Source organism: Dictyoglomus sp. GBS, assembly GCF_055179815.1.
Window position 1 is genome coordinate 576,716 of the sequence record NZ_CM143687.1, and the last position, 55,209, is coordinate 631,924.

Consider the following 55,209-nt stretch of genomic DNA (forward strand, 5'->3'; position numbering starts at 1 on the left):
AAGAAATTTGGCAGAAAGAGCTACAAAGGCTACTTCTGATATTGGAAAGATTATAAGAAATTTGCAAGAAGTGGCCCAAGAAGCTGTGTCAGCTTCTAAGGAGGGACTAAGAGTAGTAGAGGAAAGCACAAATCTTTCAGAAGAAGGAGCTAATGCTTTAAAGAGAATTCTTTCTGGAATAGAGGAGACAACTCTTATGATTTCTCAAATAGCAAGAGCCAGTGAGGAAGAGTTGGTGGCAGGTCAAAATATGGTTAATACCGTAAATATTACCTCTAAACAATCAGAAGAGATTGCAAAGGCAACCTCAGAGCAAAATAAAACAGCCCATTCTATAGTACAAAATGTAAACAATATTAGGAGAATAACAAAACAAATAACTGAAGCTATGCAGGAACAATCAAAAGCTGCCAGGGAAATATTAAGATCAGGGCAAGCAACCTCGAGACTTGCAAGCTTAGTACAAAAGGCTACAGAGGAGCAAGCAAAAGGAGCTAACCAGATTGTACAAGCAGTGGATTCAATGAGAAAAATTTCATTAAACACTGCAAAAGCTATGCAAGAACAGTCTATTGCCAGTGATCAAATTGCGAAAGAAACTGAAAGATTAGGTAAATTAATTAATAGTATAAGTAAGGCAATATCTGAGCAAGCTATTGCATCATCTCAAATTGTGAAGGCTATAGAGATGATAAGGAAACAACTTAATAGTATAAAGAAAGGAATGGATGAACAAGTTATTGCCAATAAAAATGTGTTTGAAAATATAACCAAAATAGCAAAACAGATAAAAGAAATAGCAGAAGCTAATAAGAGAAATATTAGTAATTTAGAGGCTCTATCAAAGAGTATTTCTAAGATACAAGAAGGTATGGATAAAATGGAGGAAAGAGAAAATGGAGGATAAAGAAAATTATGGTATTCTTACTACTGATAGAAATCTTATAATTACTTACTGGAATAGTTGGTTAGAAGAAAAAACAAAAATTCCAAGAGAGGATATAGTTGGAAAATTAATCACTGAGATATATCCTGATTTGATAGATAGAGGTATCACTAAAATCTTTGAAGAAGTACTTCAAAATGGTGTGGTAAGAATTCTATCTACAAGATTTCACAAGTATCTTATACCTATTGAACTATCCTATCCTTCCAAGTATTTTGATAAAATGAGACAGAGAGTTACTATTGCCCCGCTAAAGACAGAGAAAGAGGTTGTAGGTTTGATAATAACTATTGAGGATGTTACTCAGATTTTAGAAGAAGAAATGGAGTTAAAAGAGAAACTGAAAAGCCCTGATGAAAAGGAGAGAATTTTGGCTTTAAAGAAGTTAAGTCAAATGGAAGATGAAGGAATAGTAGAAGCTATTAATGATGAAAGTTGGAAAGTAAGAAAGATTGCGGTGGAAGAGATAAAGAAAAAAAGTGGAAAATTTGCTTATGAACTTTTAAAGAGAATGAAAGAAGAATACCGAAATTTGAGTGTATTGAATAGTGTGATTCAAATTCTATCCTCCACTACTGATTTAGATATTTTATATGCCCTTTCTCAAATGTTGAAGGATAAAGATCCAGATTTAAGACTCTATACAGTTCAGATACTTTCAAATATTAATTTTGAAGAAGCAGAGGATCTTTTAATATCTGCCCTTTCAGATAGTAATCCTAATGTGGTGTTTTCAGCTATAGAAGGATTGGGGAATAAAAAATCTCAAAAAGCAGTACCTTATCTTTTGAAATTTCTTGAAAGTAAAGACTATTATTTAGGAGTAGCGATTTTAAATGCCTTAAAAGAAATAAATGATCCAACTATTATTGAGAAAATCTATCCTTATTTTGAAGATGAACTCTTTAAACCTCACGTAATAGAGATTTTAGGAGAATTGGGAGATAAAAATTCAGTAAAAATACTTGTAAATCATTTAAATCAATCGCCTGAATATATAGAAGATATTTTAGAGGCCTTAGGAAAAATATATAGAAGATATGAGAACATATACGAAGAGGGTGAATATATTGCTAAAGAGATAAAGGACAATTTAACACCCCAAGGGTTAAAAAATGTTTTAGATTTTATTTTTAAACTTAGAGAGGAAACTCTAAAAAACATCATACCTATTCTTGCCTACCTTAAGGATCCTACTGTGGAAAGATATTTAATAAAGTTTATTGGAAATCCAAACGTGAGAAATGAAATTATTGAGGTGCTTATTAAATATGGAAAAGAAATAGAGGATTTGCTTATAGAAAGCTTAAGGGATGAAGATATAGAGATAAAAACCTTAGCTATTATGGCCTTAGGAAGAATAGGAAGTAAAAAGGCAGTACCTTACATATTAGAACAATTAGAAGACGAAAATCTTACAATTGTTTGTGCAGGAGCGTTGGCCAAAATAGGAGATAGAAGGGCTTTTGATCCATTAATTAAGAAATTAGGACATCCTAATCCCTATATAAGACAGTCAATAATATCTGCCTTGAATTCTTTGGGGCATCCTGAAATGAGAGAAAGGGTAAAAGAACTCTTAGTAAGTAATAATTGTTATGAAAAGGAATCTGCTATAAAGATAATAGGATATTTTGGATATGAAGAGTATAAAGACGACTTAATAAAACTTTTGGAAGAGGATAATGAAGAAATAAGGAAAGCAGTATATGAGAATATAGTATTTTTTGATGATGAAAGAATTTTTGAGATTCTTAAAAGTGGTTTAGAAAAAGAGAAAAGAAAAATAAGGGAAGTGATAGCAAGAGCTTTAATATATATAGAAAAAGAAAAAGCATTACCATTAATAGAGATAGCATTAAAAGATTCCTCTCCTTGGGTAAGGTATTATGCAGTAAAATCCTTAGTTTTCCATAATCCTCCCTATATTATTGATTTGCTTGAAGATTTATTACACAGAGAGGAGTCAGAGTTAGTAAAGGCTATTATTATTGAATCCTTAGGAAAGATAGGAAATAAAAGAGCTATACCTTTAATCCAAAAATTTTTAGACTCTGATAACAAAGACTTAATATTAAATTCCATATCTGCTCTTGGTAACATAGATCATCCTGAGACCATACCTTTGCTTTTGCAATTTCTTAACTCCAGAGATAAAGATTTAAAAAAAGAAGCAATAAGAGCGTTAAAAAATAAGAAAAATCCTATAGTGATACAAAATATACTTTGGTGCACTATAACAGAAAATGATAAGGATATAATAAAAGAAGCTCTTTTGGCCTTTTTACAAATGGGTATCTTAGAAAGTTATAGGGCTATATTGTCTCTCAGTTTATATGCTGATAAGCGAGATATGGCTATTGATACTCTTTCTCAAATACCTTTAGAAGAAATCCCAAATTTATTGAAAGCATGTAACAATATAACAAAAATAGAAAAGAAAGCTTTGATTCTTGCTTTAGAGAGAAAAAGGAAAGGGGTTACAAAATATATTGCTCAATTTTTAAAAGACGATGATAGGGATGTAAAAATTCAAGCTATATTTTCTTTACACAATTTGGGTTCAATAGAAGAATATAAAATCCTTAAGGACTTCTTGTTAGAAGAGAAGGATTCTGAAATTATACAAATTGTAAAAAATATATTAGAAGGTAGGGAAATATGATTTTCTATCAAGAGACTTTAGATTTTCCTGGAAATTCTTTTTCTCTTCTCAGAGATTTAATCAAAGATAAAATTGGAATATATTACGATGATTCGAAGAAAGATATTTTAGCAGATAAACTTACTCCCCTTGCTTTAGAAAGGAATTTTACTAACTTTGTTGATTATTACTATTTCTTAAAATATGACCCTGAGGGAAAAGAGGAATGGGATAAAATAGCTGATGCTCTTTCTGTGCAAGAGACCTATTTCTTCAGAGAATATGAACATTTAAAAGTTTTATCTGAACATATTATTCCTGATCTTTATGAAAAAGGGGAAAGATATGTAAAGATATGGAGTAGTGCATGTGCTACAGGAGAGGAACCGTTGTCTATAGCTATTGTTTTAAATGAAAAGGGTTGGTTTGATAAGATGCGAATAGAAATATTTGCAAGCGATATAAGTAATTCTGCTTTAGAAAAGGCTAAAAAAGGAATTTATAAAGAAAGGTCTTTTAGAAATTTTCCAAATGATTTAATTGATAAATATTTTATAAAAGTAGAAAATGGGTATAAAATAATACCAGATATACATAAAAAGGTTATATGGAAAAAAGCAAATTTGGTAAGTAAGCAAGAGATAGTGGATTTATCGAAGTCAAAGATTATTTTTTGTAAAAATGTTTTTATATATTTTTCTGATGACATAATACAGAAAGTTATAAGGATATTTGAAGAGAATATGGAAAATCCTGGTTATCTCTTTATTGGATTATCAGAGTCCTTACTTAGATTTTCCCATTCCTTTGATTTACAAATTATTGGAGGTGCTTTTGTATATGTCAAAAAATAATCCAGATAGAATAATCCGAGTACTGGTTGTAGATGATTCTGCTTTTGTAAGAAAAGTATTAACTAATATTCTCTCTAAAAGTCCTTTTATTGAGGTAGTAGGGACTGCACGAGATGGAGAAGAAGCTCTTGAAAAGGTGGAAGAATTAAAACCTGATGTAGTAACCTTGGACCTTATTATGCCGAGACTTGATGGTATTGGCTTCTTAAAGGAACAAATGAAAAGAAGACCTCTTCCTGTTGTAATAGTAAGTATAGCAAGTGAGACAGGAGATTTAGCTATTGAGGCTCTTAATTTAGGTGCAGTAGATATTATACAGAAACCCACTGCATTAGCCTCTGAAAAGATCTACGAGATATCCAATGAGCTTATAGAAAAAGTGAAGAATGCAAGTATGATATCTCTTGAAAAAGTCAAAAAAGTTATCAGCTCACCCACACCTAAATTAGAGATTAAAAAAGAAATTAAAAAGACCAGAGTAGATGTTGTGGTTATTGGAATCTCTACTGGAGGCCCACAGGCTTTGAGGTATTTAATACCAAAATTTCCAAGGGATTTTCCAGTTCCAATAGCTATTGTTATTCATATGCCAATAGGATATACAGAAATTTTTGCAGAAAAATTAAATGAAATATCTGAATTAGAGGTCAAAGAAGCGGAAGATGGTGATATCTTACAGGGAGGAAAGGTGTATATTGCACCTGCAGGCAAACATATGTTCTTTGAAAAAATGGATGATAAGGTTTTGGTGAGACTGGATTTAAAACCTTTAGATACTCTTCATAGACCTTCAGCAGATGTTTTGTTTAAATCTGCAGGAGAAATATTTGGTAGTAGAACTCTTGGTATTATAATGACAGGGATGGGAAATGATGGACTCTTAGGGGTAGAAGTAATAAAATCAAAAGGGGGAATTGTATTTACCGAATCTGAGGAAACATGTATAATTTACGGCATGCCAAGAGCTGTCGAAGAGAGAGGATTAAGTGATAAAAGTATTCCTCTTTATAATATGGCGGAAGAGATAATAAATTTTGTTATGGGGGGAAGCAATAATGAAAATTCTTCTTATTGATGATTCAAGTCTTGCAAGAAGGATTTTGAAAAGAGTATTAGAAAAGGAAAATCATGAAATAATTGAGGCAGGAAGTGGTATAGAGGGGTTGGAAAAATTTTATCTTGAGAAGCCTGATGTGGTATTTTTGGATCTTACTATGGAGGGATTAAATGGGCTTGAGGTTCTTGAAAAAATTAAGGAAATAGATAACTCTGCGAAGGTTATAATAGTTTCAGCTGATATACAAAGACAAACGAAAGAGCTTGCCACGCAAAAAGGGGCTACTGCTTTTTTAAATAAGCCAGTTGTTGAGGAAGAGGTTTTAAACATTCTTAAGAAAATTTCGGGAGGATAAGATATGATCTTAAATGAGAATCAAAAAGATGCTCTTTCCGAGCTTATTAATATTGCTTTCTCAAGAGCTGCAGCCTCTTTATCAGAGATTACAGGAGACAGAGTTTTATTGGAACCACCTAAGGTAGATATAGTTCCTATTGGTGAATTGCAGGGTAGGCTCATGAAAGAGATTAATGGCGATGTGACTACAGTACACCAGATATTCTCAGGACCTGTAGCAGGAGATGCACTTCTTCTTCTAGACTATCAGGGTGCTGTAAAACTTACAAACCTATTATCTGGAGAAGATTTGGAAGTTGATTATTTGACCCCATCTTTAAAAGAAGTATTAATGGAGATAGGAAATATTCTACTTAATGCATGTCTTGGAATGTTTGGAAACTTATTGCAGCTTCATATTACCTTTTCTGTTCCTAAAATCCATCTAGAAGCTCTCAATGTGATGCTTGACACTCTTGTAATATCTCAAGAGGAGTTAAAATATGCCTTAATAGCTATAACTCAGTTTAAGGTGAGAGATAGTAGTATAAAGGGATATTTGGTAATAATCTTGGGAGTCTCTTCCTTAGAAAGACTTTTGGAAAGCCTTGAAAAGATTGGATAAATATGAATGAACTTTTTCTTAGTAGTCTCATTACATGGCTTGAAGAATACAGTATATGGGGTATCTTCATTACAGATACCAATTTTAAAGTTATATTTTGGAATAAGTGGCTTGAAGTAAATACAGGAATAAAAAAAGAAAATATCATTGGCCAAAATATTTTTGAGGTAGTTCCCCAGATTAAAAGATTTGAAAATTATTTTCAGCAGGTATTGCAAGGAAGTTCAGTTATTCTTTCTCAAAGATTTGATAAATACCTTATACCTATTGAAATAAAGGATGAAGAATATAAATATATGCAACAAACTGTACAGATGTTTCCTCTTTTAGAGGGAAATGTAGAAAAAGGCATAATAGCGATAATTGAAGACGTAACAGATAGGGTAAAAAGGGAAGAAAATTATAAAAAGCAAATAAGAAGTTTAAAGGTTTTAAATGATATTCAAAAATCTATTTTTACCTTAGATAGGGAAGAATTATTTGATAAACTTTTTGAAGGAGCTATAAAAATAAGTAATGCTCCCTTTGTTTATCTTTTTTTGATAAAAGATGGTAATTTTCTTCTGAAAAGATCTACAAAAAGTGTATTAGATTATTCAAAAGACTTAGAAAGCCCTTCTTGTATTTTAAAAAAAGTTCTTAGTGAAAGGAGAACTATTTATATACCTTATACTGGGGAAACAGATATAAAATGTGTTAATCCAGTATCAAATTCTGTCTTAGCTGTTCCTATATTAGGTAAAGAGAAGGTATTAGGCATATTAGTTTTAGAGTCTCTTGAAAGGAATTCTTTTAAACAGGATGATATTCTCAATTTAGAAACACTTACTATGCAAGCTGCCATAATCTTTGAGAATATTGAGCTATTAGAAGCGTTAAGGGAATCTGAGGCCAGGTATAGAGTTTTAGCAGAACAGTCTCTTACTGGTGTTTCTTTATTACAAGATAATAAATTCATATACACTAATTCAAGGTTTGTTGAGATCCTTGGTTATCCACCAAGACTTGAAACTCTAAATGATTTTACAAAATATGTTTATGAAGAGGACAAAAATAGATTTTTGGAAAGGTATAATCAGATATTAGAAAATACTTTTGAATATATAATAGATGAAATTAGAATAAGAAAAATAAATAACGAAATAGCATATTTAGAGATCTCTATGGTTAATGTTCTTTATAAAGGTAAAAAATCAATACTCCTATCAATTCTTGATATAACTTATAGGAAGAAGTTAGAAGAAGAATTAAAGTTACTCTCTATAACCGATGCTCTAACGGGCCTTTACAACCGACGTGGATTTATGACTCTGGCAGAGCATACCTTCTCTATAGCTAATAGATTAAATAAAAAGATAATTGTTATGTTTATTGATCTTGATCACATGAAAGAAATAAATGATAAATATGGACATCAGGTGGGAGATCAAGCCCTTATTGATTTAGCTAATATTTTGAGAGAAACCCTTAGACAGAACGACCTTATAGCAAGGTTTGGTGGAGATGAATTTGTAATTATGGGTATTATAGGGGAAGAAAATCATAAAGAAATAGTCCTTAAAAGGCTTTTAGAAAAGATAGAAGAATTCAATAGCAAGCAAGATAGACCCTATAAGATATCTATAAGTATAGGAATTGTGACCTATGATCCTAAGAATCCTGTTTCTTTAGAAGATCTTCTTCAAAAAGCCGATGAAATCATGTATGAACAAAAAAGAATTAAAAAAGAGAAACTAAAAGGATAAGAGGGGATAAGGATTAAAAAATTATCCCTATCCCCTCTTTATTTTCTTATTTCTTAATCGAATAAGATTTTCATACTTTCATCGTGATCAAGATCCATTACATAGGTTATACCTGTAACTTCCGCAGCTTCTTTTGTAAGAGCTACAATATCATCTCTTGAGATAAATTCAAGCTTAAATTTTCTTGCTCCTGCCATAAATTGTTTTAAGCCGACAGCTAATCTATCAAAATATCCATAAACTGCAAGGGCTGCTGGTGGAATCTTTTTCCAATCTTCTCCAAAGAGTTTTTTCATTTCTGCAACTGCTACAAAGATTTCTTCTACATCATTACCATACTCTGCATAATCTTTTGGTATATTTCCACTCTTAATTAAGTTTCCAAGAGTTTTTCCTACCATAGCTGCAGTAAGTGTGGCTCTTCCCATAGCCACAAGCTTTACATATGGAGCTCCTAATGCAAGACCTTTAAAGATGTGATCTTCTAAGGTAAATCCACCAGCTATTGCTATTGCAGGTACATGTTTCCCTTTTTCTGCTAACATCTTTGCATATTTGTAGGTTAAAGCTTCCAAGTAGACGGTAGGAATACCCCATTCATTCATCATTCTCCATGGACTCATTCCAGTTCCACCGCCAGCGCCATCTACAATTAGTAAATCTGCCTTACCTTCAGATGCTGCTCTCAAAGCAAGGGCAAGATCTTTTGGTCTATAAGCTCCTGTCTTTAATGATATATATTTGGCTCCTCTTTTTCTGAGTTCATCTGCTCTTTTTACAAATCCCTCTACTGATGCCATACCAAGTCTTGAATGTCTTTCAAACTCCTTAATTCCACCCTTTGCAAATAACTCTTGAATTACAGGATCATCTGGATCAGGGAAAACAATATATCCTCTATCTTTTAACTGTTTTGCTCTCTTAATATCAGAGAGTTTTATTTCTCCTCCTATATCTTTTGCTCCTTGTCCCCATTTTATCTCTACAAATTCTATTCCTAAACTTTCAATCACATATTCCAATGTACCAAGTCTTGAATCTTCTACATTTTCTTGAACTATAACTCCACCATAACCATCTTTTTGCCATTCTTTAAATAATTTAATTCTTCTTTCCATTTCAGGAGATCTTACAACTTTTCCATTCTTGAATTCAGCATCTGGATCTACACCACATACATTTTCACCGACTCCTACCATTGTACCGAAGAGGGCAGATCCAATAGCGACGCCTTCCCAGTTATCTCTTGCGATGAAGGTAGATCCGAGACCTGTAGTAAACCATGGACCTCTTAATTTAATGTTACCTATTTTTGTTTCTATGTCTACTGCAGGAAAAGTTGCTTTATCAGGATCTGGTTCTACTCCTTGAGCTCCGACACAGGTACCATTGATATTGAAGTGGGAAAAATCTATTGGGTAGTCTTTTTCGGAGGCTGATGTTACTTTACCGTAAGGCTTTGGATAAATATATTCTCTTCCTCTTACAGCTGATTTTGCAATTTCACAATATCCAGGACATCCATCCAAACAGGTGACACACATTCCACTAAATGGAGAATAATCTTTTAGACGAAGGCGGGTCAAAGTGGCTTCTGAGAAATTAGGTTTAGAAAAGGACATAAATTATGCACCTCCCTTAGTAATTTTCAAAAATTTATTTTAGGAATTCTAACATTTATATAATTATATTGTCAATACTAATTTTTAAAACATACAAAGGAAAGCTATTGCCTTATATTATGTTTATATTTTTTGTATAAGGATTTTAAAATTCTTTTATTGGTTTAGTAAGTTTAACTATCCATAATCTTGATCTTTTATCTACAGGAGAACCTTTTGTTATAGTGTATTTAATACTATTTTTATCATAATCATTTCTCTCAATAGTTTTTATTATTGGTGAATTGTTTGTAAACTCTAATCTTAATTTAGCAGGATCTAAGTAAATCTTTTCTCCGTTTAGAGTACAAAAGGAGATAGCTGATATCCCAAAATCATTATCGTTAGTTATTGCAAATGTTTTTTCATCAATTACTGTTAAACCTTCTGCTTTTAAAGGGAAGCCATATTCTGCTAAATTTACGATTATTTTGGTTTTAGCAGGAGTTATATTTTCAATCTCTCTTAATTGTTGCTTACTTTCGTACATATCTTTAGTGATTTTGGTTGCACAAGAGATGTCTACTTTTACAATGTATACAACTTTATCTCTCTCAATTATCAAAAATTGACCGTCACCTAAGGATACAATATCACCTATTTTAACTTGATTTGGTTTAAATATATTTTCAAAAGGAATTGCATAAAGATTGACTTCATCAGTGTTAGGATCAAGTTCTACTAAACAGATATAACTATCATTTCCTTTTAAGGGGGTTTGCATTATTGCATAAACTAAACCTGTATTAGGATCTATCGTAATACCTTCAAATCCTCTATTAGGAATTCTATTTGTTAGCATATGGGGTAAATTTAGTCCTGGAGAATATTTTTTAATAATTTTCCCGGATGAATCTACTTTTAAAATAAAAGGCCCATACTCATCAGCTATCCAGAAATTGCCATCTTTATCAATAGCGATTCCTTCTGGATCAATACCGTTTGAATCAAAATCTAATAATTTACTTAGATCAGTGCTTAAAGGTGCTTCAAGAGTAGAACCTATTTCTCCCGGAGGTATAGGTCTTCCAGAGGTATACTCTCCTTTAATATTCTTTATAGGAATGCTTTTTGTAATTTTAGCATGTTTGTCAGTAATCTCTATTTCTAATATTTGTGGTGTAAATTCTGGTACAGGAAAAACTACAGACTGAATGAAAGTATTATTGGTAGTTTTAACCGCAGGATCATTTTGTGTTCCACTTGGACCTGGGGTATTAGGGCCTCTATCGGTTAATGCATAGAATATGATTTTATTGTTATTGTAAAATTTTAAACAAAGTCCTGAACCGATGGAAATTGGAATATTATGTGTGTTTGTATCAATAGTGAATGGAATATCATAATCATTTGTGTTTACTATTTTTATATGAATTTCAGAAATAGGACCATCCGTGTATTTTACATTATATGTACCATAGATTTCTGACAAACTACTTAATAGATTTTCTAAAGCTATTTTTTGGTCTATAAGATCTATTTTTATATCCAATTTCTTAATTAAATCGTCTAAATCAGTATCATCGTTTATTTGAGTTTGTGTTATATTGTTAAATTTGTTTCTAAGCCATTCTGTTATTTGAATACCATTTGTAGGATCATTATCTTCATCTAATGAATAAAGGAGAATTGATGTTTTTATAGTTTTTATTGAGGGGTAATTATTTTTATCAATACTGTTTGGTATTAAGTCTAATAATGTTATATTGTCTTTTCCTATAGTCTCACCAATTATTAAGTTTCCAATTTTAAAAGTTATTTTTTCTCCTTGTATATATTTAAAATGTCCATATGTATCTGTGATGCCTTTTTGGGTTACAGACTCATATTCAATTCCAGATATATGGTTTAATGTTCCTATTAAGAAACTATTATTACAATAACCTGTTGAGGATAATAGAATTAATATAATGAGGATAAGAAATTTTTTCATTTTAAATTACCTCCTTAAGATATTTTTATAGATAATTATCTTTATATATGATTTAAAAGATGTTAAATTCTTTTGAAAAAGAGGTAAATAAGTGTTAAATAATGTTTAACAAGATTAAATTTAAACAATTCTTTAAATTGTCTAAAATAAATTTAATTAACTTTTAAATTTATATTAACACGGGTAAATTATAATAGTACTCGAAAACAATGAAAAAGGAGGGATGCTAAATGAAAGCAATCCTTAAACAGGTTAATATAATTCCAACATTAAGTGAAAAAGAGATAAAGACTATAAAGAAGGAAGAAAGAAATGTAAAAAATTTAGAAGTTGAGTATTTAATAATTGAATCTCCTGTAGTAAACTATTTAACATCAAGGATTGTATAGAGGTCACCTACCCCCATTACCGTATCAAAATAAGGGAAGCCTTCGGGCTTCCCTTATTTATTACTATTATAGGGAAGCTTTAAGAGTCGATATCTTATCTTTTAATTTGGGATTATTACTTACTTCAAATAAAGATAAAATATCATATGTAAACAATTTCACTTCTTCCTCTGAAATTAATGTAAGTTTATTTAAGATATACCTCCAATTGATGGGATAGTCTTCTATAATCTTTTCTACTATAAATCTTGTATCTCTTGAATCTTTATCTATAAACTCTCGCACTTTTTTGTAAATTTCTATATATTTACTATTATTTTTGTATTCATTTTTAATATCTTTCCAAAGTTCAATAAATTTATGTATAATTGTCGACTTTTCTTTTCCAAATATAGAAATAATTTTACCTTCATCTATTAGTTTGCTGAAAATAATTAGGTTCTTTTTCTCGTTAAAGATAAAATCTCTTACAAAAGTTTCTAAATTTCTATTACCATTCAAAAACCATGAAAGGATTTCTTCCTCCAAAGAAGATATCTCTCCATTATATATGTATAGGTCTCTTAGTTGATTGTCACTAAAGTTTTGATATAAGTGATTTGTATTTAAGTCAAGATATTTTTTGTATAAAGGTTCTTCTATGGAAAAGAGTTTTATCAGAAAGTCTTTTACAAAATCTTGTATGGCTTTGTGAGAAAAATCTTTTATAGTTTTATAGATATGGTCCCAAGGAATCTTTTCATCATAAATCAAGTTTTCATAAACATTTTCTATATCTTCTTGGTTGATAGTTTCCTCTTTAATGTATTTATAAAAATGAAGAGGGGAGATATTATAAGGTGAAATTATCTCCTTAAAAATCTCTTTAAGATATGATCCACTTCTATCTATAAATTTTCTGGCAAAATCTCTTAATTTTTGTTCATTAATTTTTAGTTTATTGGATTCTTTTATTAAATAATCCCATATACGCCAAAAGAGATAAAACCAGAAGATATTAGTATCATCAGTAATTCTTATGATCTTTTTGTCTTTAATGAGCTTTATTATGTTTTCTAATCCTTCTGTTTTTATTCCTTTGTATTCTCCTATAATTTCCTTAACGTTTTTTATTCCATCAAGAATAGAAACAATTTTGTATTCTTCTTCAGATAAATCCTCCATATTTATCGGTACTAAAATAAAATCAGAGAAATAATTCATTTTATCCACATATGTATCCAGTTGAAATAAAACTTCAAAAATATCTAATGTCATGGTAGATTTGGGTGGGTTGATGTTCTGTAAAAAATTAAAATTTCCTTTTGACCATAAGAATATATCTATTAGGGCATCTATACCTTCTAATTTTCCAGACTTTGCATAAACTATTTTTCCCTCTGAAAAATAAACTTCTGCCAGATTCTCATTGTATTCTAATTGAAGTTTGCCGTTTTTTTTGCTAATGGAGATTAACTGGAATATTTCCCACATGGACATTGTTGAGATATCTCCTTTAAGTCCCATAAGCTCACCTCCTTTTTTATTTATAAAAGAGGCTGGCATATGCCAGCCTCTTTAAATTTTCCATAATTTTCAATGGCTTTCTTTTATTGTTTTAAGACTTCTTCCCATGTTGTTACAGGCCATGTTGTTTTAAAGAGCTCTTCAACAGCTGGTTTTGCTTTTTCTCTTATTTGTTGCATTGTTTTAGAATCTAAATAGATCACTGTCATACCATTTTCTATAAGAGACTTTAGTATGTTATTTTCGTTTTCAAGGAGTTTTTTAGTGGCTTGGTCGCATACCTTTTCAACTGTTTCTCTAAATAATTGTTGATCTGAAGGGGTTAGCCTATCAAAGGTTGGTTTATACATGTGTACCCATCCGAAGGAAACAAGGTGATTTGTGATTATGAGATATTTTTGTACTTCGTATAATTTATATCCAGATATCTGAGTAAGATCACCTTCAGAAGCTTCAGCTGTCCCTTCTTTTAGGGCTTGATATAATCCTGTGAGAGGTACAGGGACTGGCTTAGTGCCAAGGGCTTCCCAAACTTTAATCCAAGTTGGTACTACAGGAAGTCTGAGTTTTAGCCCTTCTAAGTCTTTTAGTCCAAGTATTGGTTTGTTAGAGGTCATTTGTCTATAGCCTCGATATAGATATCCAAGAGTATACATTTTACCTTTTGTTAAGATCTCTGCTTTAGCTTTTTCTCCAATTGGTCCTTTCATTAGGCGGAAGAAATGTTCGTAATCTTTTAAAACAAAGGGAGCATTTATAAAGAAGTATTGTGGAGCAAATACTTCTAAGGCTCTGCCACCAGTGAATTGCATGTCGACTTCTCCTTTTGCACATTTGTCATTTACGCCTTCTTCTGTATCTTGGGCAATTTGTAGTTCTATTCTTATTCTTCCTTTTGTTTCTGCTTCAATTATAGACTTAAAGTTTTCCATAGCATCAGTTATGATATGTCCCTTGGGGAAAGGTGTAGCTGCTTTTATAGTAGTAATGTTTTGAGCATTGATATTGTTTATGGCAAATACTACACAAAGGGTTAAAATTAAGATAAAATATTTCTTCATATAGAACCCCCCTATTATTTATTTTAAGGCTGGGAAGAACATTCTTGATTTCTTCCCAGCCTTATTTTTTAAAGCTCTATTTTTCTTCCTTCTTCACTTGATAGATATCCTGCATATATTACTTTTATAGTTTCCTTAGCAAGTTCAAAATTTGATATAGGTTCTTTATCTTCTATTACTGATATAGCAAAGTCCTTTAATTCTTGAGGAAAGCCTCTGGTCCAGAAATCATCAGGGGATGGAAAATTCCAGCCTTCTTTTGTTTCTATTTTTTCAGCAATATATTCATCTTTCCAAATTTCCTTTTCAGGAGCGTAGGCTACCATCATATTGTTTGGATTTATATTTGCATATATCTGACCTTTGGATAGAGATACTTGAATCCAATTTTTTAGACCTCCCAAACTAATATCATTGGAGAATATAATTCCTTTTGTTCTATCCTCAAAATTGATTATAAGGATTGACCAGTCCTCTACATCTTCCCAGGCAGTTGCTACGTAGTGCTTTTCTTCTCTTATAAAAGGTTCTATCTTGGTAAGATTTCCTATCTCTGCTAACACAGATTTTGCTTTAATAGGTTTTCCATATCTTTGGATTCCCTCATAATATTTTAAATGAAGAACAACAGCTACAGGATGAGACCCAAGTCTCATCAGGCTTCCTCCGCCTGATGTTCTCCAGAGCTTAGCATAACTTGCATGAGAGCCAGAATGGCTACATTCTGCCCGAATTTCTAAGATAGTAGAGGAAGAAGCTGATATCATTCTTTTCATTTTCTCAATAGAGGGAGCGTATATTAAATTTTCACCGTACATAAACTTTATATTATTTTCTTTAATGGCTTTTTCTACTTTCTCTATTTTTTCTAATACCTTTTTATACATATGACTCTTTGGTACTTCTATGCCGACAAATTCCTTTTCACTGTCTTCTCCAAAATACCCAGTAAGAGGTTTTTCGCATATCACATTTTTTTTATTTTTAGCAGCACAAATTATTACTTCATCATGTAGGTTGGTAGGTGTGCATATATCAACTATATCTATATCAGGAGAAGTACATAATTCCTCAAAATTATCAAATACTTTAGGAATATTATGTTCTCTTGCAAAGTTCTCTGCGTTCTCTTTTTTTCTGGAACAAATCCCTGCTATTTGTGCATATGGAGCAATTTCTTTATATGCAGCTATATGAATTTTAGCTATAAAACCTGTACCTACAAGTCCTATCCTTGCCTTTTCCATAAGGCCCCTCCTTTACGATATTACCAGAATATCCGGTCTAACAAAATTTATTCCCTCTATTTCCAAATTTATAGTGGGGAAAATAATTGGTTTTGTAATCATTAATAGTCCTTTCTCTGTTACTATAAATCCATCTTCTGATTTAGTACCTGAAATAGAAGGATTCCAGCAAAAAGCCTGATTTTTTAAAATTCTATCTGGGGTAGATGGTGTTACTCTTATCTCTCTGGGATAATAACCTATGCATCCTCCTTGGTGATGTAGTTTCCATTCATCTTTGTATCCTCTTTTTTCATACTCTTCTATAGCTGCTAAAACTGAAACTCTCATTTCTTCTCCAATCTTAGTTTTAGCAATCATAATGCATTCGATTTCTACATTGTCTCTATATTGTTTCTTTAGACTTTCTGGTAAGTTCCCAAAATATACCATGCGGGTAATAGTGGCAATTAAACCTTTGTATCGAGCATTTACTGACGCCATAACATATTTTTCTATTTTTTTGTTTTTGGATATGGGATGTCTATAATTTTTAATTCTTTCGTCAGAGGAAACCATAAAAGCTGTAGGTTCTATTCCTTCTTTCCATAATTTGGCTGATATTTTTCCTGCTACTTCTAATTCTGTATCGCCAGGTTTTGTTTCATACATCAGCACTTCTTCTACTATTCTTGATAATTTTTCTCCTAAGAATATATACCTTTCTATTTCTCCCTCTGTAAGCTCAAAGCGAAGTTTTCTAAAGGAATTTTCTACAAATTGTGTGCCTGGAAGAACTATATCACATCCTATTTCTCCGTTTTTGACTATATTTCTTACTATTTCCATCTCTTTGTCTTCATACCATTCATATTCAAGAACTTCAAAGCCAATATCTCCTACTTCTTCATCTTTCATTCTTCGTGCCTCAATCTTATTAGCAATTACAAATTGATCATTACGAGTAATTAATACTGATGTGACTCCCATCTCTGTTGCTATTCCTACAAAATTTACTCCACCTGCTGTTATCCATGAGAAATTTGGTTGTTTCTTAATGAGCATAGCTGACAATTTATTTTCTTCCATAAATTTTCTAACTTTCTCTAACTTTATTTTTACTTCCTGTTTTCTTTCCATTTTTAACCTCCTTACCTTTTACTTCCTTTTCTTGTAGGAAATACTGCAAAAACTATTGAGAGTACTGATAATACAAGAAGAAGTAACGAAATGGGGCTTCTAAACATAATAGTCCAATCATTTCCGGATAGGATTAGTGCTCTGTTTAAGTTTTGCTCAGCCATAGGTCCTAATATCAATCCTAAGATTAAAGGGGTTGAAGGAAAGGCATGTTTTCTCATGAAATATCCAAAGAGTCCAAAGGCTATTGCTACTCCAACATCATATAAGCTATTTCTAATGGCAAAAGACCCAATAATTGCGAATATCAATATAATTGGCATTAGTATTTTCTTTGGAACTTCTAATATGTATGGAGCAATTAAAGTAGATATGAATCCTGTTATTAACATAAGAAATTGAATTATAAACCAACCTGCAAAAAAGGAGTACACAAGGTCAGGAGTAGATTGGAAAAGAAGTGGTCCAGGTCTAACTCCTATAAGGATCATGGCTCCGAGCATAACAGCAGTAACCACATCTCCTGGTACGCCTAGAGCGAGAGTAGGAACTAAAGCTCCACCTGTTACTGAGTTGTTAGCACATTCTACAACAGCTATACCTTCAATAGCCCCTTTTCCAAATTTTTCCTTTTTTCTTGACCAACTTCGTAATTGGTTATATGCTAAATAAGTAGCAATAGTTCCTCCTGTTCCTGGAATTATGCCTAAAGCTATGCCAATTATGGCTCCAACCAATATAGGTATTATTATAGATTTATATTCCTCTTTGGATAAAAATATGTTTGAGATTTTTTGTTTTGGTATTATTTCCTCTTTTTCTTTCTCAAGTTCCATCATAATCTCAGTTATAGCAAAAATACCTATTAACACTGGTAAAAGTTCAAATCCAGCAGAAAGAGATGGTATTCCAAAGATAAATCTTGTAGAGCCTCTTATATTTTCAATTCCTACTGTTGAGATAAAAAGACCCAATAATCCCGAAATAATTCCTTTTAGTAAATTTTTGCCAGAAACACTTGCAATGATTGATAATCCAAAGATTGCTAAAGCAAAATAGTCTATGGGAGAAAATTTAAGGGCAAAATTTGCAAGTTGAGGAGCTAATAAAGCTAAAATAATGCCACTTAAAATGCCCCCACTTACAGAAGCAATTAAAGCTGTAAATATAGCTTTCCCTGCCTTACCTTGTCTTCCTAAAGGATAGCCATCAATTAATGTAGCTGCTGCGGAGGGAGTCCCTGGTACTCCAAGAAGGATTGCTGAGATAGAACCTCCAAACATGGAGCCAGAATACATTCCTGCTAACATTAAAAGGGCTAATTTAGGATCTAAGTAATAAGTAAATGGAAGTAATAATATTATCCCCATAGATGATGTAACACCTGGGAGGGCGCCAACTATGATTCCTCCTACTGTTCCAATTAACATAAGGATTAAATTACCAGGTTGGATTGCAATTTTTAAGCCTTCTAACCAATAGTTAATCATTTTTCTTTCACCTCTAATCAAAATAAACTTGGAAGTGGTAAGGGTACTTTAAATATGCTAAAAAATACATAATAAACTAATATTGTAAATACAATACTAATGATTACCCCGAATATCCATTTTTTGTATCCAAAAAGATAAAGTGTAGCCATCATTAAAAATGGTGTAAGATACAGAAAACCTATATAGGATACAAGATAAACATATAAAAAACATAGAAGAGTTAATAAAAATATCTTTTTTAAATCTTTAAAAGAGTATAACTTTACTGTTTCTTCTGTCTTTTTAATTCCTTGATATACTAATAGAAGACCACATATGATAAGGCCATAGGATATAATCATAGGAAAATCTCCAGCTCCAAGTCCTAAGGGAGATTTTGGAAGTGAAAAAGAATTAATAAGAATGAAAATTCCTAAAATAATTATTCCCAATCCAATTCTGGTGTCCCAGCTAATTTTTAATTTCATAAAAGATAACCCTCCTAAATCTTAAATTCCCCCTACCCATAGAGGGTAGGGGGAAGGTTTTTAATATTTATATTTGGTTCCTAATTTATTTGTTTTAATCAGATTTTCATAATAAGCATTGTAATCTTGTATGAATTTTGAGAAAGAAGATGGTCCTCTATATTCTAAGGTTAAGGAAAGTTCTTTTGCCTTCTTTACGAAATCTGGATCTCTCATACATCTCAAGAAGATAGTATGGAGTCTATCTACAATCTCTTTTGGGGTACCTTTCTGGACAGCTACTCCTCTCCACATTCCAAATTTAAAATTGAATCCTTGTTCTTTTGCAGTAGGTACGTCAGGATATTTATCAAGTCTTTTATCTCCAAAAACCCCTAATATTCTTAATTGTCCAGCATCTACATTGTTAAGACCTTCTGGAGCAGCCCCCATGTAAGAGTTAATATGTCCGCCAACTAAAGCAGTCACGGCAGGACCTCCACCTTCAAAAGGAACATGGGTTAATTTAATCTTTGTAAAACTTTCAAAGGCAAGAGCTGCAAGATGTGTACCTCCACCTGCTCCTCCGTTACCTATGGTAATTTTTCCTGGATTCTGTTTTGCATACTCTACATACTCTTTTAAATCTTTCCAAGGAGCGTCTTTTCTTACTAATATGTAGCATGGGTCATTGACGATTAAAATTACAGGCTCAAAAGAATTTACATCAAAATTTACAGGATCCATATGAGATTTTATTAGTATAGGAGCTGCGAAGGAGAGTAAGGTATAGCCATCAGGTTTTGCTCGTAGGAACTCTATAGTACCAGGAACTGCTCCACCACCGGGAATATTATTCACTACTAATGGCTGTCCATTGGCATATTTAGGAAATACGGAGGCTATAGCTCTGAAGAGCACGTCTGTTGCTCCACCTGCAGACCATGGAACAATTATCTGTACTGGTCTTCTGGGATAATCTACGCTGGTTCCAATATTTAAAAGAAGAAGCAAAAATAAAGAGATAGCGATAAATGTTCTTAAACGCATAGGTATAACCCCCCCATTTATAGTTTTTGGCTTGCGATTTTGGGATATGTTATCACCTCCTTATTTTAAAATCTAATTTTTCATGCTATTTAAAAATACCAAATCTTCTATATTCATTTAAAATCGTATATTATAAAACTTTAGGCTTTAAAATAATTTTAATCTACCTTCAGTTTTTTTATAGCAAAAAATAAGAAAAATTTCAATAGATTTTTTGATTTGTTTTTATAGTAATATACAAAAAAATATTTACTACAATATTTTGGGGATTATCTTTATCTCTTATTTGTAGAAAATTTTCTTCTTAAAAAGTTTTTTTTCTATTTTTAATCGTAATTAAAAAATTTTCCCATGTCTATAAGTTTATATGTTCTTTTTGAAGGTTTAATATCTTTTTATATCTTTCTACTACTTTATCAACAATCTTTTCCCATGGTTTATAAAGGGTTTTTTGGGCATTCTCTCCAACAGATTTTAATCTTTCTCTATCAGAGATTATTTGAGAGATTTTCTCAGCATAAATATATGGATCATTCTGGGATAAGAAGCCATTATACCCATCTATAATCTCTTCTGCTATATTTGAATTCTCAATAACCAAGGAAGGACATTTGATAGCTGAAGCCTCTTGAAGAACAATCGCAGAGGTATCATAAAGGGATGGGAATGTAAATAAATCTGCTCTTGCATAGTATGCTTTTAGAAGTTCTCGATCTAAAATTTTTCCAGTAAATATTACAATTTCATCAAGATTAAGTTTATGTGTTAAGTCTTTGAAATATTTCTCATCCTTTCCTGTCCCTATAAGAATAGCTTTAAAGTGATAGCCTCTGTCTTTTAGTATTTTGAAAGATTTCAATAACAGCTCTATATTTTTTTGCTTTATTATTTGTCCTACAAAAAGAAATAAAATTTCGTCTTCTTTTAAATTATGGATTTTATTTATTTTTTCTCTATATTCTTGAGGATTTTCAGGAGGAATAAAATCAGTCCCATTAGGCATTATTTTTATATCTTTTTTGAAGCCATATGATCTTAAAGTTTCTGCGGTAGAATGATTTACTGTCCAAACCTCATCTACTTGGTTATAGAATTCTACTATTAGTTTTACTGCTATTTTGCTTATAAGATCAGATTTTGTTGCGGATTTAAAATCATCATAATATTTTGTATGAAAGGTAGCTACTATGGGTATTTTTTTCTTTCTTGCTATATATAACCCTAAGAGTCCTGTGGAGAAAGGAGAATGGGCATGTATTATGTCAAAAGGAATTTTCTCAATTTTTTTTATTGTATTAATGTCTAAAAAAGGAATTCCGAGTCTATATGGGGGTCTAAATATGAGAGGTAATGAAAAGTACCTAATAACTTCAAATTCTTCATTATCTTTATATTTAGGGTATGCAGGAGTAATTACATAGGATAAACCATGTTTTTTGTTTATCCAATATGCATAATTTTTAACTGTTATAGCTACTCCATCTATTACTGGAGGAAAGGAATCATTAAATAATCCTACAATCATATTCGGGATAGATTATATCATTTAAAGCTCTTGTCTTTCAAAAGATATTATTCCTGATATTAATAAGATGAAAGAATATATGAGGGTGAAAGTTATATTTTTTAATGCATCCTTCCATATTACACTTTTTAAGATCCATTCATTTTGTAAAGAAGAGAGAGACATAGGATTGTATGGATCCATATTGGGAAATATAGAAAGAAGATTAAAAATAATAAATATTCCTAAGAAAATACCTGCTGATTGAATGAAATTGTTGCCTAAGGAGCTTGAGAAGATAATAAGTGATAAAATAAAAAAGATATAGATAAAATATAGCAACATAGCTGAAAGTGAATTTTGTATGGGAAATTTTGAAAAAAGGAAATATGTATAATAGGTACAAGCTATAAAGGAGATTAGTAGAAAGGTATAGGTTATTATTATTTGAAAAAGGAATTTAGAAAGTATCCATTTTTTTCTGTCAATACCTAAAGCAATAAAGATGCTTGCAGTGTTTTTATTTTTCTCTTCAGAGATACTTCCAATGAAAAGTAAAACTATAATAAGAAATACTATCTGATTTAAATTTTTGAAAAACTGCATAAAAGCATCTTTCCAAGTAGGAGGAGGAAGTTGTATTATGAGACCTTGCATTTCTTGATTTTTGACAAGACTTTCTATAATTTCTGGTGTAAATTTAGCAATTATAGGACTTGAAATTCCAAAGAATAGGAGGGAAAAAAGAAGAACATAAATTTTTCCTGTTTTTAAAAACTCCTTTAATTCCTTTTTCATTAATTTCCATATCATGATATCACCTCAAAGAATATGTCTTCAATGGTAGGTTCAAGAAATTCAAAATGTATTAATGAGAGGTTATTCTCAGAAATAATTTTGGGAATTTCTTTCTGTGCCATAGATATATTATTGATATTTAATAATAAGCTTTTATTGTGAGTTGTAATATTTATAACCCAAGGTTTATCTTTAAGTTTTTCCAATAGTATATCTTTATTATCTACTTCAATAGTGATCAATCTTTTAGCATATCTCTTTTTAAGTTCCTCTACATTCTCATTAAGAAGAAGCTTTCCATCCTTTATTATAGCTACTCTATCACATATTTTTTCTACATCTGAGAGAATGTGTGTTGAGAAAAATATGGTTTTACTACCTTTTAGAGATTTAATAAGATCCAAGATTTCCTTTCTGCCTTGTGGATCAAGGGCTGATGTAGGTTCATCCAATATTAGAAGTTTAGGGTTATGGAGCAATGTTTGAGCAATACCAAGGCGTTGTTTCATACCTCTTGAAAATGTACCAATTCTTTTTTTCTCATTTTTCAAATCAACCAATTCGAGTACTTCATCTACTCTTTTTTTATCTACTCCTAATATTTCGGCTAATATTTTCAAGTATTCTTTAGCTGTAAAGTAATTGTAAAAATTTGGTACATCTGGTAGAAATCCAATTTTTCTTAAATAATTTTTACTTTTTAATATGTTTTCTCCCATAATAATAGCGTAACCTTTGGTTGGTTTTGCGAGATTCAATAATAGTCTTATAGTGGTTGTTTTTCCTGCACCGTTTGGTCCTAAGTATCCAAAGATTATTCCTTCTGGCACTTCTAAGTTAAGATTATCTAATGCCTTTTTGTTTTTGTAATATTTACAAAGGTTAAAAGTTTCAATTATATTCATGATTTTCTCCCAAAGATAAAATATAAAATTGGTCCTAGTATACCCAAGGCCAAGATTATAATTACCCAAGGAATCTTATTTTCCCATCTTATTTCTTCTTTGTTTCTCTTTATTAAATCAATTAATGCTGTAAACTGAAAGATTATCTGTATAATAATAAGAGGTAATAATAAGGGAAAATTTTTAGTTAAATATTCCATTTTAGTTTTTCTCCTTTCTTTCTAATTTCTGGTAAAGGATAAAGGAATAAAGAGTGGTACCTAAAACTATAAGAAGTATTGATAACATGAGAACTATCAAATTTATAAATGTAGGCAAAAAGCCGGCAATTATAATAAATATTCCACCAATAATAAATATATATCCTCCAAATCTATGAGTTTTTTTCCATACCTCTTCGTTGGATAAGGTCCAAGGTGTTCTTATTCCTACAAACCAATTAGGCTTTATTCTTGGCATGTAGTTTCCTAATATGATGAAAAGAAGTCCGACTAATGTTGGTGTTATTTTAGGTATTAAATCTTTAGGACCTCCTAAGGTGACTATAATGATCGCCATCTGTAGTGTAAATAAAAAAAAGATATAGGCATATTTTATTATCTGATATACTTTTTCGAATTTTTGATAATTTTCCTTTTTGGGATCTAAATAAGGAAGTACTAAAAATAATAAGTAGAAACCAAGACTCATTAAAGGTATGCCAAAAAGACCTTCAAATTTTGAGCCATATCTATCTATTTCTCCTTTAAAGTTCCAATGCATTGGGATTTTTTCAGGAAAATAAGGATAGAAAAAGATTCCAATAATAAACATAAGGGTAATTAGTATAATAATTGCTATATCCTTTTTTATAGAGCCTTTTAAACTATACATTTGTTTTTTTATCCTCCTTTATGAAATTGTTCATAAACCAAATAATAATCTCTTGAAACACAGTGGTATTTAGGGAATAGACAATATATTTTCCTCTCTTTTCTTCAGTTATAAGCTCTGCCTGTTTTAATATCTCGAGATGGTAGGAAATAGTGGGCCATGATTTTTGAAATCTCTCAGCAATCTCTCCTGCAGTCATGTCTCTTTCGGAGAGTATTTTTAATATCTCTCTTCTTGTCTCATCACTCAAGGCTTTGAATAAAAGATCAAACCTCATACTTTAATGTTTCTATTATTTAGATAAATATCTAAATGTATTTTAACACAAATCTTTTGAGTTGAAAAGTAAAGATAAAAAAGAGGGGGACCTTAGTCCCCCTACAAGATGAAAGTTTTATATATTTAGATACTATTGTTTTATGAAAAATTGTTCTGGGAATGCATTTAGAGGAGTGAAAAGAGGAGCATCACTGATTAGATCTTCTGGTACATTTCTAAAATTATTTTTAACTATAACTAATTGTGGGAGAGCCCCAACAGTACCAATAATCCATATATTTTTCTTATGTAGGCTTACAATCTGCCTAATAAGTTGATCTCTCTTTTTAGCATCTATGGTTTGGTTGACTTCGTCCCATAAATCATATAGTTTCTTTATATCTCCTGTTGGTTCTTCTCCTTCTTTTCCTTTTGTCCAATACCATCTAGCATAAAGAGGTGCCCAAGGACCATCGGTTATAGTACCTAAAATTCTTCCAGGACTGAGAATGAAGTTAGAACATCTATCCATAACCCAGACTCCAATTTCTATATCTCCAGAGTTACAATTAGTGGTATATAAGCTTCTGTCTATTTGTTTAATTATAGTTTTTATTCCGATAGCTTCCCAGTAGCTCTTTATTAATTCCATCACATTAATATTGGCATTTCCAGGATATGTTGTAAAGCTTATTATTAATTCTATAGGTTTTCCATCTGGCCCTATTCTAAACCCATCTTTTCCAACTTTAAGCCCCATAAGATCAAGAAGTTTTCTTGCTCTTTGAGGATCGTATTGAGCATAGGCTTTTTCCCATCCTGGATCGTAATAGGATGCTCCCTTAGGTATTGCAGCCTGCATTGGAGTTCCAAGTCCTAAGTAAAGGATTTTGTTTATTTCATCCCTGTTTATAGCAAGGGATAAGGCTTGTCTAAATCTTACATCTTGGAAAAGTTTTCTCTTTACAGGATCTTTTACATTTTGATTTAGGTATATAGCTGGATCAGCACCTACAGCTGATCTCCAACGAATTATTCTATAATTTCCCTTATCCTTGTTCTGCATGAATAAAGTATAATTGGAAAGTCTGGTATGTCTGTCCATCATGTCAAGTTCTCCTGCTACTGCCTTCATGTTTACCATTTCTGCGTCACTCACTAAATAATGTGCTATACGATCTATATATGGCAATTGATTTCCTTGAGGATCTATAGCAAAGTAGTATGGGTTTCTTTCCATTATAAATACTGGATCATTGGTAGATTTACTTACTACTTTCCATGGAGATGTCATCGGAAGATCAGGGTTTTGTAACCAGTCAGCCTTGAATTTGAAAAGATCATACCATTTATTAAAACCAGAAGCTTTTGCAAGCTTATCTAATTCATCTTGAGGAGTATATTTAGGATGGAATTGTTTTAAATAGTGCTTAGGAGCGTAATATGAAAGAGAACCATAAGTATTATCTATATACCATCCCTGAGCTGGAATATCATAAATAAATAGTGGTTTAGGTTCTGGAAATACGATTCTAAAAGTATATGTATCTATTTTTTCGAATTTTGCAATCTCTCCTTTGGAAGATATAAATTGAGCTGGCATAGTTGGTGTTAATTCTTTATTGCAGATAATATCTTCATACCAAAATATGACATCATCAGTTGTAAATGGGGTGCCATCAGACCATTTAATTCCTTCTCTTATATGGAAAGTATATACTCTTCCATCCGAAGATATAGTGTATTTATCTACAAGCCATGGTAATACTTTTTTACCATCGGAGCTAAATCTTAATAGGTTTGCAGCTGATATTGATAATCTTGCTATTCCCCATCTATCTCCAGGTCCAAGCCAAGCTCTTCTCCAAGTTCCTCCATATTGTCCAATTTCTTCATAAGGTTTTATTACAACAGGATTTTTAGGAAGTCTCTTTTCTATGGGTGGAAGTTTTCCTTGTTTTACAAGAGATTCAAGCATGGGTGATTCATTATATTTTTTCTGGGCAAGAAGCCCATTACTTAGTAAGGTTAACAAGATTAAAAGGAGTACAATCCATTGGATTTTCCTCATATATAACCCCCCTTATTGAAATGCTTATACAAACGTTTTAATAAAATTTTATGCATAAAAATTTTTTCTGTCAAATTAAAAAATAAACGTTAATCTATAATAAATAATAATTCTTAAGAGGAGGTTTAAAGATGGAAAAAAACGAATATGTTTCTACTCTCGTTGAACCAAAAGTTTGGCATATTTCGGATTATAGGAATGATAGCATGTACTTAATAGAGGGAGAAAAGGAAAGTGTACTTTTTGACACAGGTATGGGAGAAGGTGATCTTAGATTTTTTGTGGAAAATATTACTAAAAATCCATTAAAGGTTATTATATCTCATGCTCATTGGGACCATATTATGCAAATAGATCAATTTGATGAAGTATACATGAATCATAAAGACTTCAAAATATTAGAGATTTTTGGCATGAATATCAAGACAGATAGGATTAAAGATGTGAAAGATGGAGAAATCTTGGAATTAGGTGATAGAAAATTAGAGGTTATTGAAGTACCAGGACATACTCCAGGTTCAATTGTGGTATTAGATAAAGAAAATAAACTTCTTTTTAGTGGTGATGCTTTGGGAGCAGGACATACTTGGCTACAGCTTCCGGGATGTTTGCCATTAACTTCATATCTTCAGAGTTTATATAAATTACGTGAAAGAATTGATGAATTTGAGAAAATATATAATGGGCATCTTTCTCAGTGTAATATGACGCCTTATTCCAGTGATTACCTTCTCGATTTGATAAAGGCAGTAGAAAAAGTTGTATCAGGAGAACTTAAGGGTGAACCATACCCCTATGGTAATTTTGGAGGCTTTTATGTTACTTACGGTAAAGCAACTCTTGTGTATAATCCAGATAACATAAGGTAAAATTAAAGAGGGATTGACTGTAGAAGAGTTTTGTCATATAATTTCGGAAAAATGTTTATGCAAATGTTTTATTATAAAATAAAGGGGTAGTTTATGAAAAAGTTATTTATTTCATTAATCTTAATCACTTTAAGTCTCTTTTCTGTGAATTCTGCGGTACAAAATACTATTAAGATTTGTGCTCTTACCTTTGATGATGGACCTGATACAAAACTTACACCACGTGTACTTGATATGCTGGAAAAATATGGAGTACCAGCAACCTTTTTTGTTGTAGGATTTAGGATAAATGATACTACAAAATCAGTAATTGATAGAGCACTTTCCCTTGGTTGTGAATATGAGAATCATTCTTGGGACTATAATCCCCTTGATAAAGCTGATCCAAAAGAAATAATAGATAAAATTGCTCGTACAAATGAAGTAATAGAAAAGTATACAGGTAAGAAACCATCATTTTTTAGACCACCCAATTTAGCTATTAGTAAGACCATGTTTGATGTGATAGATATGCCTTTTGTAAGTGGAGTAATTGGATTTGATTGGTTTGGATGTGATAGAACTCCAGAGAATATAGCAAACAATGTCTTAAAAGGGATAAGAGATGGGGCAATTATTCTTCTTCACGATGTACAACCGGAACCCCATCCAACTCCAGAAGCCCTTGATATCATAATACCAGAACTTAAGAAGCAAGGGTATGAGTTTGTTACTTTAAGTGAATTATTTAGGAGGAAGGGTATAAATCCTAAAGATCCTAAGTATAAAAATAAACTTTGGGTTTATGTAGAACCATAAAATGAAGGTGGGAGGATTTTATCCTCCCACCTGAGAAGTTTTATTGAGATTCTAATTTGACATCTTTAAAATATATATTTCCAGTTGCTGGATTTTGCGTTTTTCCAAGCTCAAAGGATAGATTTGCTGCAGGATAATCAGCATTGAATGTAAATTGTAATTCAAAGGTTTGCCAATCATTGGTTAAATTGAAACTTTGATTTGCGTAAAGAGCATATGTTGTTGGATGGAGGAATTTTACATTTATGTCTCTTGCATTATCTGCCTTAGCTGTGAAAGTAAGTTTATAGGTTTTTCCTTTTGTAAGTCCTACCCATTGATTGAATTGTACATGCCAAGACTCCCATCCGTAATCTTCCACACTTATAGTGGCAATCTTATTAGTAGTATCAATATCTGCTGTTGCTGTACCTCCCATTCCATAAGGTGATCCATACCATAAGAACCAGTCATCTGGCCAATTTGCTTGATCATTAGTAAATGGGAAGCTAAAGTCACCGTTATTTATTTCTTCCATTGTTACACCTTTATATACCTTTATATAATCTACATACATTCTTTGAGGGAATTCTGTAGTTTCATCTGGATATCCGGGCCAATATCCACCAACTGCCACGTTCATTATGATAAAGAAAGGATGATCAAATACCCAATTTCCGTAAAGTTCTATTTCAGGTCTTGTTATGGTGAAGAATTTAGTATCATCAACATACCAGGATATTCCTATCGGATCCCATTCAACTGCAAATGTATGGAAATCTTGCGTAAAGTCTCCACTTGGTAGAGTATAGCTTCCTCCTTTACTACTTGCTCCAGAGTATCCAGGTCCATGTACTGTACCATATACTTTGTTTGGTTCATGACCCAAAAGCTCCATAACATCTATCTCTCCACAAGCAGGCCATCCAACTTGGGTAATATCTTCTCCAAGCATCCATAAAGCAGGCCATATTCCCTTTCCTTTTGGAAGCTTTGCTCTAAACTCAACTCTACCAAATTTGACATTGAATTTACCTTGAGTCTTCATTCTTGCAGATGTATAGTTATATGTACCGTGCTCATCAGAAACATCTTCTTCTCTCGCTTCTATTATTAAAACTCCATTTTCTACCCATGCATTTTCTTTCTTATAGTATTCAAGCTCAGCATTACCCCATCCAGGAATTCCTTGGGCATGTCCATTTCCAATTTCAAAGCTCCATACATTTTCATCAAGAGAATCAAAGTTTTCTTCCCATACTGTTTGATACCAATATTTTTGTCCTAATGCTGGTGGAGGAGCAGGAGGTTCAGCTGTGCCAACTTTGACAAGTCTTACATTATCAATATAAATTGTTCCATCATCTTGACCTAATTGAAATTCAAATCTTGCTCTCTCATCGGTTTCATATACCATCTTGAATTGGAAAGTGTAGGTTTGTTTTGTGGTAGTTATATTTATAGCATATCCTCCTGATTGATCTACCTGTCCAGATGGTCCTGGGTTATATGGTGTCCATCCTCTGTTTGCATTTCCTCCTACTTTAACACCTATTCTTCTATTTTTGCTTGCCCATGCCTCAAAGCTTACCTCATATATTCCTAAATATTCTATCTTTATTGGTGATTGTAGCACTTGTACTGACCAGGAATTTGGCCCTCCATTTATTATTTCTACTTTTAATACTCCATTTTCCACTGTGCCAGTTGCGGAAGCACCATCTCCTGTTCTGAATAGCCATGTTCCTTGTGTATCAAAATTTCCATCTGGCAGTTCAGGGTAGGATTCAGATATGTAGATTAGAGGATTTGAGAAATCTCCATTTGATAAAAGATTTTCAACTTGAGGTTGGGCTTGTGCCTTTGGAGCACAGCCAGCTACTAATACCATTAAGAGAATAATTAAGATGATTTTTAATAGATTCTTTTTCATACTTACTTCCCCCTAAATATTTCTTCTTGAAAGAAACTAAAAAATATAATTTATTTATATTATTTAAACCATCTTAAAGCTCACCTCCTCATTTTTAGTTTCTTTTTGGAATTATATAATATTAAAAGAATTTTGTCAACTATATTTCCTTTTTCTTTATTTTCACAGCTGTACCATAAGCAAGTATTTCTGCAATACCTTGCATGATTTGAGTTGTACCAAATCTAACTCCAATTATTGCATCTGCATTAAGTCTTTTTGCTTCTTCTTTCATTCTATCTATAGCTTGTTCTCTTGCTTCTCCGATTAATTTTGTATATTCTACTACTTCTCCACCTACAACATTTCTTAAACTTGCTAAAATATCTTTTCCTAAATGTCTTGCCCTTGCGGAACTCCCTTTAACAATTCCAAGTATTTCAGTGATCTCATATCCGGGAATAAAATCTGTGGTGGTTATAATCATAATATACACCTCCTACCATTTAATATCTTTATATTTTTCTTCTTTGCCTTTACTTGTAAATTTATCTTTTAATACTTTTATAAATAGAAGTCCCATAGCTATAATAACTAAAAGACCTATTATGCCAACAGGAAAAGCCATAATGAAACCTAAAATTATAGCTATTATATATGTGAGAACTATGATTAAAAGAATAATGTAGGATATTTTTTCTAACATCTTGATACCCCCTATTTTATTTGGTGCGGATGGGGGGACTTGAACCCCCACGGGGCATTTCCCCACAAGATCCTGAATCTTGCGCGTCTGCCATTCCGCCACATCCGCAAAAAATTTTGTAATTATTAATTATATTTTATCATAAACTCTAAATGATTTTAATTAAGACCATGTAAAATGGCATGATTACGATACTTAGAAGGGTGGTATAGGTTATCATGACTACAGCAAATTCATAGTCTCCTCCATATATTCTTGAGACTATGGCAGAATTTACCATTACAGGCATGGCAGACATTATGACAAAAACATCTCTCATGATTTTTGGAAGAGGAATAAAGTGGTTTAATATTATTACTAATAAGGGTGTTACTATAAATCTTCCTATGAATGTGATGATGGTATCTTTATCAAGATTAAATTTTTTAAAACCCATTTGATAAATAATAATACTTACGTAAAAGAGAGATAACGGAGTAGTAAGATTTCCTATCATTTTAAAGCTATTAAAGATAAAAGAAGGTATTTTTAAATTGGAAAAGATAAGAATTACACCTACAAGAAAACCAAGAAAAGGTGGATTAAATATTCTTTTTAATGTTTCCATATTAAAAATTCCTTTATCTATTTTTCCTTGAGTATCTAATATAATGCCATAAACGCCTATAGTCCACCATATAGTTGTATTTGCCATATAATAGAGAAGGGTATAAGGAGTGGCTATTTCTCCAAAAAGAGCCTGAGACATAGGAAGGCCTATAAATATGGAATTAGAAAGAGAAAACATTCCTGCTAATAGTCCTCTTCTATGTTTATTGGTTTTAAATATGAGGGCTAATATATATCCTATAATATAAGAAGTAACAATAGATAAAAATGGAATAATGAGTCCCTTAGCAGAATGGATCAAATCTTCTCTTTTAAAAAAAGTAGTAAGGTTAACAATCATATTTAGTGGTAGTGATAAGTTCAAAACCAGTTTAGCGAAAAGGTCTGCAGTATTTATATCAAACCAGCTCTTTTTAGATAAGAAATATCCAACTATTAAGATTATGACTATTTCTAAAACTCCTTGTATTGCTAATAAAAATGTCCTCATAATTCGTCCTTCTTTCTTTTGTTTTAAATAACTTATCACAGAAAAATTTTTAAATAAAGTGAAAATTTTCTAAGCAATTTTTAAGTTTTTTCTAATTTTTGTCTAAGTTTGTACTTTTAAAATTATTTTCAGTCTCAAGGATAACCTTGAGAAAAAAAATAAAAAATGGAGGTGCAGTATTATGAAATTCAAAAGTTTAGTAATTCTAAGTTTAGTGATTCATAGTGTTTTTTCATTAGCTTATGCCTATGGACCGAAGTTTGGTGGTTATATGGCTAATGTAAATATTCAACTTACAAAGATATCTGGTACAGTAAGCAAAATTACAAATACTCCAGCGCTTACAGTAACGATAAAAACAGTGTCTGGAGACAAAGAAGTAATTTTAGGTCCTGCTTGGCTGCAAATTAAGGATTTGAAAGTAGGAAGTAAAATAGAAGTGGAAGGTTTTGTATCTCCAGTTACTAATGTGTTTAAAGCAGTAAAAGCGAGTGTTGATGGAAAAGAAGTACTAAATTTACAAAATTCTCCTTGGAATAATATTGTTAGAGGTGGTAGAAGAGGATTCCAAAATTATCAAAATTGTCCTTGTTTAAATCTTAAGACTAACTAATAAAGTTCGGTATTAATAAGATATGGATAAGGAGGAAGCCAGAAATGGCTTCCTCCTTTTTTATTCTCCTAAATATTCTTTTACTAATGCTACATTCTTTTCTATAAGATCAGGAATTGGAAGATTATAAGGACATCTTGTAGTACATATTCCACATTTTGTACAATTTTGAGCTTTTAAATAAGCATCATAAAACCATCCTTGCCTTATAGTAGATTCAGGAAGTCTTTTTAAAAAAGACTCAGATCTTATGATTGTAGATATTGGGATTCCTTGAGGACATGGCTGACAATAATCGCATTTTCTACAAAAAGTTGTCCCTATCTCTTTTCTTGTTCTCTCTATTTCTTCCCATTCCTCGTGAGTTAAAGGTGTAAGATTTAATGCTACTTCTACATCTTCTTCTAACTCTTCTATAGATTCTATTCCTGGATCTGGTAATATAAATTCTTTTTGGAGTACAAATTTCAATGATAGGCGAGGATTCGGGAGTACTCCTCCTGCCATAGGCTTCATGGCTATTATTCCTATATCTTTTTCAAGAGCTAAAGGAAATATTTTCTCTTCGGGTTCTATTTCTATAAAATTATAACTAACTTGTATAACATCAAATTTATCTGTCTTTATTAATTCTGCTAATATATCGTTGCTATGACTTGATACCGCTATAAAGTCAATTAATCCTTCCTCTTTCGCCTTTAATAGTCCAAAATAGGCCCCATCTGGTTCAAATATTTTTTTAAAAGTCTCCCAATCATTAACACCATGGATATGATAAATATCTATTTTGTTTATCCCTAAATTTTTAAGACTTATTTTTACATCTTCATATATACCATCTTTAGTTCTATTAGCAGATTTTGATGATAAATATACTTTTTTATCTATACCTTTTAGGGCTTTTCCAATTTTTATTTCGCTGTCGGTATAACCTCTTGCAGTATCAATTAAATTAATTCCAAGTTCTATGGCTCTTTTTACAATTTTCACAGCAGTTTCTTCATTTACTCTTTGGATAGGTATTCCTCCAAAGGCTATAGGAAAAACCTCAATATTTGTTCTTCCAAGTCTTCTAAGCTTCATACGCCAAATCCTCCCTCTTTTTTTACTTTGATGTTATTTTTTCTTTTTTAAACTCTCTCTCTAAGGATAAAAGAAGACTCTCGTAATATTCAATCTTAAAATTAAGTTTGTCTATTGCTTTTTGAATTGCCTCAATACGTGCTATAAGCTTTTCTCTTTGCTCTATCAGGATTTTCTTTCTTGCTTCTAAAGTAGAATCACCTTCTTGAAGAAGCTTTACATATTCTATGAGAGCTTCTATTTCTAAACCCTGCACTTCTCATATGTTTAATAAGTTCAATTAATTTGCAGTCTGCATCTGTATATTCTCTAACTTCATTTTTATTACGTTTTATACGAAGAATTAATCCTATCTTCTCGTAGTATCGCAATGTATCTTTAGGAATTCCATATTTTTCACTTACTTCTTTTATCTTCATAAAAATCCCTCCCAACTTTATTTTAATAGTCCAATCTTTTTAAGCCATTCTGCAACTTTATTTTCTAAATCCCTTGATTCACCACCATATATAGAAAAACAATCTAAAAATTTTGCATTATTGCAAAGCTTTGAGATATCTTCTACAATTCTTCCTTTTCCACCCCCACCATGAGTACAAAATGGTACAATAGTTTTACCCGAAAGATCATATTGTGATAAAAAGGTTGCAATAGGAGGTGCAATAGTACTCCACCAATTAGGTGTACCTATAAATATAACGTCATAATCATCTATATTATCAATTTTATTTTTTATAGGAGGTTTATATTCTTCTCTGATTTCTTTTTTAGCCTGGTGAACTGTATCATTGTAGGACTTTGGATAGGGTTTCTCTGGGATGATCTCAATTAGAGTGCCATCTACATATTTATGTATAATCTCAGCTATCTTACGAGTATTTCCAGACCAGCTATAATATACAATAAGAATTTTTTGATTCATATTATCACTTCTCCTTTTTAAGTTTGATTTAATTATAAACATTAGAGCAAACTCTAAGTAAAGAGGAATGATATAAAAAATAAAACCCCCCTTTTTAAGGGAGGGTTTTAAAAGATTTTCAGTAAACTTGTATTTTATGATTCTTTTATTAGTTTTCTTATAGCCTCAAGAGCTTCTTCTGTATTCATATTTCTTATATCTACTCCTATATGTTTTGTCCTATCAAACCCTGCTCTTTCAAATGCATCTCTAAACATTTTTGTTTGCATCTTTGGGTCACATCCTGCTACATAGAGTTTTTCAATAAGCTCGTTACTTTCGGTAAGGGTAGTTAAAAAATTGTCACCATCATCTGCACAAAGTTGAGGATGAATAGCCACAAAATCTACAAGTCCCTCTCTTCTTATAGTATTGAGAATTTCAAATATATTCATATTTTGGAAGGATGGACAGGTACCCTGACATACACAAAGAAGTAATCCCTTCATTGAGTTTCACCTCCATCAGTCATAATTTTTACTTTATCTCCTACAAAGCTAATAGCTCCAACTGGGCAGGCTCCTTTTAAACAGCCTTTGCAAAAGTCTATGCACTCTTCTGGGTGTACTACATATGGTTTTCTATCTTTTTCTTCATACACCCCATGAGGACAGAAATTTACACAAGCAAGACATCCAATACATTTTTCATAATCTATTACAGGATACCAAATTTTGGACATATCTCTTTACCTCCATCTTTTCATTATCAATCTCTGAAGTGGTCTCTTTCTCTATTTTTATTTCAATCCTTTTGCTATTTCTAACCAACGCGGGTCATTAACTCCTATTACACATTTATTTTCTTGTCTTAGAGAAACTCTCAAGTTTAGAAGTTCCATATTTCTTAGTAAAAAAGAGTCGGGAATACTTAATATAGCCTTATATATGTTTTTCATGAATTCGTCTTCTGCCTCTTTTACAGAATATAAGACTCCTCTTCCAATTCTCCTTTCCTTAACTAAACCTTCTCTTTTAAGTTCATTCAAATATTTAGAAATATTGTAATGGGATTCTTCAAGAGCATCTGCTATTTCACAAACATAATATTCTTTTCCCATCTTTAAAAGAAGGGTAAAAACCTTTAGCCTTTTATTATCAGAAAGGACCTTAAAAATTCTTTCGTATCTTTCCATAGGAGAAATTCACCTTGTTTAGTTTCAATAAAGAAGCTTTCATTATAGTCAATAATTACTTAAGATAGATCTTCATATAAATCTTGGTTTATGAAAAATCTTTATTCCATCTTTTTCTATAACTTTATCTTCTAACTCTCCTTCTTCTATAATCTCAAGTATGAGAGATCCTCCACAGTAAGAAGATCTACCCAATATATTCTTATTCAAGCTCCTTCTTTATTATTTTCAGAAAGAATTCTTTTAAACTCTTCGATAGTCCTATCAGTTGTATTTATCATTGTTTCACCTCCTTAATTTTCCCATTTGCCCATATTAGCATATGAAAAATTAAAATGCAAGTTAAGATTATGTTAAATAAATAAATGAGATTATTTTATAGAATTTCTTTTAGATATTCTCTGACTTCTATTAAGGAGTTAAAAACCTTGTAAGCAAGATTCATAATTTCTTTTTTGGGGTGCTTAAAATCCAATACTAAAAAGGGGATCATATTAGCTCTGTAAGCTCCTAAAATGCCATTTTCTGAATCTTCTAAAACTATACATTCAGAAGGATTTACATTAAGTTTTTTAGCAACTTCTAGAAAGATATCAGGTTCTGGTTTACTTTTTGTTATCTCATCACCACAAATTATGGTGTCAAATTTTTCTATAATACTTGCTTTTTTTAGTAGATAAAAGGCTTTAGCCTTTTCGGTAGATGTGGCGATACCTTTTGGGATTTTTCTTTCTTCTAACAAAGATATTAATTCAAATAGTCCCTCTTTAATTGGTACACCATTATTTTCTATGTGATCTTGGGTTAATGCTAAAACTTTTTGATAGATGTCTGTAAAAGGTAGATTATTGGCATAATATTTTTTAAGGATTTTTTCTGTTTCTCTAATATTTACTCCTATAGTCTCTTTATAAATTTCTTCTGTTAGGTCATATCCATAGTTATTTAAAACAGTTTTCCAAAATTGATAGTACAATCTTTCTGTGTCAAAAATTATTCCATCCATATCAAAGATAACTGCTGAAATTTTCATCTTATCATCTCCTTTTTATAGTAGAATAAAACATGTATATATTTTATTTCCAATTTTTTAAAATTATATTTAAAGAAGGATGATTTTAATGTGAAGGATTATATATCTCAGAGTACAAAGAGTCTAACAAGGAAAGAAAGAGAAGATCGTTATAAATGTCCTGGGCTTGATTCTGTAGCAGGATTTTATGGAATTTCCCATGCAATATGTGATGATTGGAAGGATGGAAGAATAGATACAAAGACAGATCTAAGAAGGTTTTCTTTCTTTATTAAAACTTTTGAGTTTTAAGGGTAAGAATAATAAGATACAAGATATTGATGATGTGAGGCAAGTAATTAAAAATAAAGGGAGAAGGAGAGAAGAATTTAGACCAAGAATAAAATTTTTTAAAAACATATTGACAAAATTTAAAATTGTGTTAAAATTATAATTGCCACAGGCATCAAGGGGTCCGTAGGGAATCCCAAGATGCGCTTGGCTGGGACGGAGTAAGTCTCAGGGGCTGGGGAAAGGTTTGGAGCAAGCCTCCTTACCGAGTACTCAGGTGGTGCCAGAGAGTAATGAGAGTATTGGTAAAGCCTGGTACTCTCATGAAACCTGGAGCTAAAGCCTGAGACTGAAAGTTCTCAGTAAAGTGCAGATGGGAAGTACTGAGGGGTCCGTTGAGCCTGTGGCACCTTTTTATGTACTCTTTATATATTTCTATTTTTCTTTGTTTGGGGGTTTTATTGATGGAAGTAAATATTTCAAGAATAGGTGCTAAAGGAGATGGAAAAACAGATAATACGAAGATAATTCAAGAGGCAATAGATTATTGTTATGATCATGGAGGGGGAAATGTTATAATTCCTAAAGGTATATACTTATGTAAACCCTTGAGGTTAAGATCCAATGTAACTCTTTATTTGGAGGAAGGTTCTATTTTAAAGGCTTTATCAAATATTAATGATTATTACAATATAGGTTATTATCATAATGAATGGGGTGAAGTTACATCATTTTTATATGCTTTATCAGAGAAAAACATATCTGTAGAAGGAAAGGGGATTATAGATCTTTCTGGTGAAAGTTTCATGGATTTTTCAAAAACTCATAATAATTTCCCTGAATTATCTTCATTGAATGAGGAACAGATTGAAGAAACGGAATGTAAAACCAAAGATCGTCCAAAACAACCTATTTTCTTTTATAATTGTAAGAACATTACTATAAGAGATATTGTTATAAAAGATTCTCCTTGTTGGACAGTATCAATAAATTCATCAGAAGATATAAGAGTGGATGGTATACAGATAATAAATAATTTGAGGGTGCCTAATAGTGATGGTTTACATTTTTGCTCATCAAGAAATATAAAGGTCTCAAATAGCAATTTTGTATGCGGTGATGACTGTATAGCTATAACTGGAATTACTAATTGGGATATACCTTGTGAGAATGTAATAGTGAGTAATTGTGTTATGGAAACAAGATCAGCAGGAATAAGAATTGGTCATCTTGATAGTAAAGTGAGGAATGTTATTTTGTCTAATTCAATCATAAGGAATTCAAATAGGGGGATAGGAATTTTTGCAAATGGTAGATCTGGTTATGTAAGTTCTATCATAATAAATAATATAATTATGGAAACCAAGATCTTCGCAGGAACTTGGTGGGGTAAAGGAGAACCCATTGCAATATTAGCTCCTGAATATGGTAATACTATAGAGGATGTGAGTATAAGTAATATAAAATCTCGATCAGAAAATGGTATATTGATATATGGCAAGAATAAGAATATAAAAAATGTGGTTTTAAAAGATATGGATATAAGTATTAATTTAGGTAAAAACAGAGAAATCTTTGGTAAGTATTTAGATCTATCTCCAAGTGCTAATATACCATTTCCAGATTATATGAGAAAAGTACCCTGGATAATTGGAAAAGATATCTTTTCTTTAAAAATTGAAAATATTACTTATGGAATTTCAAAAGATTTAGAAAATAAGGTTAATACCGAAGGAATTTTAGAAGATATAAAAGAGTTGTCTATTTTTAATGTGGTTAGTAAAAGTACTCTTTAAAAGTAATCCCAGCAAAAGGTAGGATGTTCGGGAAATAGGTTTTCCATCTTTTCAAGGATAGGAATATTTTTTATTTCTATAAGACCTAACTCATAGGCAGTTTTTGGTGATAAAATGCCTGAGATTATTTGGGAAAGAGTATTAATACTTAAGGATAAGTCATAATCTGAATCTTCTTTTTTCAAAACTTTTACCTCATCATTGATCTCTATTTCCCATACGCCGTTATTCCATTCTGCATATTCATCTTTAACCTTTATGGAAATCTTATCTTTCACATTATATTTTATTTTTGACAAGGCTTTTTCTACATCAACAATTCTTATCATAAATGTAGGCTCAATATTACATTCTACGCTTGGATTAGGAAGAATAAAGGGAAGTATATCGTTTAATGGGGTTGTGATCTCTATTTCCTCTATATTCATAGCTTGTCTTGAGAATAGTGATAGAAATCCCTTATATGCGGAATTATTTAAACAGATCATTTCTCTAACTATAATTTTATTTATATTGGTTTTTTCAACATTATATAGTAGATATCCTTCTATTTTTTGATCTTCATATATATAAAGGTAGGTAAGGTTCTTTGTCCTAAAGATAATACTTTCCCATTGTTCATCGGATCTTTTTATTGCTCCAGAAAAGCCCTTAGCATAGGTTTCATAAATAGGTTTTATTATCTTCCATTCACTTAGTGGTATTCTTTTGACTTTCTCTATTTCTTGGTATCTTGGTATGAGAGAAGTTTTTATTTTATATCTTTTTTTAAATCCGCCAAGTTCCCATCCAAAATTTCTATAAAATTCGAAAGAAAAGGGGTATAAAGAAGAGAAAATCTTTTTCTCATCTTTTGATATTCTTATTGCTTCTTTTAATAAACAATGAACATGTTTTTTTCCTCTTTTTTCTGGAAATGTAGCGACACCACCTATACCTGAAAAAGAAAAAATTTCATTTCTAATATAACCTTCTAATGCATTTATGCTTAATGCAGATACTAACTTCCCGTTTTCGATAGCACCTATGCAATTTCTGATGTTTTTTTCATTTACCCAAGTGCTTACCTGTTCATAAGGAAGTATAAAGGATTGACTCCAAAGCTCGATGAGTTCATCTATATATGAAGAATTTAATCTTACTATTTCCATAATTTATTCCCCCTTAAAGTTTTCATGTATGATCTTTAATAAAGTATTACCTTTATAAGGGTAATCCTCAGTTATCTCCCATATCATAATTCCTCCTAGACCATTTTTTAAAACATATTTGCATTTTTCTTTTATAGATATTTCATCATCATAAGTATAAAAGATTTTTTCCTTTGGATTCCAAAGCCAAGGTACCCTTGCATATTCATCTCTAAACTTGAGATAATTAGGATTGTTTTCTAAGACTCCTTTTATGAAGAAGAAAGGATTGCTACCTGAAGGATGATCTTCAGAGTCATAAATACCTATAGGTATCCCTATAACTTTTGCAAATAATCCATTATCTCCGTCATCTTCACATATCCATCCCTTCCCATAGAATGGAACCCCAAGAATTATTTTTTCCGATGGTACACCATATTTAAAATATTCTTTAACTGCAAAATCGCAATTAGCTTTTTCTCTGCTTAGAGGATTAGGATCCTTAGGATTGGAAAACAAGGGGGAGTGATGATTGGTATATTTATCCCAAACACCATGGAAATCGTAAGTCATTAAATTTATAAAGTCTAAATAGATATGATATTTATCTGGTTCTGTGTTATGAATTATTTGAAAACTTGCAGGGGCTGCTATGGTTAATAAATAATGTTTATTATCTTTTTCTTCTGCTTTTAAAAGTTCCTCTCTTATATCTTTAAGAAGGTATGTAAAATTTTGTTTATCCTCAGGTCTTGTCTTATTGGTAGGTAAGCCTCCTTCTACTGGAAATTCCCAATCTATGTCAATACCATCCAAGCTGAATTCTCTTATAATTTCTAATGCACTTTTAGCAAAATTTAATCTGCTCTCACGAGTAAGGGCTACATCTGAAAATTCTCCTGAATCAGTCCATCCTCCTATGGATATTAAAACTTTTACATTTTTATGCTTTTCTTTCAACTCTTTAAATGTTTTCATGTTTTTTGCGAATAGATTTTCATCGATGGGAGAGACCCTTCCATCTTTTATTTTCATGAAGGCATAATTTATATGAGTAAGTAGGTTCCAGGGAAGTTCTTCTATAGAGTAATTTAAATATTCCTCTTTTACTTTCCATTCAGGGAAGTATCCTACTATTATTTTCTTATGCATTAGTAAACCCCCTTAATAAAATATGTTAATTTTATTTTAACACATAGTTATCAATATTTTATAATTCCTTAACTAATATTTAAAACCAGTGATTTAAATTATAAACTGAGAAATTTTTGAATAAGGGGGTGCTTCATATGAGTAAAATGGATAGGATTCTCTCAAAGATTCTGCTATTTTCCTTTCTTCTTTTTACTTTTCTGTTCTTTTCTTCTAATGTGGTAGATGCCTTGTCCAACAGTGTTACCCTTTATTCAGGTAGGCCAGTTAAGTATGTTTTTTGGTTTATTGGAGATGGTATGGGAATGAATCATGTTTATGCTACAGAAATGTTTTTAGAAAGAGGAAGTAAAGAGCCATCTATTAAAAATCTTGATTTTACCAGATTTCCTAATATAGGATGGATGACTACTTATGCTGCAGACAGTTATATCACTGATTCTGCTTCTGCTATTACTGCAATGGCTACTGGAAAGAAAACTTACGATGGTGTATTAAATATGGATCCATCCCTCAAGACAAAATATAAGTCTATTGCAGAAATGGCAAGAGATATGGGATATAAAGTAGGAGTTTTGACAAGTGTATCTATAGATCACGCAACTCCTGCTGGTATGTATGCTCACCAACCCAGCAGAAACAATTATTATGAGATAGCTTTGGAACTTTTGGACAGTAATTTTAATTATTTTGCGGGTGGAGGATTCTTACAGCCTAAAGGAAAAGATGGAAAACAAAAGGATATATATGAAATAGCTAAGGAAAAAGGATATAAAATTGTTGATAATATTGAAAATATCAGATTAATTGGAAAAGGGGATGATAAGGTTATAGCTATTAATCCTATATTGGATAATAGCAAAGCTTTACCTTTTGCAATAAATAGACTTAGAGGAGCAAATATAGGACTTTCTCTTGCTGACTTTACAAGAAAGGCTATTGAGGTATTAGATAATCCAAAAGGCTTTTTTATAATGGTTGAGGGTGGAAAGATTGACTGGGCAGCTCATGCTAATGATGCTGCGAGTGTTATATATGATGTTTTAGATTTCAATGAGGCCATAAAAGTTGCTTTAGATTTCTACAAGAAGCATCCTTTTGAGACTGTTATCATAGTTACTGCAGATCATGAAACTGGAGGTATGAGTATTGGTTTTGCAGGTACAAAATATGAAGTATTTCCAGAACTTCTTTCTTATCAAAAAATCTCCTATGACGAATTTTCAAAAATAGTACAAGACTACAGAGTAAAAGCAGGAGATCAAGCTAAATTGGAAGATTTGTTGCCACTTATTGAAAAATATTATGGACTTTCCATTCTTGATGAGAGCACTAAGAAGGCTTTAGAAGAAAAGGCAAAGTCAGGAGATAAGGAGGCAAAAATTAAGCTTCAACTATCCCTTAATGATTATGAAATAGAAGAAATCAGAAAAGCCTTTAGTGTATCTATGATGGATTCTCAAAAAAGACCTAAGGACTATAGATCATATATATTATATGGAGGATATGATCCATTGACAGTTGTGGTTACACGTATTTTGAATCAAAAAGCGGGTATTGGTTTTACATCTTATTCCCATACTGGAGCTCCTGTACCCGTATATGCAATAGGTGCTGGTTCTCATATATTTAGAGGATATTATGATAACACAGATTTATATAAAAAGCTTTGCAGTTTGATTGGTATAGATCCTTTCAAAGAATATATTCTATCATCTGAAAGTAAAGAACTTTCTGTATCTATATCAAAGTAAAAAATTTAGGGGGGATAGAGTATCTATCCCCCCATGAGATTAAAAGGGGGTAAGTAAGCTATGTTTTTAGAAGGTAAATTGGAAGCCCTTGATTTTATAACCCTAATTTCATTTCTTACCTACTCTAATAAAACAGGAATATTAGAGATTTCTATAAACCATAATGAGGGATTAATTTTCATATATAATGGAGAAGTTTATAATGTGTATTATAATAAAAGATGGGGGAAAGACGCTCTTTTTGAGATAGTACTTTATGAATATATAGATTTTTGCTTTATCGAAGGAAATTATAAGGTGGAAAGAAAAATATGGGATAGATCTGAAAAGATTATTTTAGAACTACTTAAAGATTATGACGAAAGAAAAGCATTAGAATTATGCTCTGTAAATGTATAGGAGGGTATTCTTTATGATAAAAGAAAGAATTAAAAAGTTGAATGAAACCTTAGAAGTTTTAGAATACATGAAGAAAAACTTTGATATAAATGAATTAAAATTGGATAAAATTAAACAATATGCTTTAAAGTACGGAATATATTTAAGTATTACTGGAATAGGTGAAATTGCCTGTGCATATTTAAATGAGAAAGGTATTGAAAGTGTTTCAAATTTTAAAGAATGTATTGCCATGTTAGGAGATATGAAAATATTGGATAGAATTATAGTTGAAAAACTTATGGAACTTATGAAGTATAGGGATCTTCTGAAACGACCATATATAGAAATAGATATTCTTAAGCTTTACTCCCTCTTAGAAAGGTTAGATCTTGTTAAAGAATTTATAGATAGGATTACAATAGGAATAAGGGTTTAATATCTACTATTAATATGGAAATCATGCTAAAATACTATAAATTGTTATTTAGGGGGGAGTATCATGACAAAAGAAAAAGGGCTCAAAATAGGTGAGTTGGCTCCAGATTTTTTATTAAAAGATCAAGAAGAAAAAGAATTTAAATTATCTGATTTTAGGGGACAAAAGGTACTTCTTTCTTTTCATCCTTTGGCATGGACTTCTGTATGTGCAAAACAAATGCAATCTCTTGAAGAGAATTATGCAAGATTTCTTGAACTTAATGTAATACCAGTAGGTATAAGCGTGGATCCTGTACCATCTAAAAAGGCTTGGGCTGACAGTTTGGGAATAAAAAAGTTGAGAATATTATCGGATTTTTGGCCGCACGGGGAAGTAGCCAAAAAATATAACATATTCATAGAAGAATATGGATTTTCGGAAAGAGCGAATGTAGTTGTAGATGAGGATGGAGAGATTATCTTTTTTAAAATATATCCTCTTAAAGAGCTTCCTGATATAGAAGAAATATTTCTTTTTTTAAAAGATTAATTTTGATTTAGCCTCATTAAAAGGTAATAAAATCTACCCCACTATCTATATTTCCAATTTTAATTTTTAACTATTGACATTTATATTTTTTAGGTTTATATATGTATGTAGCATATATATGGAGGTGAATATATTTGAAAGGATTTAGACAAGGAATGGGAAAAAGAGATGTAGGTTTTGCCCCAGGATTTTGGCTCAGAGTCTTTGTCCTTTCTGCTCTATCTAAGAAGGATCTTCATGGATATGAGCTTTTAAACATGCTTGATGAGTATTTTCCTGAATTCTGCTTTTGCAGAGGACCTTCTGGGATGGGTACAGGCTATAGAATTCTTAGAATACTTGAGATGGAAGGCCTTATAAGATCTCGTTGGGAAACTGGAGAAGGTCCTGCAAAGAGAGTTTATTCAATTACACCTGAAGGGTTGATGGTAAAAAAAGAGTTAATAAATTACATAAAGGAAATGAGAGATAGAATTGATAAATTTTTGGAATTTGTTGAAGGAAAGGAGGTGTAAAATATGTGGAGATGGTGGAGAGGTCATGGATGGGGTTTCGGAGGTTATGGAGCTCCTTGGTGCCCATGGTCTTTTTGGGGTCGTAGATGGTGGTGGAGAGGTGCTGGATATTATCCTTACTCTGGGCTTACCAAGGAGGAAGAAAAGGAACTTTTGGAAGCTTGGAAAAAAGATCTTGAGGCTGATCTTGAGGATATAAAGAGACACTTGGAAGAACTTAAGTAAAAGAAAGGGGCGGGGATTATCCCGCCCCTTATAAAAGGTAAAAAACATTTAACTTATTTAAGGAAGGAGTTTAGAAATGGATGTTGGGGATATTTATCTTATAATTGCCTTATTTCTTCATAGTTGAATATTTTGTAAATCTAAAATGAAGAGAGGTGATTTATGCATGAAGAAGCATATGATCATAGTGGCTTAGGTTCTGAGGGTTTTTGTATATGTCCTAAATGCGGGTATAGAAAGATACATACCCAGGGGATTCCCTGCAGAGATGAGAGATGTCCCAATTGTGGCTCTGCTCTTATAAGAGAAGGATCCTATCATCATAGATTAATAGAGGAGAAGGAAGAATGAAAAGTGAGGATTTTAATAAAGAAAAAGAAAAGATGAAAGAAAAAATGAGTAAAATTCAACATAAAATTGTAATAATGAGTGGGAAAGGTGGAGTAGGAAAAAGTACATTTTCTGCAAATCTCTCTATAGCTTTTGCTATGAAGAGATCTGAAGGAAAAGTGGGGATATTAGACGCTGATATACACGGATACAGTATCCCATAATTATTTAATATTACAGCAGAGAGATTATATCAATCTGATGAAGGAATTCTTCCTGTGGAAGGCCCCTTAGGGATTAAAGTAGCTTCTGCTGGATTTGTAGTGCAAGATGAAGATTCTCCAATTATCTGGAGAGGACCATTAAAAGCTCAACTAATTAGGCAATTTTTATCAGATATTATCTGGGGAGAACTTGAATATTTGATAATTGATCTCCCCCCAGGTACAGGAGACGAACCATTAAGTATAGCTCAAGAACTTCCAGATCTAGATGGTGCTATTATTGTAACCATACCTTCAGGGGTTTCAGAAAGGGTAGTTAGAAGATCAGTAAACTTTGCAAAGGCTCTTAATTTGCCAGTAATAGGAATAGTAGAGAATATGAGTGGTTTTGTCTGTCCTCATTGTGGAACAAGGGTGGATATTCTTGGAAGTGGGGCTGGAGAGAAAATTGCAAGAGATTTAAAAGTCCCTTTTTTGGGTAAGATACCTTTAGATCCAAGGATTAGTGAGAGTGGTGATAAAGGAGTGCCTTTTATTTTAGAAGATAAAAATTCTGAAATTACAAGGATATTTTTGGATATTACTGATAAGATTGAATATTTTTTAAAAGGGAGGTAGATATTATGAAGATTGCAGTTGCTTCCGACGATGGAAAGACTATTTCCTCTCATTTTGGTAGAACAAGGGGTTTTGTGATTTTTGAGATAGAAAATGGTGAGGTAAAAAGCAGAGAATATATTCCAAATACTTTCACTGGACATGCAAGAGGTTTACGTGAAAGGGGACTTCATCATCAATATGACACTCATGTAGCTATTATTGAAAATTTAAGAGATTGTAAAGCTGTAATATCTCATGGAATGGGTAGAAGACTTTATGATGATTTAACTTCTGCTGGAATAGAAGTTTATGTGACTGATGAGACTGATGTAGATAAAGCTATAGAGCTCTATTTAAAGGGTCAACTTAGAAATGTTTCAGAGCTCCTTGACTAAAATAACAGTCTTATGTGATGATAGGCTTTCTTCTCCTCTCTTTTCAGAGCATGGATTCTCCGTATTAATTGAATGGGAGGGGAAAGCCCTCCTTTTTGATACAGGTGCAAGTGATATATTTATTAGGAATGCAAATATATTAGGGAAAGACTTATCAAAAGTTGAAAGTATAGTTATAAGTCATGGGCATTATGACCATTCAGAAGGCCTAAAACATCTTTTGCCTTTTAATAAGAAATATAAAGTTATTCTTAGAGAAGAAGCTTTTTTCCCAAAATATAGTAATGATAGATTTACGGGAATAAATTGGGAAAATTTAAAAGAATTTTTAGATTTTGTTATCGTTAAAGATGAAGTTATGGAGATTTTTGATAATGTTTTTGTATTTGGTCCTGTACCTTTTAGAAATAATTTTGAAGAACCAGATCCTTATTTTTATGTGTTAAAAGGAGACAAAAAAGAGAGGGATTTTTTTGAAGAAGAATTGAACTTAGTTATAAATGAGGGTGATGGTATAATATTAGTTACGGGATGTGCTCATAGAGGAATTGTTAATATAGTAGAATATGCAATAAAGAAATTTAATAAGAGAATAAAGATTCTTATGGGAGGTTTTCACCTTTATAAATCTACCTTTCCTAAAATAGAAAAAGTAATAAATAGCCTTCAAAAATTTGACATTGAGAATATAATCCCATATCATTGTACGGGAGAGGAGGCTATAAAAATCTTGAACAAGAGGTGATTCAATGGATAAAAAGCGTGTTCTTTTTATATGTACCCATAACTCCGCAAGATCACAGATGGCAGAAGGTATTATGAATGCTTTGTATGGAGATAGGTTTCAAGCTTTTTCTGCAGGAACTAATCCCTCTAAGGTAAATCCTCTGGCTATAGAAGTACTAAAGGAGATAGGAGTAGATATTTCTCATCATAAAAGCAAAAGTATAGATGAATTTAAAGGAGAAAACTTTGATTATGTAGTTACAGTTTGTGATAATGCAAAGGAAAATTGTCCCTATTTTCCTGGTGGAAAAAAATATGTTCACAGAGGTTTTATGGATCCAGCAAGTGTAGAAGGTACATATGAAGAGAAGCTTTCAGCCTTTAGAAAAGTTAGAGATGAAATATTAGAATGGATAAAGGAATTTTTTATAGAGAATAAAGAAGAGAAAGAGCAATTTTTCTTACCTTAAATTATGAAAGAAGAAATTTTACAAAAACTAAAAGATTATTTTAATAAAAAAGAAAATGTGATAATGGCTTTTCTTTTTGGGTCTTTATCCAAGGGAAAGGTTCATAGACATTCTGATATAGATATTGCTATTTATCTAAAGGAATATGACATAAAAGAAGTAGAAAAAATATGGGATGAACTTGAGGATTTATTAAAAAAAAGATATAGACCTTATTGTATTAAATAATGCAAAACCTCTTGTTGCCTTTGAGGCTATCAGAGGAGAAAAAATAATAATAAGAAATTACGATTTTTATACTGATTATATGTTAGAGGTATCCTCTGAAGCTATAGACTTAAAGGAATTTATTTTAGATCTATACAAGATGAGAAGAGAGAATGAAAGATATAAATAAGATTAAAATAATTAAGAGAATAGATTTTATTAATACGGAAATGCAAGATTTAAAAAGATATGAGAATATAACTTATGAGGATTACAAAAGTGATAGAAATACTCAAAGGATAATAGAGAGAATTATAGAAAATATTGCCAATGCATTAATAGATATAATTAAAATAATTCTTTCTGAATTTAACATTACCCTTCCAGATACCTACAGGGAGATAATTCTTTCTCTAAAAGAGATAGAGTTTTTTAAAAAATATAAATTTTGTTACTCTCTCAGATATCACAAAGATGAGAAATATATTAGCATATTTAATATCTTGATCTTAGATGGGAGTTAATTGAAAAATTTATAAAATATGAGAAAGGAGAAATTGAGAATTTTATTAAAGACCTTGAAATCATGTTAGAAGGTAGTTAACAAATACAAACAAGATTATTGAGATAATTGTATTAAGAGCTAAAACACCTGCTATAAATTCTGCATCTTCTTTATCCTCATCTCTCATATATAATGGAATTATAAAGGGAGCTGGTAATATAAACATAGTAAATAAGGCAGATTGAAAAATTTTATCCAAGTGAAGGAGTCTTATTATAAGTATCTCATTAAGAATAAAGGCTAAGATCAAAAGTATGATATGCCTTAATACTACTGTAGAGATGGTAAGGGTGAGATTTTTCTTTTTGAATCCTAACTCATATCCTATTACTAAAGCAATCATAGGTACTGTAATATTTGATAAAAGCTTTAAAGTTTCTATGAACGAAGAGAGAAGTATATTTTCTTGAAAAATATTTATTAATCCAGTTTTTTGAAATATAATTCCTAAGATAATAGCAATTATTACAGGTGTTTTTATAAAAGAAGAGAGCATGTTCTTAAAACTTTGTTTTTGAGTATCTTTAAAGCTTGTAAGTATACCAACCATAACAAAAAATACAAAGGTAACTTGTCCCAAGTCTATAAGGGCAAATTTGAATACATTTTCTGGGCCATAGAATAATGTAAAAATTGAGTAACCAAGCATTCCTGCCTCAAATCCTGTAAATAATAGAGGATAATACTTTGAATTAATATTAAGAACCCTTTTAATCCCATAACCCATAAAAAGAAGAACTCCACATGTAACAAATATAGTAAATGCAATTAAAAGATGCTTATATTCTACATTTGTTTGGGAAAAAGAGAGAAAAATTAAAGAGGGTAAAAATAAGTTAACAACTAACGTTTTAATTTCTCTTAATGTATTAGGACTTAAGTATCCACTTCTTTTAAAATATTGTCCAAGGGTAAATAAAATTAATACAGGAAATATTTTGCTAATTATTGATAAAAGCATGGTAAAGCTCCTTTTTATATATTTTTATAATATTTTCATCTTGAATTTTATTTTAGCATATTTTAACATAAATGTTTAATATTAGATATAATTTTTATTGCAAAATTAATTTATTTATCAAATAATTATATCTATGGTAAACTATTTAAAAAATAATATAGGATGGAGGTTAAAGTTATGGAAAAAAGAACAGATGTATTAATAATTGGTGGTGGTCCTGCAGGTATTGTATGTGCTTCTACTGCTAAAAAATACTATCCTGATAAGCAGATTAAAATTATAAAAAATGTTAAGAACAGTGTAGTTCCATGCGGTATTCCCTATATGTTTTATAGTTTGAAAAATCCAGAAGATAATAAAATGGGGTTTACTTCTCTTGAAAATGCTGGAATAGAAGTAATTGTGGATGAGGTAGTAAAGGCTGATAGAGAAGGGAAATATGTGGAGACAAAAAATGGTGATAAGTATTATTATGAAAAATTAGTGCTTGCTATGGGTTCACTTCCTATCATTCCTAAAATTCCTGGTATTGAGAAGAAAAATATTTTCCCTATTTATAAGGATTTAGATTATCTTAAAACAGTAGTAGAAGAGGTAAGAAAAGCTAAAAATGTTCTTATTGTTGGTGGTGGATTTATAGGCGTAGAAGTAGCTGATGAGATATCTAAATTAGAAGGGATTACTGTATATTTGGTTGAATTACTCCCCCGTCTTTTAGCTCAATCCTTTGATGAAGAATTTTCAATATTAGCTGAGGAAAAATTAAAGTCCAAGGGAGTAAATATTCTCACTAATGCTAAGGTAGTGGAATTTCTGGGTGATGACAAAGTAAGAAAGGTAAAACTTGAAGATGGAAAAGAGATTGAGGTAGATGTTGTAATTCTTGGAATAGGTGCAGTACCGAATTCTTCATTAGCAAAAGAGATGGGCTTAGAGACTATAAATAATGGAGCTATCTGGGTAGATGAATATATGAGAACTTCAGATCCTGATATATTTGCTATAGGTGATTGTGCTTTAAAAAGAGATTTCTATACCCGTAGGAATACACCTGTGATGCTTGCTTCTACTGCTACTGCAGAGGCAAGGATAGCAGGAGCAAATCTATACAAGATTAAACTGATAAGAGAAAATAAAGGTACTATTGCTGTTTATTCAACTTATATAGACGGTTTAGTATTAGCCTCTGCTGGACTAACTGAGAGCAGTGCCAAAAGAGAAGGATTTGAAGTAGTAGTGGGTTCGGTAGATGGTATTGATAAGCATCCAGGGACACTTCTTGGTGTTAATAAAACGAAGGTTAAGCTTATCTTTTCAAAATATTCTGGAGTACTTTTAGGTGGACAAGTAGCTGGCGGAACATCATTTGCTGAGTTAATTAATCTAATAGGTGTTGCTATTCAGCAAAGAATGACTGCCTCCGAACTTGAGACATTACAAATGGCCACTCATCCATATTTGACTTGTGCTCCCACTGTATACCATGTGGTTATGTCAGCCCAAGAAGCGATAAATAAAATATTTCTATCTAAATAGATATGGGGATATTTAACGAGTTTTTTAAAGAGTATGATCAATGGTATGAAGATAATAAGTGGGTCTATCTCTCAGAGGTAGAAGCTTTGAAGAAGGTTATTCCAAAAGGTAAAAAAGGGCTTGAAATAGGAGTTGGAACAAGAAGATTTGCAGAAATCTTAGGTATAGAATATGGGATAGACCCATCTGAAAATATGCTAAGTATTGCAAAAGAGAGGGGAATAAAGGCTTTTGTAGGGAGGGGGGAGAATTTACCCTTTTCTGATGAGAAATTTGATTATGTAGCTCTTATTATTACCATATGTTTCGTGGAAAATCCCCATGAGGTGATAAAGGAAACAAGAAGAGTTCTCAAAGATGGAGGAAAGATAATTATAGGAATTATTGATAAAAATAGCTATCTTGGAAAAATCTACCAAGAAAAAAAGGAAAAGGGACATAAATTTTATAAATATGCTAATTTTTATTCAGTAGAAGAAATTGTAGATTTGTTAAAGAAATATAATTTTAAGAATTTTACTTTTTATCAAACTCTCTTCAGGCATTTAGAGGATATTAAAGAGGTAGAAAAACCAAAGGAGGGTTTTGGAGAGGGAAGTTTTGTGGTTATTTCTGCGGAAAAATCTGTTTAATCACTATTAACCTATTTATAATCTTAACTTAATCTTTTGTAATAAACTATACCTTTTATAAACAACGAAAGTGCTTTTTTTCATCCCTACAAAATTTAAAAGTCATATAGTTTTTGATATATTTATAATAAAGAAGGCCCTAAATTATGTTAACATCAATGTAAGAGGGGTGTAATGATGAATAAAAAGGATTCAGATATTCCTTTTTTATCTCAGGAAAAGATAAATTACTCAAAGCTTAAGATCCTTTTTCCTTATATTAAGGAGCATATAAGAACTTTTATTATTGCAAGTTTGTTTCTTTTAATTACATCTTTAATTGCGACTCCCATTCCTTATATTTCTAAAATTATTTTTGACAATGTATTCTTAGGAAATAAAGATATTAGATTTTTTGGTTATCTTGTAGTAATTTCTGCGATATTACACATAGGAAGGACCATTTTTTCAGGGATATCAAGTTATTATTTTGCAAAGGTAAGCCAAGAAGTATTATCAAGTCTAAAGAGTGATTTATTTAGAAAGATTTTAAAGCTACCTTTTAGATTTTATGATGAAGCTCAGACAGGATATATATTAGCAAGAATAGGAGAAGTGGAAGGTCTTGGTCTTTTCTTTTCATCTACAGTGATAAATCAGATGATAAGATTTTTTGAGTTTGTATTTGCCCTTTTAATGCTAATGTATCTTAATTTAAAATTGACTTTTTATGCTATTTCCATACTTCCAGCTTATTATGTAGTTATAAGGGCATTTTCCTTAGGATTAGTATCAGCGACAAAGGATGTTCTTGAGGGATCAGCAAATATTATGGGAAAGATACAAGAGAAAGTTTCAGGAGTAGAGGTTGTGAGGCTATTTGGGACTGAGGAAAGGGAAGCTGAAGAGGTAAAAAAGGAATTTAAAGGTCTTGCCAGGAAGAATTTATTACAAAGTATATTTTTTACCATTTTTGGAGAGTTAAATTTTGTTATTATCGCTTTAGGTGGTCTTTTAATTTTATGGGTAGGAGGGATGGATATAATAAAGGGTTCTTTTACGATTGGAAGCTATTTAGCTTTTGTAGGATACCTGCAAAAGCTTTATGGTCCAATTCAAAGTATGGCTACATTTAGTTTATCTTTGTATCCAGCTTTTGTTTCTCTTCAAAGAGTATCAGAGATATTAGAAGCAGAGAAAGAGAAGGAAGGGAATATAGAGCTTAAAAATTTAATAGGAGACATACAATTTAAGAATATTTCTTTTTCTTACGATGGAGAGAAGAAAGTTTTAGAAGGGATAGATTTACACATAAAACCAGGGGAGAAGGTAGTGATTTTAGGGCCTAATGGATCTGGAAAAAGTACCTTAATAAAGTTACTTTTAGGGATGTATGACCCTTTAGAGGGAGAAATTGTAATAGACGGAATAGATATAAAGGACATAAAACTGTCATCTCTTAGAGAAAAAATTGGTATTGTTTCTCAAAATGTATTTTTATTTAACGACAGTGTGAGAAACAATGTAGCCTATGCGATACCACAAGTGAAGGATGAAGAAATCATTAATCTTTTAAAGACAGCAGAGCTTTATGATATTTTTATGGAAGGATTTAAAGATGGACTTAACACGATAATAGGAGAGAGAGGAGCAAAGATATCAGGTGGACAAAAGAAAATAATAGCCTTTTTAAGGGCTGTACTAAAGAAGCCAAATGTTTTAATACTTGATGAAGCCACATCGGAAGTTGATATGACAGTTGAGAGAAAGATTTATGAATATATAGAGAAGTTTATGAGAGATAAGACATGCATAATCATATCCCATAGAGAGATTCCTTGGGAAATAATTGATAAAGTGGTTTATCTTGAGAAGGGGAGAATAATTAAAGTGGAGTTAATCAACAAAAATTGCTAATTTTGTTCATCCTAATAATTATTTTTTGAAATTTTTTTCTTTCCTTTTTATCAAAAGAAAAGAAAGAGAGATAGGAAGGAATTTTCGGTAGTTTATAAGTTTCGATGAAGTTATTCAAACCATTTGATATTAGTGGAATATCAAATTCCCATTTTCTATTGTATCTAACATAATTTCTTACAAAGATATCAATAATTTCTCTATCTTTCTCAGGGAGGGATAAGTAGAAATTAATAAATTTACTTCTATTTTTTGGAGAAAGGTTATTAATAAAACTTTCAGCAAGGTTTCTTCTTGCTAAGAAGAAAGGATGAATGTCCTTTCCCATAAAAGAGATAAATCTTTTAATTTCCCATTTATTTTTGAATTCTGAGAAGAAGTTCTTCCAATTTTTTGAAAAAAGTTCAAAGAGTATTAAAACATTTTTGGTAAGATATGGAAAAATTTTCTTTCTATTAAAAAGTGCCATAAAGGATGAGATGAACAAAATAATTTTAGTTTCATCTGGAAATTCATAGAAATGAAATTGGAAAGTCATATTAATAGAGGTTAATATACAAAAAATATATGGAAAGAGTAATTAAAATTTTTAAAAATATTTTTGGTTCTATGAGCTTAAAGAAGCATCCAATATTATTTCTTATTCAATTTATTGTTTTAATTATTGTTGCATATACTTTAATTCCCATTTTTGTAAAGATTATAGCTTATTTTATAAATTTTCTTAGTTCATTTGTAAAGATATATTAAAAGGCTTATAATAATTGGTTTTTCTAAGTTTATTCTCCCCTATCCATAAAATAAGATAATTTTTATTGGGTAGGGGAGAGTAATACAGTAAAAACCCAAAAAGTAATTAGTTCATGTTTTTTTTTAATTTTTTTGGAGATACATTGGGAGTTATAATTAATTTCAGAACTTATAATATAAGGAGGAGATCTAATATGAATTATAAAGAGATTCCTATGGGTATTCAAAAAGGAATTGCTCTTATTGCCCATGATAATAAGAAAAATGAGCTTTTAGAATGGGTAAGATTTAATCAAGGTACATTATCCAGACACATACTATATGCAACGGGAACAACAGGTGAAATTTTAGAAAAGGAATTGGGGTTAAAAATAATTAGATTTTTTAGTGGACCATTAGGGGGAGATCAACAAATAGGAGCAAAGATTGCAGAAGGGGAAATAGATTTCCTCATATTTTTCTGGGATCCTTTAGAACCTTTACCTCATGATCCAGATGTTAAAGCTCTTTTAAGAATAGCTGTAGTATGGAATATTCCTATAGCATCTAACAGATCCACAGCTGATTTTTTGATTTCATCTCCTCTTAGGGATAGAGAATATAAAAGATTAGTAATTGATTATTCAGATTATCTTAGACGTAAAATATAATTAATAAGGAGATATGTTAATTTTAGAAAGGAAATCCTAAAAAGCTAAATTAAAAGAGTCTTTCTTTTATTATTTCAATAGGATGATTTGCCCAAGAAATTTTTTAGATGTTTATAATCACTAAATTCTATTTAAATCAATTTAAGAGTCTCTTTAGAGATTTCTGGAATTATTTCTAAGAAACTTTTGTAATTTTTATAGACTTTCTTTGGGTCAATCTTTATATATTCATGGACAAGAATATTTCTAAAGCTTCCCATACCTTTAATTTTTGAATAAACTTCTTGAGATATTATACCTTTCCCAAAAATTTCCTTTAATATATCCTTCATAGGTATTAGGGTATATTTTATATTGTGAAGCTA

Annotated in this window: 63 protein-coding genes, 1 tRNA gene and 2 pseudogenes (2 of these 66 only partly in view); 31 read left to right on the plus strand and 35 right to left on the minus strand. The window is 31.3% G+C overall.

Translation table 11 applies throughout. From position 1 onward, the window contains the following. The 7 genes in view from ACY3IT_RS02625 to ACY3IT_RS02655 are tightly spaced (at most 3 nt apart) and all read left to right on the plus strand, a layout consistent with a single transcriptional unit that may run on beyond the window. A protein-coding gene (locus ACY3IT_RS02625) for a methyl-accepting chemotaxis protein (protein WP_463083245.1) crosses the window boundary here: on the plus strand, positions 1-907 show its 3' end. 953 nt of this gene lie to the left of the window's left edge; only the last 907 of its 1,860 coding nucleotides appear in the window; the start codon falls outside the window, past its left edge; its stop codon occupies positions 905-907. Next, positions 897-3,611 (plus strand): HEAT repeat domain-containing protein, encoded by a 2,715-nt coding sequence (locus tag ACY3IT_RS02630; RefSeq protein WP_463083246.1) that lies wholly within the window; start codon positions 897-899, stop codon positions 3,609-3,611. The genes ACY3IT_RS02625 and ACY3IT_RS02630 overlap by 11 nt, the downstream gene beginning before the upstream one ends. Beyond that, on the plus strand, positions 3,608-4,444 hold the full coding sequence (locus ACY3IT_RS02635) for a CheR family methyltransferase (protein ID WP_463083247.1): 837 nt from the start codon (positions 3,608-3,610) through the stop codon (positions 4,442-4,444). The genes ACY3IT_RS02630 and ACY3IT_RS02635 overlap by 4 nt, the downstream gene beginning before the upstream one ends. Then, the gene (locus ACY3IT_RS02640; protein WP_463083248.1) at positions 4,431-5,519 is read left to right on the plus strand and encodes a protein-glutamate methylesterase/protein-glutamine glutaminase; all 1,089 of its coding nucleotides are present in this window, start codon (positions 4,431-4,433) and stop codon (positions 5,517-5,519) included. The genes ACY3IT_RS02635 and ACY3IT_RS02640 overlap by 14 nt, the downstream gene beginning before the upstream one ends. After that, positions 5,500-5,856 (plus strand): response regulator, encoded by a 357-nt coding sequence (locus tag ACY3IT_RS02645; RefSeq protein WP_463083249.1) that lies wholly within the window; start codon positions 5,500-5,502, stop codon positions 5,854-5,856. The genes ACY3IT_RS02640 and ACY3IT_RS02645 overlap by 20 nt, the downstream gene beginning before the upstream one ends. A gap of 3 nt (positions 5,857-5,859) precedes the next feature. Further along, entirely contained in the window at positions 5,860-6,462 is a 603-nt protein-coding gene (locus ACY3IT_RS02650; protein ID WP_463083250.1) for a chemotaxis protein CheC, read from the plus strand. A gap of 2 nt (positions 6,463-6,464) precedes the next feature. Further along, positions 6,465-8,207, plus strand: a complete 1,743-nt coding sequence (locus ACY3IT_RS02655) for a diguanylate cyclase (protein ID WP_463083251.1) — start codon at positions 6,465-6,467, stop codon at positions 8,205-8,207. Between the two features lie 53 nt (positions 8,208-8,260). Here the strand turns inward: ACY3IT_RS02655 and ACY3IT_RS02660 are convergent, their stop codons facing one another. Together ACY3IT_RS02660 and ACY3IT_RS02665 are read right to left on the minus strand one after the other, a co-directional pair. Then, positions 8,261-9,829: an FMN-binding glutamate synthase family protein gene (locus tag ACY3IT_RS02660; RefSeq protein ID WP_463083252.1), complete on the minus strand. Its 1,569-nt coding sequence runs from the start codon at positions 9,827-9,829 to the stop codon at positions 8,261-8,263. A 145-nt stretch (positions 9,830-9,974) separates the two neighbouring features. Further along, the gene (locus ACY3IT_RS02665; protein ID WP_463083253.1) at positions 9,975-11,801 is read right to left on the minus strand and encodes an esterase-like activity of phytase family protein; all 1,827 of its coding nucleotides are present in this window, start codon (positions 11,799-11,801) and stop codon (positions 9,975-9,977) included. A gap of 230 nt (positions 11,802-12,031) precedes the next feature. On the opposite strand from ACY3IT_RS02665, the gene ACY3IT_RS02670 reads away from it, so the two are divergent. Further along, positions 12,032-12,190 (plus strand): hypothetical protein, encoded by a 159-nt coding sequence (locus ACY3IT_RS02670; RefSeq protein ID WP_463083254.1) that lies wholly within the window; start codon positions 12,032-12,034, stop codon positions 12,188-12,190. 66 nt (positions 12,191-12,256) lie between these two features. On the opposite strand, the gene ACY3IT_RS02675 is transcribed toward ACY3IT_RS02670, so the two are convergent. From ACY3IT_RS02675 to ACY3IT_RS02740, 14 genes are all read right to left on the minus strand, one after another. Continuing rightward, on the minus strand, positions 12,257-13,696 hold the full coding sequence (locus tag ACY3IT_RS02675; protein WP_463083255.1) for a DUF4388 domain-containing protein: 1,440 nt from the start codon (positions 13,694-13,696) through the stop codon (positions 12,257-12,259). 83 nt (positions 13,697-13,779) lie between these two features. Further along, the gene (locus ACY3IT_RS02680; RefSeq protein ID WP_463083256.1) at positions 13,780-14,757 is read right to left on the minus strand and encodes a TRAP transporter substrate-binding protein; all 978 of its coding nucleotides are present in this window, start codon (positions 14,755-14,757) and stop codon (positions 13,780-13,782) included. Between the two features lie 68 nt (positions 14,758-14,825). Then, positions 14,826-16,004, minus strand: a complete 1,179-nt coding sequence (locus ACY3IT_RS02685; RefSeq protein ID WP_463083257.1) for a Gfo/Idh/MocA family protein — start codon at positions 16,002-16,004, stop codon at positions 14,826-14,828. A 12-nt stretch (positions 16,005-16,016) separates the two neighbouring features. Further along, positions 16,017-17,123, minus strand: a complete 1,107-nt coding sequence (locus ACY3IT_RS02690) for a M24 family metallopeptidase (protein ID WP_463083258.1) — start codon at positions 17,121-17,123, stop codon at positions 16,017-16,019. Positions 17,124-17,134: 11 nt separating this feature from the next. Next, positions 17,135-18,613, minus strand: a complete 1,479-nt coding sequence (locus tag ACY3IT_RS02695) for a tripartite tricarboxylate transporter permease (protein WP_463083259.1) — start codon at positions 18,611-18,613, stop codon at positions 17,135-17,137. 17 nt (positions 18,614-18,630) lie between these two features. Further along, positions 18,631-19,083, minus strand: a complete 453-nt coding sequence (locus tag ACY3IT_RS02700; protein WP_463083260.1) for a tripartite tricarboxylate transporter TctB family protein — start codon at positions 19,081-19,083, stop codon at positions 18,631-18,633. Positions 19,084-19,143: 60 nt separating this feature from the next. Further along, complete coding sequence (locus ACY3IT_RS02705) at positions 19,144-20,112, minus strand: tripartite tricarboxylate transporter substrate binding protein (RefSeq protein ID WP_463083261.1); 969 nt, start codon at positions 20,110-20,112, stop codon at positions 19,144-19,146. A gap of 355 nt (positions 20,113-20,467) precedes the next feature. Beyond that, the gene (locus ACY3IT_RS02710; RefSeq protein WP_463083262.1) at positions 20,468-21,637 is read right to left on the minus strand and encodes a glycosyltransferase; all 1,170 of its coding nucleotides are present in this window, start codon (positions 21,635-21,637) and stop codon (positions 20,468-20,470) included. 21 nt (positions 21,638-21,658) lie between these two features. Further along, entirely contained in the window at positions 21,659-22,429 is a 771-nt protein-coding gene (locus tag ACY3IT_RS02715; protein WP_463083263.1) for an ABC transporter permease, read from the minus strand. Continuing rightward, positions 22,426-23,319 (minus strand): ABC transporter ATP-binding protein, encoded by an 894-nt coding sequence (locus tag ACY3IT_RS02720; RefSeq protein WP_463083264.1) that lies wholly within the window; start codon positions 23,317-23,319, stop codon positions 22,426-22,428. Before ACY3IT_RS02720 ends, ACY3IT_RS02715 begins: the two co-directional genes overlap by 4 nt. Continuing rightward, the gene (locus ACY3IT_RS02725; RefSeq protein ID WP_463083265.1) at positions 23,316-23,519 is read right to left on the minus strand and encodes a PLD nuclease N-terminal domain-containing protein; all 204 of its coding nucleotides are present in this window, start codon (positions 23,517-23,519) and stop codon (positions 23,316-23,318) included. The genes ACY3IT_RS02720 and ACY3IT_RS02725 overlap by 4 nt, the downstream gene beginning before the upstream one ends. Before the next feature lies 1 nt (position 23,520). After that, positions 23,521-24,192 (minus strand): SdpI family protein, encoded by a 672-nt coding sequence (locus ACY3IT_RS02730; RefSeq protein ID WP_463083266.1) that lies wholly within the window; start codon positions 24,190-24,192, stop codon positions 23,521-23,523. After that, entirely contained in the window at positions 24,185-24,469 is a 285-nt protein-coding gene (locus tag ACY3IT_RS02735; protein WP_463083267.1) for an autorepressor SdpR family transcription factor, read from the minus strand. Before ACY3IT_RS02735 ends, ACY3IT_RS02730 begins: the two co-directional genes overlap by 8 nt. Before the next feature lie 132 nt (positions 24,470-24,601). After that, positions 24,602-26,521, minus strand: a complete 1,920-nt coding sequence (locus tag ACY3IT_RS02740; protein ID WP_463083268.1) for an ABC transporter substrate-binding protein — start codon at positions 26,519-26,521, stop codon at positions 24,602-24,604. Between the two features lie 131 nt (positions 26,522-26,652). On the opposite strand from ACY3IT_RS02740, the gene ACY3IT_RS02745 reads away from it, so the two are divergent. Together ACY3IT_RS02745 and ACY3IT_RS02750 are read left to right on the plus strand one after the other, a co-directional pair. Then, positions 26,653-27,390 (plus strand): MBL fold metallo-hydrolase, encoded by a 738-nt coding sequence (locus ACY3IT_RS02745; protein WP_463083269.1) that lies wholly within the window; start codon positions 26,653-26,655, stop codon positions 27,388-27,390. A gap of 93 nt (positions 27,391-27,483) precedes the next feature. Beyond that, entirely contained in the window at positions 27,484-28,188 is a 705-nt protein-coding gene (locus ACY3IT_RS02750; protein WP_463083270.1) for a polysaccharide deacetylase family protein, read from the plus strand. A gap of 40 nt (positions 28,189-28,228) precedes the next feature. Here ACY3IT_RS02750 and ACY3IT_RS02755 read toward each other — a convergent pair whose 3' ends face one another. The 5 genes from ACY3IT_RS02755 to ACY3IT_RS02775 all read right to left on the minus strand — a co-directional run bounded on the left by ACY3IT_RS02755 (position 28,229) and on the right by ACY3IT_RS02775 (position 31,884). Further along, positions 28,229-30,100, minus strand: a complete 1,872-nt coding sequence (locus ACY3IT_RS02755) for a carbohydrate binding domain-containing protein (RefSeq protein WP_463083271.1) — start codon at positions 30,098-30,100, stop codon at positions 28,229-28,231. A 139-nt stretch (positions 30,101-30,239) separates the two neighbouring features. Continuing rightward, positions 30,240-30,566 (minus strand): YbjQ family protein, encoded by a 327-nt coding sequence (locus ACY3IT_RS02760; protein ID WP_463083272.1) that lies wholly within the window; start codon positions 30,564-30,566, stop codon positions 30,240-30,242. A 12-nt stretch (positions 30,567-30,578) separates the two neighbouring features. Next, on the minus strand, positions 30,579-30,785 hold the full coding sequence (locus ACY3IT_RS02765) for a hypothetical protein (protein WP_463083273.1): 207 nt from the start codon (positions 30,783-30,785) through the stop codon (positions 30,579-30,581). 21 nt (positions 30,786-30,806) lie between these two features. After that, positions 30,807-30,893 (minus strand) — tRNA-Leu (locus ACY3IT_RS02770). Between the two features lie 40 nt (positions 30,894-30,933). Continuing rightward, complete coding sequence (locus ACY3IT_RS02775) at positions 30,934-31,884, minus strand: AEC family transporter (RefSeq protein ID WP_463083274.1); 951 nt, start codon at positions 31,882-31,884, stop codon at positions 30,934-30,936. A gap of 181 nt (positions 31,885-32,065) precedes the next feature. On the opposite strand from ACY3IT_RS02775, the gene ACY3IT_RS02780 reads away from it, so the two are divergent. Continuing rightward, positions 32,066-32,497 (plus strand): hypothetical protein, encoded by a 432-nt coding sequence (locus tag ACY3IT_RS02780; RefSeq protein WP_463083275.1) that lies wholly within the window; start codon positions 32,066-32,068, stop codon positions 32,495-32,497. A 60-nt stretch (positions 32,498-32,557) separates the two neighbouring features. Here the strand turns inward: ACY3IT_RS02780 and ACY3IT_RS02785 are convergent, their stop codons facing one another. From ACY3IT_RS02785 to ACY3IT_RS02820, 8 genes and pseudogenes are all read right to left on the minus strand, one after another. Beyond that, positions 32,558-33,580, minus strand: a complete 1,023-nt coding sequence (locus tag ACY3IT_RS02785; protein WP_463083276.1) for an aldo/keto reductase — start codon at positions 33,578-33,580, stop codon at positions 32,558-32,560. A 22-nt stretch (positions 33,581-33,602) separates the two neighbouring features. Further along, a pseudogene (locus ACY3IT_RS02790) lies at positions 33,603-33,999 on the minus strand (MerR family transcriptional regulator). A gap of 17 nt (positions 34,000-34,016) precedes the next feature. Next, the gene (locus ACY3IT_RS02795) at positions 34,017-34,502 is read right to left on the minus strand and encodes a flavodoxin (RefSeq protein WP_463083277.1); all 486 of its coding nucleotides are present in this window, start codon (positions 34,500-34,502) and stop codon (positions 34,017-34,019) included. A gap of 134 nt (positions 34,503-34,636) precedes the next feature. Beyond that, complete coding sequence (locus tag ACY3IT_RS02800) at positions 34,637-34,990, minus strand: heterodisulfide reductase subunit A-like protein (RefSeq protein WP_463083278.1); 354 nt, start codon at positions 34,988-34,990, stop codon at positions 34,637-34,639. Next, positions 34,987-35,223: a 4Fe-4S dicluster domain-containing protein gene (locus tag ACY3IT_RS02805; RefSeq protein WP_463083279.1), complete on the minus strand. Its 237-nt coding sequence runs from the start codon at positions 35,221-35,223 to the stop codon at positions 34,987-34,989. Before ACY3IT_RS02805 ends, ACY3IT_RS02800 begins: the two co-directional genes overlap by 4 nt. A gap of 57 nt (positions 35,224-35,280) precedes the next feature. After that, positions 35,281-35,676, minus strand: coding sequence for an ArsR/SmtB family transcription factor (locus ACY3IT_RS02810; RefSeq protein ID WP_463083280.1), 396 nt, complete (start codon positions 35,674-35,676; stop codon positions 35,281-35,283). Between the two features lie 72 nt (positions 35,677-35,748). Beyond that, positions 35,749-35,886 carry a hypothetical protein gene (locus tag ACY3IT_RS02815; protein ID WP_463083281.1) on the minus strand — a complete coding sequence of 46 codons (138 nt, stop codon included), beginning with the start codon at positions 35,884-35,886 and terminating at the stop codon, positions 35,749-35,751. 166 nt (positions 35,887-36,052) lie between these two features. Then, complete coding sequence (locus ACY3IT_RS02820; protein WP_463083282.1) at positions 36,053-36,709, minus strand: HAD family hydrolase; 657 nt, start codon at positions 36,707-36,709, stop codon at positions 36,053-36,055. Between the two features lie 90 nt (positions 36,710-36,799). On the opposite strand from ACY3IT_RS02820, the gene ACY3IT_RS02825 reads away from it, so the two are divergent. Further along, a complete protein-coding gene (locus tag ACY3IT_RS02825) occupies positions 36,800-37,000 on the plus strand; it encodes a hypothetical protein (RefSeq protein WP_463083283.1) in 201 nt (66 codons plus the stop codon). A 443-nt stretch (positions 37,001-37,443) separates the two neighbouring features. Next, positions 37,444-38,775, plus strand: coding sequence for a glycoside hydrolase family 28 protein (locus ACY3IT_RS02830; RefSeq protein ID WP_463083284.1), 1,332 nt, complete (start codon positions 37,444-37,446; stop codon positions 38,773-38,775). Here the strand turns inward: ACY3IT_RS02830 and ACY3IT_RS02835 are convergent. Together ACY3IT_RS02835 and ACY3IT_RS02840 are read right to left on the minus strand one after the other, a co-directional pair. Next, positions 38,772-39,926, minus strand: coding sequence for a GNAT family N-acetyltransferase (locus ACY3IT_RS02835; protein ID WP_463083285.1), 1,155 nt, complete (start codon positions 39,924-39,926; stop codon positions 38,772-38,774). The genes ACY3IT_RS02830 and ACY3IT_RS02835 overlap by 4 nt on opposite strands. 3 nt (positions 39,927-39,929) lie before the next feature. Then, positions 39,930-41,060 carry a glycoside hydrolase family 18 protein gene (locus tag ACY3IT_RS02840; RefSeq protein WP_463083286.1) on the minus strand — a complete coding sequence of 377 codons (1,131 nt, stop codon included), beginning with the start codon at positions 41,058-41,060 and terminating at the stop codon, positions 39,930-39,932. 137 nt (positions 41,061-41,197) lie between these two features. Between ACY3IT_RS02840 and ACY3IT_RS02845 the strand changes: the two genes are divergently transcribed. The 13 genes and pseudogenes from ACY3IT_RS02845 (at position 41,198) to ACY3IT_RS02905 (ending at position 48,378) form a co-directional block, all read left to right on the plus strand. After that, positions 41,198-42,814, plus strand: a complete 1,617-nt coding sequence (locus tag ACY3IT_RS02845; RefSeq protein ID WP_463083287.1) for an alkaline phosphatase — start codon at positions 41,198-41,200, stop codon at positions 42,812-42,814. Positions 42,815-42,874: 60 nt separating this feature from the next. Next, entirely contained in the window at positions 42,875-43,213 is a 339-nt protein-coding gene (locus ACY3IT_RS02850; protein WP_463083288.1) for a DUF4388 domain-containing protein, read from the plus strand. 13 nt (positions 43,214-43,226) lie between these two features. Continuing rightward, positions 43,227-43,631: a HepT-like ribonuclease domain-containing protein gene (locus tag ACY3IT_RS02855; RefSeq protein ID WP_463083289.1), complete on the plus strand. Its 405-nt coding sequence runs from the start codon at positions 43,227-43,229 to the stop codon at positions 43,629-43,631. A 63-nt stretch (positions 43,632-43,694) separates the two neighbouring features. After that, entirely contained in the window at positions 43,695-44,162 is a 468-nt protein-coding gene (locus tag ACY3IT_RS02860; protein ID WP_463083290.1) for a peroxiredoxin, read from the plus strand. Between the two features lie 134 nt (positions 44,163-44,296). Beyond that, positions 44,297-44,677, plus strand: a complete 381-nt coding sequence (locus ACY3IT_RS02865; protein WP_463082678.1) for a PadR family transcriptional regulator — start codon at positions 44,297-44,299, stop codon at positions 44,675-44,677. 3 nt (positions 44,678-44,680) lie between these two features. Beyond that, positions 44,681-44,902 carry a DUF5320 family protein gene (locus ACY3IT_RS02870; protein WP_463082677.1) on the plus strand — a complete coding sequence of 74 codons (222 nt, stop codon included), beginning with the start codon at positions 44,681-44,683 and terminating at the stop codon, positions 44,900-44,902. 162 nt (positions 44,903-45,064) lie between these two features. Next, positions 45,065-45,253, plus strand: coding sequence for a ferredoxin (locus ACY3IT_RS02875; RefSeq protein WP_463083291.1), 189 nt, complete (start codon positions 45,065-45,067; stop codon positions 45,251-45,253). Positions 45,254-45,297: 44 nt separating this feature from the next. Then, positions 45,298-46,074 (plus strand): annotated as a pseudogene (locus ACY3IT_RS02880) (Mrp/NBP35 family ATP-binding protein). 5 nt (positions 46,075-46,079) lie between these two features. Further along, on the plus strand, positions 46,080-46,451 hold the full coding sequence (locus tag ACY3IT_RS02885) for a NifB/NifX family molybdenum-iron cluster-binding protein (protein WP_463083292.1): 372 nt from the start codon (positions 46,080-46,082) through the stop codon (positions 46,449-46,451). Beyond that, positions 46,429-47,196: an MBL fold metallo-hydrolase gene (locus tag ACY3IT_RS02890; RefSeq protein ID WP_463083293.1), complete on the plus strand. Its 768-nt coding sequence runs from the start codon at positions 46,429-46,431 to the stop codon at positions 47,194-47,196. Before ACY3IT_RS02885 ends, ACY3IT_RS02890 begins: the two co-directional genes overlap by 23 nt. 4 nt (positions 47,197-47,200) lie before the next feature. Beyond that, positions 47,201-47,647 carry an arsenate reductase ArsC gene (locus tag ACY3IT_RS02895; protein WP_463082673.1) on the plus strand — a complete coding sequence of 149 codons (447 nt, stop codon included), beginning with the start codon at positions 47,201-47,203 and terminating at the stop codon, positions 47,645-47,647. A gap of 3 nt (positions 47,648-47,650) precedes the next feature. Beyond that, positions 47,651-47,875, plus strand: a complete 225-nt coding sequence (locus ACY3IT_RS02900; RefSeq protein ID WP_463083294.1) for a nucleotidyltransferase domain-containing protein — start codon at positions 47,651-47,653, stop codon at positions 47,873-47,875. Between the two features lie 152 nt (positions 47,876-48,027). Then, positions 48,028-48,378, plus strand: coding sequence for a HepT-like ribonuclease domain-containing protein (locus ACY3IT_RS02905; RefSeq protein WP_463083295.1), 351 nt, complete (start codon positions 48,028-48,030; stop codon positions 48,376-48,378). A 60-nt stretch (positions 48,379-48,438) separates the two neighbouring features. Here the strand turns inward: ACY3IT_RS02905 and ACY3IT_RS02910 are convergent, their stop codons facing one another. Then, a complete protein-coding gene (locus tag ACY3IT_RS02910; RefSeq protein WP_463083296.1) occupies positions 48,439-49,380 on the minus strand; it encodes an AEC family transporter in 942 nt (313 codons plus the stop codon). 177 nt (positions 49,381-49,557) lie between these two features. Between ACY3IT_RS02910 and ACY3IT_RS02915 the strand changes: the two genes are divergently transcribed. From ACY3IT_RS02915 to ACY3IT_RS02925, 3 genes are all read left to right on the plus strand, one after another. Continuing rightward, the gene (locus ACY3IT_RS02915; RefSeq protein WP_463083297.1) at positions 49,558-50,916 is read left to right on the plus strand and encodes an FAD-dependent oxidoreductase; all 1,359 of its coding nucleotides are present in this window, start codon (positions 49,558-49,560) and stop codon (positions 50,914-50,916) included. Between the two features lie 2 nt (positions 50,917-50,918). After that, positions 50,919-51,548, plus strand: coding sequence for a class I SAM-dependent methyltransferase (locus tag ACY3IT_RS02920; protein ID WP_463083298.1), 630 nt, complete (start codon positions 50,919-50,921; stop codon positions 51,546-51,548). Between the two features lie 174 nt (positions 51,549-51,722). Next, the gene (locus ACY3IT_RS02925; protein ID WP_463083299.1) at positions 51,723-53,444 is read left to right on the plus strand and encodes an ABC transporter ATP-binding protein; all 1,722 of its coding nucleotides are present in this window, start codon (positions 51,723-51,725) and stop codon (positions 53,442-53,444) included. On the opposite strand, the gene ACY3IT_RS02930 is transcribed toward ACY3IT_RS02925, so the two are convergent. Then, the gene (locus ACY3IT_RS02930) at positions 53,428-53,913 is read right to left on the minus strand and encodes a hypothetical protein (protein ID WP_463083300.1); all 486 of its coding nucleotides are present in this window, start codon (positions 53,911-53,913) and stop codon (positions 53,428-53,430) included. The genes ACY3IT_RS02925 and ACY3IT_RS02930 overlap by 17 nt on opposite strands. A 98-nt stretch (positions 53,914-54,011) precedes the next feature. Here ACY3IT_RS02930 and ACY3IT_RS02935 point away from each other — a divergent pair, with 98 nt between their 5' ends. Continuing rightward, positions 54,012-54,194, plus strand: coding sequence for a hypothetical protein (locus ACY3IT_RS02935; protein WP_463083301.1), 183 nt, complete (start codon positions 54,012-54,014; stop codon positions 54,192-54,194). A gap of 194 nt (positions 54,195-54,388) precedes the next feature. Beyond that, positions 54,389-54,844, plus strand: a complete 456-nt coding sequence (locus ACY3IT_RS02940) for a methylglyoxal synthase (protein WP_463083302.1) — start codon at positions 54,389-54,391, stop codon at positions 54,842-54,844. A gap of 131 nt (positions 54,845-54,975) precedes the next feature. Here ACY3IT_RS02940 and ACY3IT_RS02945 read toward each other — a convergent pair whose 3' ends face one another. Then, positions 54,976-55,176, minus strand: a complete 201-nt coding sequence (locus tag ACY3IT_RS02945) for a HepT-like ribonuclease domain-containing protein (protein WP_463083303.1) — start codon at positions 55,174-55,176, stop codon at positions 54,976-54,978. Further along, positions 55,109-55,209, minus strand: partial view of a hypothetical protein gene (locus ACY3IT_RS02950; protein ID WP_463083660.1) — the 3' end only. It continues 184 nt past the right edge of the window; the window shows 101 of its 285 coding nt (coding positions 185-285); its start codon lies beyond the right edge, outside the window; its stop codon occupies positions 55,109-55,111. The genes ACY3IT_RS02945 and ACY3IT_RS02950 overlap by 68 nt, the downstream gene beginning before the upstream one ends.

Excerpts from the sequence above, each read along its gene's own strand:
- ACY3IT_RS02630 (WP_463083246.1), top strand. The coding sequence starts at position 897 with ATGGAGGATAAAGAAAATTATGGTATTCTTACTACTGATAGAAATCTT.
- ACY3IT_RS02635 (WP_463083247.1), top strand. The coding sequence starts at position 3,608 with ATGATTTTCTATCAAGAGACTTTAGATTTTCCTGGAAATTCTTTTTCT.
- ACY3IT_RS02640 (WP_463083248.1), top strand. The coding sequence starts at position 4,431 with ATGTCAAAAAATAATCCAGATAGAATAATCCGAGTACTGGTTGTAGAT.
- ACY3IT_RS02645 (WP_463083249.1), top strand. The coding sequence starts at position 5,500 with ATGAAAATTCTTCTTATTGATGATTCAAGTCTTGCAAGAAGGATTTTG.
- ACY3IT_RS02650 (WP_463083250.1), top strand. The coding sequence starts at position 5,860 with ATGATCTTAAATGAGAATCAAAAAGATGCTCTTTCCGAGCTTATTAAT.
- ACY3IT_RS02655 (WP_463083251.1), top strand. The coding sequence starts at position 6,465 with ATGAATGAACTTTTTCTTAGTAGTCTCATTACATGGCTTGAAGAATAC.
- ACY3IT_RS02660 (WP_463083252.1), bottom strand. The coding sequence starts at position 9,829 with ATGTCCTTTTCTAAACCTAATTTCTCAGAAGCCACTTTGACCCGCCTT.
- ACY3IT_RS02665 (WP_463083253.1), bottom strand. The coding sequence starts at position 11,801 with ATGAAAAAATTTCTTATCCTCATTATATTAATTCTATTATCCTCAACA.
- ACY3IT_RS02670 (WP_463083254.1), top strand. The coding sequence starts at position 12,032 with ATGAAAGCAATCCTTAAACAGGTTAATATAATTCCAACATTAAGTGAA.
- ACY3IT_RS02675 (WP_463083255.1), bottom strand. The coding sequence starts at position 13,696 with ATGGGACTTAAAGGAGATATCTCAACAATGTCCATGTGGGAAATATTC.
- ACY3IT_RS02680 (WP_463083256.1), bottom strand. The coding sequence starts at position 14,757 with ATGAAGAAATATTTTATCTTAATTTTAACCCTTTGTGTAGTATTTGCC.
- ACY3IT_RS02685 (WP_463083257.1), bottom strand. The coding sequence starts at position 16,004 with ATGGAAAAGGCAAGGATAGGACTTGTAGGTACAGGTTTTATAGCTAAA.
- ACY3IT_RS02690 (WP_463083258.1), bottom strand. The coding sequence starts at position 17,123 with ATGGAAAGAAAACAGGAAGTAAAAATAAAGTTAGAGAAAGTTAGAAAA.
- ACY3IT_RS02695 (WP_463083259.1), bottom strand. The coding sequence starts at position 18,613 with ATGATTAACTATTGGTTAGAAGGCTTAAAAATTGCAATCCAACCTGGT.
- ACY3IT_RS02700 (WP_463083260.1), bottom strand. The coding sequence starts at position 19,083 with ATGAAATTAAAAATTAGCTGGGACACCAGAATTGGATTGGGAATAATT.
- ACY3IT_RS02705 (WP_463083261.1), bottom strand. The coding sequence starts at position 20,112 with ATGCGTTTAAGAACATTTATCGCTATCTCTTTATTTTTGCTTCTTCTT.
- ACY3IT_RS02710 (WP_463083262.1), bottom strand. The coding sequence starts at position 21,637 with ATGATTGTAGGATTATTTAATGATTCCTTTCCTCCAGTAATAGATGGA.
- ACY3IT_RS02715 (WP_463083263.1), bottom strand. The coding sequence starts at position 22,429 with ATGATATGGAAATTAATGAAAAAGGAATTAAAGGAGTTTTTAAAAACA.
- ACY3IT_RS02720 (WP_463083264.1), bottom strand. The coding sequence starts at position 23,319 with ATGAATATAATTGAAACTTTTAACCTTTGTAAATATTACAAAAACAAA.
- ACY3IT_RS02725 (WP_463083265.1), bottom strand. The coding sequence starts at position 23,519 with ATGGAATATTTAACTAAAAATTTTCCCTTATTATTACCTCTTATTATT.
- ACY3IT_RS02730 (WP_463083266.1), bottom strand. The coding sequence starts at position 24,192 with ATGTATAGTTTAAAAGGCTCTATAAAAAAGGATATAGCAATTATTATA.
- ACY3IT_RS02735 (WP_463083267.1), bottom strand. The coding sequence starts at position 24,469 with ATGAGGTTTGATCTTTTATTCAAAGCCTTGAGTGATGAGACAAGAAGA.
- ACY3IT_RS02740 (WP_463083268.1), bottom strand. The coding sequence starts at position 26,521 with ATGAGGAAAATCCAATGGATTGTACTCCTTTTAATCTTGTTAACCTTA.
- ACY3IT_RS02745 (WP_463083269.1), top strand. The coding sequence starts at position 26,653 with ATGGAAAAAAACGAATATGTTTCTACTCTCGTTGAACCAAAAGTTTGG.
- ACY3IT_RS02750 (WP_463083270.1), top strand. The coding sequence starts at position 27,484 with ATGAAAAAGTTATTTATTTCATTAATCTTAATCACTTTAAGTCTCTTT.
- ACY3IT_RS02755 (WP_463083271.1), bottom strand. The coding sequence starts at position 30,100 with ATGAAAAAGAATCTATTAAAAATCATCTTAATTATTCTCTTAATGGTA.
- ACY3IT_RS02760 (WP_463083272.1), bottom strand. The coding sequence starts at position 30,566 with ATGATTATAACCACCACAGATTTTATTCCCGGATATGAGATCACTGAA.
- ACY3IT_RS02765 (WP_463083273.1), bottom strand. The coding sequence starts at position 30,785 with ATGTTAGAAAAAATATCCTACATTATTCTTTTAATCATAGTTCTCACA.
- ACY3IT_RS02775 (WP_463083274.1), bottom strand. The coding sequence starts at position 31,884 with ATGAGGACATTTTTATTAGCAATACAAGGAGTTTTAGAAATAGTCATA.
- ACY3IT_RS02780 (WP_463083275.1), top strand. The coding sequence starts at position 32,066 with ATGAAATTCAAAAGTTTAGTAATTCTAAGTTTAGTGATTCATAGTGTT.
- ACY3IT_RS02785 (WP_463083276.1), bottom strand. The coding sequence starts at position 33,580 with ATGAAGCTTAGAAGACTTGGAAGAACAAATATTGAGGTTTTTCCTATA.
- ACY3IT_RS02795 (WP_463083277.1), bottom strand. The coding sequence starts at position 34,502 with ATGAATCAAAAAATTCTTATTGTATATTATAGCTGGTCTGGAAATACT.
- ACY3IT_RS02800 (WP_463083278.1), bottom strand. The coding sequence starts at position 34,990 with ATGAAGGGATTACTTCTTTGTGTATGTCAGGGTACCTGTCCATCCTTC.
- ACY3IT_RS02805 (WP_463083279.1), bottom strand. The coding sequence starts at position 35,223 with ATGTCCAAAATTTGGTATCCTGTAATAGATTATGAAAAATGTATTGGA.
- ACY3IT_RS02810 (WP_463083280.1), bottom strand. The coding sequence starts at position 35,676 with ATGGAAAGATACGAAAGAATTTTTAAGGTCCTTTCTGATAATAAAAGG.
- ACY3IT_RS02820 (WP_463083282.1), bottom strand. The coding sequence starts at position 36,709 with ATGAAAATTTCAGCAGTTATCTTTGATATGGATGGAATAATTTTTGAC.
- ACY3IT_RS02830 (WP_463083284.1), top strand. The coding sequence starts at position 37,444 with ATGGAAGTAAATATTTCAAGAATAGGTGCTAAAGGAGATGGAAAAACA.
- ACY3IT_RS02835 (WP_463083285.1), bottom strand. The coding sequence starts at position 39,926 with ATGGAAATAGTAAGATTAAATTCTTCATATATAGATGAACTCATCGAG.
- ACY3IT_RS02840 (WP_463083286.1), bottom strand. The coding sequence starts at position 41,060 with ATGCATAAGAAAATAATAGTAGGATACTTCCCTGAATGGAAAGTAAAA.
- ACY3IT_RS02845 (WP_463083287.1), top strand. The coding sequence starts at position 41,198 with ATGAGTAAAATGGATAGGATTCTCTCAAAGATTCTGCTATTTTCCTTT.
- ACY3IT_RS02850 (WP_463083288.1), top strand. The coding sequence starts at position 42,875 with ATGTTTTTAGAAGGTAAATTGGAAGCCCTTGATTTTATAACCCTAATT.
- ACY3IT_RS02855 (WP_463083289.1), top strand. The coding sequence starts at position 43,227 with ATGATAAAAGAAAGAATTAAAAAGTTGAATGAAACCTTAGAAGTTTTA.
- ACY3IT_RS02860 (WP_463083290.1), top strand. The coding sequence starts at position 43,695 with ATGACAAAAGAAAAAGGGCTCAAAATAGGTGAGTTGGCTCCAGATTTT.
- ACY3IT_RS02870 (WP_463082677.1), top strand. The coding sequence starts at position 44,681 with ATGTGGAGATGGTGGAGAGGTCATGGATGGGGTTTCGGAGGTTATGGA.
- ACY3IT_RS02875 (WP_463083291.1), top strand. The coding sequence starts at position 45,065 with ATGCATGAAGAAGCATATGATCATAGTGGCTTAGGTTCTGAGGGTTTT.
- ACY3IT_RS02885 (WP_463083292.1), top strand. The coding sequence starts at position 46,080 with ATGAAGATTGCAGTTGCTTCCGACGATGGAAAGACTATTTCCTCTCAT.
- ACY3IT_RS02890 (WP_463083293.1), top strand. The coding sequence starts at position 46,429 with ATGTTTCAGAGCTCCTTGACTAAAATAACAGTCTTATGTGATGATAGG.
- ACY3IT_RS02895 (WP_463082673.1), top strand. The coding sequence starts at position 47,201 with ATGGATAAAAAGCGTGTTCTTTTTATATGTACCCATAACTCCGCAAGA.
- ACY3IT_RS02900 (WP_463083294.1), top strand. The coding sequence starts at position 47,651 with ATGAAAGAAGAAATTTTACAAAAACTAAAAGATTATTTTAATAAAAAA.
- ACY3IT_RS02905 (WP_463083295.1), top strand. The coding sequence starts at position 48,028 with ATGAAAGATATAAATAAGATTAAAATAATTAAGAGAATAGATTTTATT.
- ACY3IT_RS02910 (WP_463083296.1), bottom strand. The coding sequence starts at position 49,380 with ATGCTTTTATCAATAATTAGCAAAATATTTCCTGTATTAATTTTATTT.
- ACY3IT_RS02915 (WP_463083297.1), top strand. The coding sequence starts at position 49,558 with ATGGAAAAAAGAACAGATGTATTAATAATTGGTGGTGGTCCTGCAGGT.
- ACY3IT_RS02920 (WP_463083298.1), top strand. The coding sequence starts at position 50,919 with ATGGGGATATTTAACGAGTTTTTTAAAGAGTATGATCAATGGTATGAA.
- ACY3IT_RS02925 (WP_463083299.1), top strand. The coding sequence starts at position 51,723 with ATGATGAATAAAAAGGATTCAGATATTCCTTTTTTATCTCAGGAAAAG.
- ACY3IT_RS02930 (WP_463083300.1), bottom strand. The coding sequence starts at position 53,913 with ATGGCACTTTTTAATAGAAAGAAAATTTTTCCATATCTTACCAAAAAT.
- ACY3IT_RS02935 (WP_463083301.1), top strand. The coding sequence starts at position 54,012 with ATGGAAAGAGTAATTAAAATTTTTAAAAATATTTTTGGTTCTATGAGC.
- ACY3IT_RS02940 (WP_463083302.1), top strand. The coding sequence starts at position 54,389 with ATGAATTATAAAGAGATTCCTATGGGTATTCAAAAAGGAATTGCTCTT.
- ACY3IT_RS02945 (WP_463083303.1), bottom strand. The coding sequence starts at position 55,176 with ATGAAGGATATATTAAAGGAAATTTTTGGGAAAGGTATAATATCTCAA.